This is a genomic window from Thermosynechococcus sp. M98_K2018_005 (assembly GCF_015295825.1).
Classification (GTDB): Bacteria; Cyanobacteriota; Cyanobacteriia; order Thermosynechococcales; family Thermosynechococcaceae; genus Thermosynechococcus.
Map to the genome: position 1 here is coordinate 1 of NZ_DVEH01000020.1, position 45,243 is coordinate 45,243.

Consider the following 45,243-nt stretch of genomic DNA (forward strand, 5'->3'; position numbering starts at 1 on the left):
TAGCGATTAATGTCTTTCATTCAACTCCGAGGGGGCTGCTTGCCCCTTTTTTTATGCTAGGAGCTATAGTTTAACATCAGTTAGGGATAGGATGTAGTGGAATTCTCTGCTCAAAGAAGGGTTGATTGGCTCAGTGATGGCCTAGGTATTCGCACTTAGCCATGTGATGGCTTCCCGTAGCCATGCCTCTGGATCGCTATTCTTAGCGAGGCTGCTCGTTTGGCCGACGGCAGCGAGGGCGGCTGCAATCTCGCGATCGCTATAGCCCAAGGCTAAAAGAGTCAACTCCAGTTCTTCACGAATCGCTTCCGTGGGCAGGCCAGAGGAATCTGTTGTTAACCCCGTTTCCTGTCGCCAAGCACTCAGGGCGGCTTTCAGTTCCAAGGCAATGCGCTCAGCGGTTTTATGGCCCACCCCGGGCGCACGGCTGAGACGGCGGGTATTGCCACTCACAATGGCCTGCACAAGTTCTGGCAAGGGCAGTGTATCCAGCAACGATAGCGCCATCTGTGGCCCAACCCCATTGACACGGATCAAACGCAAAAAGAGATCCCGCTCCGCTGCCGAGGCAAAGCCATAGAGGAGCATCTGATCCTCACGGACACTGAGATGGGTAAAAATCTGCACCACCTCAGCACTCGGCGGGTATTGCTGCAACAGATGGGATGTGACCAGTAAGCGATAGCCAACCCCATTCACCTCTAGGATGAGGGCAGAGCGATGGCCACCCTCCGCTTGATGGCCAACAACGATTCCTTTGAGGTAGGCAAACACAGTATGTTCCTGCTCGCAGACGGTTGCAAACGTCTTATCCAAGCCGATGATGAGATTCGAACTCACGACCGCTCGATTACGAATCGAGTGCTCTACCACTGAGCTACATCGGCATTCAAAGCATTACTTATGCTAGCACGATCGCCCCTAGGACGGGCAGGGCAATAGGAAAATTTTTGCGATCGCGCGCTTGTGTGCATTTGCCCCAAGGGTTAAAATAGACGATTGTGTGAATCAACGAGTTAAGAAAATCACTTGGCAAACGTCGTCGTTGTTGGTGCCCAGTGGGGCGATGAAGGGAAGGGTAAAATCACCGATCTCCTGAGCAAGTCTGCCGATGTGGTAGTCCGCTATCAGGGCGGTGTCAATGCAGGTCACACGATTGTCGTCAAAGACCAGACCCTGAAATTGCACCTGATCCCGTCAGGGATTCTCTACCCCGATACCCAGTGCATCATTGGGGCGGGAACGGTGGTGGATCCTAAGGTGCTCCTTGAGGAACTCGAACAACTGGAACAGTTGGGGGTGAGCACTGAGAATCTGCTGATTGCAGAAACAGCCCATGTGACGATGCCCTACCATCGCCAGTTGGATATTGCTGCTGAGGAACGGCGTGGCTCACGGCGCATTGGTACCACGGGACGTGGCATTGGCCCTACGTATGCCGATAAATCGGAGCGCACGGGGATTCGCATGCTGGATCTGCTGGATGCTGATCAGTTGGCCGCCAAGCTGGAGTGGGCGATCGCCCAAAAGAATTTGATCCTCGAAAAGCTCTACGGACTGGCTCCCCTTGAACCGCAGCCGATCATTGAAGAGTACTGTGCCTACGGTGAGCGCCTGCGATCGCACATTGTCGATGGTTCCCTCGTGCTGGATGATGCCATCCGCCGTCGGCGCAACATTCTCTTTGAAGGTGCCCAAGGTACCCTCTTAGACCTTGACCATGGCACATATCCCTACGTCACCTCCTCAAACCCTGTGGCCGGGGGTGCCTGTGTCGGGGCGGGGATTGGTCCGACGATGATTGACCGCGTTATTGGTGTTGCCAAAGCCTATACCACGCGGGTCGGCGAAGGCCCTTTTCCAACGGAACTGCTGGATGAGGTGGGAGAATTCTTGGGCGATCGCGGTGCTGAATTTGGTACCACAACTGGACGGCGCCGCCGCTGTGGCTGGTTTGATGCCGTGATTGGCCGTTATGCGGTGCGCATCAATGGTCTCGATTGCTTGGCGATTACAAAGCTCGATGTCCTCGATGAGTTGCCAGAGATCAAAGTCTGTGTCGCCTACGATATTGACGGTGAGCGCTGCGAACACTTCCCCAGCAATGCCCTCAAATTTGCCCGCTGTCGTCCCATCTATGAAACCCTGCCGGGGTGGCAGCAATCCACCAGTCATTGCCGCTCCCTTAATGATCTGCCCAAGGCGGCATTGAACTATCTCAAGTTTTTGGCTGAAATCATGTCTGTGCCCATCGCTATTGTCTCGTTGGGGGCAGAGCGCAGCCAAACCATCATTGTTGAGGATCCGATCCATGGTCCGAAACGGGCACTCCTCAAGGATGATGGCACCCAAGTCCATCCCGTTTTATCTTAATTATCTTAATTGGAGTTGCAGCAATGTCTCGTTCCTTAGCTATTGAGGGGCAACTACGCCCTGCTGATGCCAAACCCAATGCCCTGCGGCGTGAGGGTAAAACTCCTGCCGTCCTCTACGGCCCTACGATTGAGTCTTCGATTTCCCTCGTAGTGGATACCCATGCCGCCGAATTTTTGGTGCGGGATGCCCGTCCCCAGAAAACCCCGATCCAGCTTTCGATCCCCGATTTGCCGTGGCAGGGAACAGTGGTGCTCCAAGAGGTGCAAGCCCACCCCGCCAAAGATACCCTCTATCACCTCTCCTTTTTAGCTAAAGCTGAAAACTAGGCTGCGGGAGGGAATTTGCTATAGTGGGGATATGTTAAGTGATTGTTAACAATGCCAGCCACGCTACTTCGTTCTGCGGATCTTGCCCACCTTAGCTATTCCCCCGAAGGCGATCGCTTTGATGGCTCTTGGGAGTCTCCCCTTGCCACACTCCTTGGCCTTGGGCGGGCGGCTGGCGCTGATTTTGTCGAGATTTTCCTTGAGCGGAATCATTACCTGAGTACCCTTGTTGAGGACGATCGCCTGACGAGTGTCTCCCCTCGCTTGAGTTTAGGGGCGGGTATTCGCGTTTTTCGCGGTACCAGTGATTGCTACGTGAGCACCAATGACCTCAGCTTCAAGGGGTTGCGGGCGGCTCTAGAGAAGGCTCTGGGCTTAATGGGCTTGCTCTTACCCAGTCCCCAAGCCTATGTGCCTGAAATCCACCTTGAACTGTTGCGGGACTATGCCCAAGGCCGCAAGGAAGGCTGGCTGGCCACCTGTAGTTCTATTGCTGAAGTGGCCGATATTCTGCTGGCGGGGAGCGATCGCCTGCGCCAGAAAACCCAGCATCTACAATCCCGCCGCCTTAGTTATTTTCGCGATTGGCAAGAGGTAATGGTGGCCGCCAGTGATGGCACCTTTGGTCGTGATATTCGCCTCACCCAGTCGGCAGTGGCCTCTGTTCTCTGTGCCGATGGCGAGCACCGCGCCTCCATTGGTGAGCGCAATGGTGATACCAGTAATCCAGACTTTTTGCGTCAGTGGGACTACACCACCTTAGCCGACACCGTTGCCGAAGCGGCGGGCAAAATGCTCTATGCCGACTACGTGGAATCGGGCACTTACCCAGTGATCATGGCCAACCAATTTGGGGGGGTGATCTTCCATGAAGCCTGTGGTCACCTCTTGGAAACCACTCAAATTGAGCGGGGCACGACCCCCTTTGCCGATAAAAAAGGCGAAAAAATTGCCCATGAGAACTTGACCGCTTGGGATGAGGGAATTACTAGCGGTGCCTTTGGCAGTATTGATATGGACGATGAGGGGATGCCAACGCAGCGTACATTGCTGATTGAAAATGGCATCCTCAAGAATTTTCTGAGCGATCGCGCGGGTTCGATGCGCACAGGGCACCCTCGCACGGGTAGTGGCCGCCGCCAAAGTTATACCTATGCCGCCGCTTCGCGGATGCGCAATACCTACATTGCCCCCGGTGAATACAGTGTTGAGGACTTGATTGCCTCTATTGATCGCGGCATTTACTGCAAACGCATGGGGGGCGGTAGTGTCGGTGCCACGGGTCAATTTAACTTTGCCGTTGAGGAAGCCTACTGGATTGAAGATGGCCAAATCAAACAGCCCCTCAAGGGAGCCACACTGATTGGCGAAGCCAAGGAAATTATGCAGCGAATTTCAATGTCTGCCAACGATCTGGCTCTTGCCCCCGGTTTCTGTGGCTCGATTAGCGGTAGTATCTACGTCACCGTTGGTCAACCCCACATCAAAGTCGATGCCATTACCGTCGGTGGCCGCTAAACTGATTACCTGCGGTTATGGGTTTGAGCAGAAATGCCTAAAGATTTTATATGTGAATTTTTGTGACTCTCGCTACATTATCATAGAAGAAGAAGGGGAGCTAAGGTAGTGCAGCTTTTTGATTGCCCTCACCGCTTTGTGTGCGCCTTAACTTCTCTTCTGAGACAAAAACATTGGACTGAATGACCAGTGATCCGCTGGTCTTTTTTTGGCATTTTTGCGGCTTCCTGGGTTAGGCAGCGATTGGGGTTTTTACTTGGCTCAGTAGTTCGTGGAGTTCTTCGCCCTCAATCACTTCTTTTTCTAAGAGTTTTTGGGCGATCGCTTCGAGAAGGTCACGGTTCTCCTTAAGAATACTGAGCGCCTGCTGGTGTGCTGACTCGACAATTTCCTTGACTTCGCGATCAATGGCTTGAGCTGTTTCCTCACTTACTGCCCGTAGCATCATGCCATTGTTCGTCAAAAAGCTCGGCTGTTGTTGCTCAAAGGCAAGGGGGCCAAGGACTTTGCTCATGCCGTAGCTACGCACCATCCGCTCTGCCAAATCTGTTGCCCGTTGCAGATCATTAGCTGCCCCAGTAGTGATCGTGCCAAAGACAATCTCCTCTGCCGATCGCCCCCCCAGCAACGTGGCAATTTGGGCACGCAGTTCCTGCTCATCAAGCAGGAAGCGATCCTCCGTCGGCAACTGCAATGTGTAACCAAGAGCAGCCATGCCACGGGGCACAATCGAGATTTTCTCTACCCGACCACTGCTCGGCAGCGCATACCCGACAAGGGCATGACCTACTTCGTGGTAGGCGACAATCTTCTTCTCTTTGTCGCTGAGGACACGGCTTTTCTTCTCAAGGCCGGCCACGATGCGTTCAATTGCTTCGGCAAAGTCTTGCTGCGTCACCACTTCCCGCTGATTGCGGGCCGCCAGTAGGGCGGCTTCGTTGACTAGGTTGGCCAAGTCTGCGCCAGCAAACCCCGGTGTACGGGCAGCGATCGCGTGCAGATCCACTTCAGGAGCCAGTTTCACCTTTTTGGCATGAATTTTCAAAATTGCCTCCCGACCACTCAAGTCGGGGCGATCGACCAAGACTTGGCGGTCAAAGCGTCCAGGGCGCAGCAATGCCGGATCAAGGGTTTCTGGTCGGTTTGTTGCAGCAAGGACAATCACCGTTGCCCCCGTGGCATCAAAGCCATCCATTTCTGTGAGGAGTTGGTTCAAGGTTTGCTCCCGCTCATCGTTCCCGCCATAAAAACCTGCACTGGAACGGGACTTACCAATGGCATCTAACTCATCAATAAAGACAATACAGGGGGCTTGCTTTTTCGCCTGCTCAAAGAGATCCCGTACGCGGGCAGACCCGACACCCACAAATAGCTCGACAAACTCCGAACCTGAAATGGAGAAGAAGGGGACATTGGCTTCGCCAGCAACGGCTTTGGCCAGCAGGGTTTTCCCTGTTCCCGGTGGCCCCACCAGCAGCACCCCCTTGGGAATGCGGGCACCAATTTGAATATAGCGTTGGGGATTTTTCAGAAAATCAACAATCTCGACCAGTTCCGCCTTAGCTTCCTCAACCCCCGCCACATCATCAAAGCGAATGCCCGTGTTCGCACCCTCGACATACACCTTAGCGCGGCTTTTACTGATGGAGAGAACACCCTGAGGACCACCGCCCGCTTGGCGACTGGCAAAGAATTGAAAGATGAGCACAAACACAATCGGCGGAATTACCCAACCAAGGACATTCAACAGCCAACTATTACGCGGTGGGGGGGCAGCGGCAAACTCAACACCTTTTTCCTGTAGGAGTTTCGGCAGCTCTAGATCAAAGATCGGCGTTGTCGCTAGTACTTGGGGCGGTTGATCTCCCTCTGGCTTTAATTGGTAGAGAATTTCATTTTGGCTGACATAGGCACGCGCCACTTTCCCCTCTTTCACCTGATGGATAAACATACTGTAGGGAACCTGAGGTGGGCGGGGGGCAAAAAGTTGGGGGAAAAGTAGGTTCAATAGGAGAAATCCCACCCCCACGAAAAGAAGCAGATTACCAATCCAGCGATTACGGGGTACGTCGGGCGGGTTCTTGATGGCCATAGGTTAGATTCCCCAGAGTTCACTTACCGATCATAAGTGACACTTGGAAGGGGCACAGGGCAAGGTTAAGCTTCTTAACCTTCAGTCACTCAGCCCCGAAGCTAGCCTAGACATGCCGGAGGCTACAGTGAGGAAGCGAGCAACCCTTTGATAAAATATCAACAGAATTCTTCTCTTTTGCATCGTAGAATGATTGATTTAAGTACACTCAAACGCGATTTTTCTTTGTTGCGCGATCGCCTGGGTCATACCCAGGACTATCTTTGACCCGGCAGCATTAAACGCCAAGATTCACGACCTTGAGCACACCGCCGCTCAGCCCGACTTCTGGAATGATCAAGCGATCGCCCAAGTCACGCTCCAACAGTTGACCGAAGCCAAAGACGCCCTCAACCAACTTCAGCAGTGGCAAAAAACAATTGAACACGTGGAAACGGCACTGGAGCTGCTGGAGCTAGAGCCGGATGAAGGGCTGGTGACAGAAGCAACTACGCTGCTCAAGGATTTAGACGCCCAGTTGAGTCGCTGGGAACTGGAACAACTCCTCAGTGGCCCCTACGACAAAAACAATGCCATTCTCACGATCAATGCTGGTGCTGGCGGGACTGATGCTCAGGATTGGGCAGAAATGTTGCTGCGAATGTACACCCGCTGGGCGGAGCGCCACGGTTACCAAACCCACCTGGCGGAGCTATCGGAGGGAGAAGAAGCCGGGATTAAGTCAGCCACCCTAGAAATTCGGGGGCGCTATGCCTACGGCTATCTGCGCTCTGAAAAGGGCACCCATCGCCTTGTGCGCATTTCTCCCTTCAATGCCAATGGCAAACGGCAAACCAGCTTTGCCGGCGTGGATGTGATGCCCGAACTGGATCAATCCGTTACGGTTGAGATTCCGGAAAGCGATTTGGAGATTACCACTTCCCGCAGTGGTGGCAAGGGGGGACAAAACGTGAACAAGGTGGAAACCGCAGTGCGTATTGTCCATAAACCAACGGGCTTGGCCGTCCGCTGTACGCAGGAGCGATCGCAACTGCAAAACAAGGAAAAAGCCCTTGCCATTCTCAAGGCCAAGCTATTAGTGATTGCCCAAGAACAAAAGGCCAAGGAAATTGCCGATATTCGCGGTGATGCCGTTGAGGCGGCTTGGGGCAACCAAATTCGCAACTATGTCTTCCATCCCTATCAATTGGTCAAAGACCTGCGCACTGAGGTGGAAACGACAGCCATTCAAGAGGTGATGGATGGTGACCTCGATCTCTTTATCCAAGCTTACCTGCGGCAGCAAACGGAGGAAGCCAGTTAAACAAAAAACTCCCCCTAGGGGGAGCACTTGCAGTTCAGCAAATCACGGAAAGAACCTAAATCTCGACCACCCCCCCTGCGGCCTGCAAGCGAGCACGGGCACGACGAAAGGCTTGGGTGGCTTGAATTTTAGCCTGTTTCGATTCCCCCTGTTCGGCTTTAGCGAGGGCAGCCTGTGCTTCAGCAAACTCGGCCTTGGCTTTTTCGAGGTCAATTGTGTCCCCGCGCTCGGCACCATTGACAAGAATTGTCACTTCGTTGTTTTCAACTTCGGCAAAGCCCCCCATGAGGGCGATCGCCACCCACTCGCGGTCTTGGCGCACCCGCATCACGCCCGTTTCCAAGGCGGTTAAGAGGGGGGCATGATTTGAAAGAATACCCAACTGCCCCGTTGTGCTGGGCAAAATCACTTCCTCAGCGGGGGCATCCCAAACGGTTTTATCGGGTGCAATTACCCGGACGGTCATCACCATAACGCTTCCCTTGCCACTCAATGATCAAAGGGCGGGTCGCCCCACCCTGTATGGACACCTGTGAAACCTAGGCTTTGAGTTTTTCAGCCTTAGCTTTCGCTTCTTCGATATTGCCCACCATGTAGAAGGCTTGTTCTGGCAGATCATCCAGCTCACCGCTGAGGATCATCTGGAAGCCTTTGATGGTTTCTTCGAGGGTGACGTATTTGCCGGGGGCACCGGTGAACACTTCCGCCACAAAGAAGGGCTGAGACAGGAAGCGCTCAATTTTGCGTGCCCGCGCCACTGTCAGGCGGTCTTCCTCAGAGAGTTCATCAAGACCCAAAATGGCGATAATGTCCTGAAGTTCTTTGTAGCGCTGGAGGGTGGCTTGGACAGCCCGTGCCGTTTGATAGTGCTCCTGACCCACAATGTCCGGCTGCAACATATTGGAGGTGGAGCCAAGGGGATCCACAGCGGGGTAAATCCCTTTTGCAGCTAGACCACGGGAGAGCACCGTTGTCCCATCCAAGTGGGCAAAGGTTGTTGCCGGAGCAGGGTCAGTCAAGTCGTCCGCAGGAACATAGACCGCTTGAATCGAAGTAATCGAACCTTCGGTGGTCGAGGTAATCCGCTCTTGTAGGGCACCCACATCGGTACCGAGGGTGGGCTGGTATCCCACCGCAGAGGGCATCCGACCCAGTAGCGCCGACACCTCAGAACCGGCTTGCACAAAGCGAAAGATGTTATCAATAAACAGCAGCACATCCTGCTTGTTGACATCGCGGAAGTATTCGGCCATCGTCAGCCCCGACAAACCCACGCGCATCCGTGCTCCGGGGGGTTCGTTCATTTGACCGTACACAAGGGCGATTTTGGATTTGCTGGGATCGTCTTTGTCAATCACGCCCGATTCAATCATTTCGTTGTAGAGGTCATTGCCTTCGCGGGTACGTTCGCCCACACCAGCAAACACCGACACCCCACCGTGTTGGGTCGCAATGTTGTTGATCAGTTCCATCATGATCACGGTTTTGCCGACACCAGCACCGCCAAAGAGGCCAATTTTACCGCCACGGCGATAGGGGGTCAGTAGGTCAATCACCTTGATGCCCGTTTCAAACACCGAGGGCTTGGTTTCCAGTTGCGTAAAGCTGGGGGCGGGACGGTGAATGGGCAGGGTTTCAGTGGCACTGACAGCACCTTTTTCGTCCACGGGTTCACCCAGCACGTTGAAGATGCGACCAAGGGTGGCTGTCCCTACGGGCACACTGATGGGGGCGCCGGTATCTACGGCTTCCATCCCCCGCACTAAGCCATCGGTACTGCTCATGGCAACGGCACGGACGCGGTTATCGCCAAGGAGTTGTTGCACTTCACAGGTTACAGCCACGTCTAAGCCGGCCTCGTTTTTGCCTTGAATTCGCAGGGCGTTGTAAATGGAGGGCATTTTGCCGCTGGGAAATTCAATGTCAACGACAGGGCCAATGACCTGAGTAATAAAGCCTACATTGGTTCGTTCTGCTGATATGACCATGGACGTTTGCCTACTGTCTAGGTAAATTCATTTGCGTTTTTTCAGAGGGCGATCGCTCCCCAAGGGGCACAACGATCGAGACTGAAAGTGGAATGCAGCTTTTGGTGCAAGCGCACCACAATACAACGTACCACTAATACAGCCTTTTTCTATCGGATTCAGTGGATCCAAATCTGAGGTCTGATTGACCTAGCTTAGTTGCTGCGAAAAAGGCGGCAGGGCAGGAATTAGCCGACGACTTCAATTTCGTCCTCAAAAAACCAAGTGCTGGAGCGATCCTCAAAGGTGACAATGACGCCAACCCCACTGCCATCGGTCATCTTAAAACCAGTAATTTGACCCACTTGGCCGAGTTTTTGAATGATGTCTTGGGCGACGCGATCGCGAATTCGACAGACGCGCACTTTTTGCCCCACGTCCATAGCAACTCCCAAACTTTGTATAATCCTTGAAAATCGTACCAAGAAACCGTCACATTCACACGGGTTTGTCCTATGGGTCGTCTGCGGGTCGGGCTACTGTTTGGAGGTCGCTCACGGGAGCATGAAGTTTCGGTGGTCTCGGCGGCAGCGATCGCCCAAGCCTTTGCCGAGGGGGACAATCGCGATCGCTATGAAGTGATTCCCATCTACATCCAAAAAGATGGCCGCTGGCACTCCACAGACCGCGTTGGCATCCCCAATGGCGCAGCACCAGAGGACTCCCTGTGGCAGTTTCCTGCGGTTGCCGAAACCATTGATGTTTGGTTCCCAATTCTCCACGGACCCAATGGCGAAGATGGTACGATGCAAGGCCTGCTGCAATTGATGCAACGCCCCTACGTGGGTTCGGGCGTGGCCGCCTCGGCCATTGGTATGGACAAAATCCTGATGAAAACAGTTTTTGGGGCTGTGGGCTTACCCCAAGTGCGCTACGTGGCCCTTCAGCGCAGTGACCTGTGGTCGGATCCCTGTCGTTACAACCATTTGTGCGATCGCATTGAAACCGAATTAGGCTATCCCTGCTTTGTCAAACCCGCCAACCTTGGCTCCTCAGTGGGCATCTCCAAGGCCAAAAATCGCCCCCAACTCACAACTGCCCTTGAGGCCGCTGCCGAACTGGATCGTCGCATCATTGTGGAAGCGGGTGTGGTTGCCCGTGAGCTAGAGTGCGCGGTGCTCGGCAATGATAAACCCCAGGCCTCGGTGGTGGGGGAGATCACCTACAGCAGTGAGTTCTACGATTACGAAACCAAATACACTGATGGCCGCGCTCAACTCCATATTCCTGCGGAGATTCCCGCAGCAGTGAGTGAGCAGATCCGCACAATGTCCCTACAGGCCTTTCAAGCCCTTGATGCCGCTGGCCTTGCCCGCTTTGATTTTTTCTATGTACCAAGCACTGGGGAAGTGCTAATTAACGAAGTGAATACCCTACCGGGGTTTACCGGTCTGAGTATGTACCCGCAACTGTGGGCGGCGAGTGGTGTGTCCTTTCCGGAATTAGTCCATCGCTTGGTGCTACTGGCACTAGAGCGGCACGGGTAGCTATTGCCCTGAGCAACGTAAAGCGTCATGAAGGCACTGGCGCCAGATCTTGACTTTCTCAAGTATATAGCTTTATAGTCATATAAGACTACAAGACTAGGCAGGTTATGAAGCGATTGTTGAGGGGCAAGCCCAGTCAGTGGGCAATGATTTGGCTATTTTTTCTAATTGCGATCGGTGGCCTCTGGTATCCGTGGCTGGGGTACCTTATGCTGGCCATGATGCTGGGTATTCCTGCACTGGCCTATTTTCGTAGCCGCTATTGGTGTGGCAACCTCTGCCCGCGGGGCGCGTTCCTAGACATTGTGCTTTATCACTTTAGTCCCCACCGTCCCTATCCCAAACTCTTCAAAAAACAAAGTTTTCGCTGGGCTGTGTTTAGCTTCATCATGACGGTTTTTGCCATTCGCATGACGTTGGCATGGGGTAACTGGGTGGCGGTGGGTGGCCTCTTTGTCAATATGTGCGTCGTCACCTCCATTGTTGCCATTCTCTTGGGGGTGATCTTTAATCAGCGGGCGTGGTGCGCGATTTGCCCGATGGGCACACTCCAAGAATCCTTGGGCAAACTGGGGAGTGGCCAGACGAAGACCCAAAAAGCCAGGGCGAAAGCGACAAAATTGTTGCCCCCTGTGGAGGGAGCACGCGATCGCTAGAATTTGAGATATCCAGCAACAGCGGCAACCAAGGTGAATAAACTGCAAGAGTGGGGTTTCAGCAAAGACTGGTGGCGCAACCAGCGGGGAGAACTTTGGGTCATTGGCCAAACAGTACTCAGTATCGGCTTTATTCTCTTGCCGCTGGTACGAGTGGTTACCCTGCCCTCGGCGGTGCGCCTAGGATTGACCCTTGGCTTGGGGCTGATTGGCCTTGGTCTAGGCATTGCTGGCTTGTTTCACCTAGGGAACAACTTGACACCCCTACCCCATCCCAAAGAAGACAGTCAGTTAGTGACCACGGGGGTTTATGCTTGGGTGCGCCATCCCATCTACAGCAGTGTCATCTTTTTGGCCTTGGCCTATGGGGTATGGCAAATGAGTCTTTCCCATGGGCTGGGGGCGATCGCCCTCTTCATTTTCTTTGACCGCAAGGCGGCTCAAGAGGAGCAGTGGCTATCGGCCAAGTTTAAGGACTACCCCACCTATCGGCAGACGGTGAAAAAACTGATTCCTCTTCTCTACTAATTTTTGTCCTTTTGCTGGCAAACAACTTGCCGCAGACTGGATACAGGGTGGTTGAACACTATCGCCATCGCCCCCTTGCGGAAGTTCTGATGAATGTTGTCCTTTGTCATCAAATTGCTGATTTTGATACCCTTGGGGCAGCCGTTGGTCTGACCCGCCTTTATCCGGGGACGAAAATTGTCTTGACCGGAGGGACCCATCCCAAGGTGAGGGAGTTTTTGGCCTACCATCGCGATGAATACCCTCTCATTGAAGCAAGAGCCGTTGATCCTAGGCAATTACGGCAGATTTGGGTGGTGGATACGCAGTGGCGCCGCCAGTTGGGGCCAGCAGCAGGATGGCTAGATCACCCCCAAGTACAGATTGGCCTGTATGATCACCATTTGGAGATGACAGGGGATATTGTCCCGCAGCAGCAATGGTTAGAACCTGTGGGGGCAACCAGCACCATTATTTGCGAACAGTTGCAGAGCGCAGAGATTCGCCTTACACCCACAGAAGCAACGGTTCTCGCCCTGGGGATTCACGCGGATACGGGTTCCTTGACCTTTGAGCAAACTACGGTGCGGGATGTGCAGGCCTTGGTATGGCTGTTGAGCCAAGGGGCCAATCAGCGGGCGATCGCCACCTATGCCGAGGCTGGCTTGAGTGCAGACCTGCAACCCTATTTGCAGCAGGCGTGGGCAAATCTCCAGCAAGTGGTTTATCAGGGCTATCGGCTGGGCTGGGTACTGCTGCGCACAGCGGAGTATCTCCCCGGCCTCTCGCGGTTAATCACCCAATTGGCAGATCTGAGTGAATGCGATGCCATTCTCCTGGGCCACTCCTATCGCCAACATCATCTCGCCATTATTGCCCGCAGCCAAATTCCCAATGTCAATGTTGCCCATTTACTGGCTCCCCTTGGCGGGGGTGGCCATGCCCAAGCCGCCGCAGTGACGATGACCACAGACCAGCCGCAGGCGGTGCTCAAAGAGGTATTTACAGCGCTCCAAGCACAAATTCCCCATCCGCCAACGGCAGCAGAACTCATGTCCTCACCCGTGCGAACGGTACGTCCAGAAACCCCCATTGCCGATGCCCACCGCGTCTTGCTGCGCTATGGCCACTCTGGTCTGTCGGTGGTGAGTGCCGCAGGAGAACTTCAGGGGATTATTTCACGGCGGGATTTGGATGTAGCGCTGCACCACGGCTTTGCCCATGCCCCGGTCAAAGGGTATATGAAAGCACCAGTGCGCACGGTTTCCCCCACAACGCCACTGCCAGAGATCCAAGCCCTCATGGTGCAGTACGATATTGGGCGGTTACCAGTGGTGAATGAGCAAGGTGATCTGGTCGGAATTGTCACCCGTACCGATGTGCTGCGCCACCTTTATGCCCTCGGCCGCGAAACGGAAACGGTCTGCCCCTTGCCAACCCTAAATCTTTACGAGGCACTGCAACAACGGCTGCCGGAGCAACTGTGGACACTACTACAACGGGCGGCAGCGATCGCCAAGGAACGCGGCTGGCAACTGTACCTTGTTGGCGGTGCAGTGCGGGATCTGCTGCTGGCGATCGCCCAAGGGAATCACCATTTACCGACACGGGAGTTTGATTTAGTGGTGGATGGGGTACAACAGGAGGAAGCCGCCGGCGTGCATTTGGCACAAGCACTCCATGACCTCTACCCAGAAACCGATTTACAGATCTACGGTCAGTTTCAAACCGCTGCCCTCCACTGGCCGAAAGTCTCGCCCTTGGCCGGGTTTGCTGTGGATATTGCCACCGCCCGCAGTGAGTTTTATCCCTATCCAGCCGCGCATCCGGAAGTGGCCGCCAGTTCGATTCGCCAAGATCTCTACCGCCGCGACTTTACAATCAATGCCCTAGCCATGCGCCTGACACCACCGCGCCATGGGGAGGTTCTGGACTTCTTTGGCGGACGGGAGGATTTGCAGCAGCGACTGATTCGGGTGCTCCACCCCAATAGTTTTATTGAAGACCCGACGCGGATTTTTCGAGCCGTGCGTTTTGCTGTGCGCCTTGGCTTTGACCTAGAGCCGCAAACCCGCCAGTACATTGAATATGCCCTGACAAGCGGCGTCTTTGCCACCCGCGATCGCGCGCCCCGAGAGGGCGATCGCCCGCCCTCAAAACGGCCTTCCCTACAAAGTCGGCTGCGCAATGAACTGCGCCACATCCTTGAACTGCCCCTTGCGCCAACCGAACACTTTGGCGGTGAGCGTGCCTTGACATTACTAGCGGAGTTGGGTGCCCTTGAGTGTTTGGATCGCCAAGTCACCTTTGACCAGGCGGCCAAGGTGCGCTTGAAATTGGTTTGGGAGTGGTGGCCCGAGGTTCCTGAGCGGCGAGAGTGGCAAACCTTTCCCCTGTGGGAGCTAGAACTCTTGGCCTTGATTGTGACTGTCCCCACTGCTGGGGCGATCGCCCGTCAACTGCAACTGGGGGAGCACATCTGTGCGTGGCTCGACACCTTTCCTCAATGCCAACAGGAATGGCAGACATTGCGGCAGAGCCAGCAACAGCGCAGTCGCTACTATGAATTCTTAGAAAGTCAGCCCCTACCAGTGATTGTGCTTTTGGCAGCGGTACAGCAGGCCCAGGGTAGCGAAGCCGATTTAGGGGATGTCGCCCTATTGCGGGAGTATCTCTGGCATTGGCGATTGCAAAAGCCGCCCTTAAATGGCCATGATTTGCAACAATTGGGCTATCCTCGCGGGCCTCAGTTACGGCAAATTCTCCTTGCCCTGCGATCGGCAATGCTCGATGGCCTTGTCAGCGATCGCCCCAGTGCCATTGCCTATGTTGCAGCCCATTTCCCCAAACCATGAATTGGTTTCGCCCTGTCATTGGTCAGCCAACCGCTGTCCAACTTTTGACCCATGCCCTCGATCGCCAGCGACTTGCCCCCGCCTATCTCTTTGTTGGACCTGAGGGGGTAGGCCGTGCCCTCACTGCCCGCTGTTTTCTGCAAGGGATTCTCAATGAGGCCAGCGATCTCAGCAACCACCCCGATGTCCTCTGGATTGAACCCACCTACAGTGTCCAAGGGACACTCTACACTCGGCGCCAACTCCTCGCCGCTGAGAAGGAGATTCCCCGCAGTGCCCCCCAGATTCGCCTCGAGCAAATTCGCCAACTCAGCCGTCACCTCAGCCAACCGCCGATGCGTGCGTCGCGATCGCTGGTGGTCTTGGCCCAAGCGGAAACCATGAACGAAGCTGCGGCCAATGCCCTACTGAAAACCCTCGAAGCACCGGGGCGCGCCACGTTAATTCTCATTGCCCCCAGTCCGTCAGCGCTCTTGAATACGATTGTTTCCCGCTGTCAGAAAATTCCCTTCTATCCCCTCAATCGTCACGATGTCGAACAGGTATTGAAACAGGTGGCGCCCCCTGAGTTTTGGCACGAGGTTACTCCCGCCCTTTTGGAGTTGGGGGCTGGCTCTCCGGGAGCGATTCTGCAGGCGTGGCAAACATGGCAAGAAATTCCTGAGGCGTTTCGCCACCTCGGTGAACAGTTAACTGCCCCCCTACCTCTGCAAACTGCTTTGGAATTGGCACGGGACATCACTCAATCCCTCGATGTGGAACGGCAGCTTTGGCTTCTCAGTCTCATGCAGCAACAACTTTGGTATGGGGAAGAATTCCCTCGGTGTGTTGCGGTGCTTCAGCAATTGGAGCGTGCTCGCCAATATTTACAGCAGTACGTTCAGCCTCGCCTCGTCTGGGAGGTGTTACTGATGCAGTTGGGGACCGTGTGATAGGCTATCGGCAGCAGTTGGGAAGATGATTGGACAGATGATGGCGAAGCAACAATGGTTGGGGGCGATCGCGATCGCGGTACTCTTGGGGGGATGCCAGTCGGCAATGAGTCGCTTAGACTCACCGGCAGTCGCGCGTCCAGAAAGTGAAGGGGTCGCTGCCGATGTGGCTGTGGCACGCTTGGCACAATTAGACGCTGATACAACCCTCACGGGTACCACTCGCCCCTACCGTGAAGTAATGGTGCGATCGCAGGTGGAAGGCCAAGTGATTCGCCTCGGTGTGGATGTGGGCGATCGCGTGCAATCGGGGCAACTGTTGGCGGAGGTGGATCCCGTTGTCCTCAAAAACGCCGTCTTTGAAGCAGAGGCAGAATTGGCTGCCCGTCGCAACGAGGTGATCCAAGCCCAAGCCGCCGTCAATCGCGCCCGTACAGCCGTCGAAGAAGCCCGTCTTACCCTCCAACAGGCGGAAAGTGATGCCCGCCGCCTTGAAACCCTGCTGCGAGAGGGTGCCGTCTCAACGCAAGCAGCGGAACAGGCACGCACAACGGCGCAAACAGCACGGCAGGTACTGCGGTCTCGTGAAGCAGAGGTGGTGACTGCGCAACAGGGGGTGGCCGTTGCCCAAGGACGAGTACAAGCCCAAACCGCCTTTGTCCAACAGGCACGGGCACGGTTGAATCAAGCTCTCCTGCGATCGCCCCTCAATGGCGTGGTGCTAGAGCGACTAACAGAAGTGGGCAACCTACTGCAACCAGGGGGAGAAGTTCTCCGCCTTGGCGATATTCGTCAACTCAAAGTTGTTGTGGAAGTCTCGGAACGGGAATTAGCGAGATTAGCTCCCGGCCAAAGAGCAACCGTGACGTTGGATGCCGTGCCCAACCGCCCCTATGAAGGACGGATTACGCGAATTTCACCTGCCGCCGCCGATGCCCGTCTGATTCCTGTAGAAGTCGTGATTGACAATGCCGATGAACGCTTGGGCAGTGGTTTACTGGCACGGGTCGCTTTCCAAGGAGCGAATGCGCCGCGCTTGATGATTCCCCAATCCGCCCTCAGTGGTTTTGAGGAGGGGCAACTATCCTCACGGCAAGGCAGCGTTTTTGTGGTTGTTGGCGATCGCGTACAGGCGCGGCAGGTCACCCTTGGTCAACGGCGGGAGGGCAAAGTGGAAATCCTCAGTGGCCTGAATGCCGGCGATCGCTACGTCGTCCGTTCGGGTCGCCCCCTGCGGGACGGGGATAAAATTCGCCCCAGCATCCTCTCTGAAGGCTAACTAGAGGTTTATTGGCGCACAATTGTCTCGTAGGGGTGCCACGAGTGCAGTGCCCGCAGTTGCGGTGTTTTCTTTTGCTGGTGGGCTTCCATGCGGGCAAGGACATCATCGAGGATATCCACTGCCAGTCCCACATAGGGGCCTTTGTTGAGCATGACACACTCCGCTCGCTCCGCCATAGCGGCATCAGTGATTTCCGCACGGGAGGGCACGCCTTTTTTCACCAAGTTTTCAAGGACTTGGGTCGCCCAAACCACCGGCACATGGGCAGCTTCACAGAGCCAGAGGATTTCCTCCTGCATTTCCGCCAAGCGTTGGTAGCCAATTTCAACCGCGAGATCGCCCCGGGCAATCATGACGCCAAAGGGTTGCCGCCCCGCCGCTTGGATGATCATTTCTGGCAGTGCCCGAATTGCTTTCGGGGTCTCAATTTTGGCAATGATGCCCATCTGGTCAGCGCGATCGCCACAACAATGCTCCAGTTCCCGTTGTAGTAGGGCAATATCCTCGGCGGACTGGACATAGGAGTAGCCAATGATATCGGCATGGCGGCAAGCAAAGGCCAGATGCTCGCGATCGCTCTCGGTCAGCGGACACAGGCGCAAATCACTGTCGGGAAAGTTCAAGCCCTTGGCCACTTTCAGTCGCTGCCCTTCCTTGCAGTGGGTAATGGTGAGTTCTACCCCTTGGGCATCTTTGCTGACAATGCGACCGCCAATGTGGCCATCGTCAATCCAAACCCGCTGCCCCACCTCTAACTGGGGCAAAATTTCTGGCAAGGAGCAGGTGAATTGCGGTATTGCTCCGCCATCAGGGCAAATTTCCGTCGTTAGCCGCAGGCGATCGCCGCCGTGGACGCGCACCGTTTGCGGAAAAATGTCAGCAATGCGGGGTTTTGGTCCCCCCAAGTCCATCAGAATTTTGCAGGGTTGACCGGTAATGTGGCTTGCCGCTTGCAGGTGCTGAATCATCGCTTCCCAAGTGGTGGGGTCATCGTGGGCACAGTTGATGCGGGCACAGTTCATCCCCTTGCGCAGGAGCGTAATACTCCATTGCGGGTCCGTGGCCGCTTGCGTAGGGAGCGTAACCATAATGCGCACATGGCGTTTGCCACGAATCGAGCCAAAAAGTTCTGCCGTTTGGCGGCGCAGTTGGCGATCGCCCGCAAAAAAAGCCTCTAAGGGCGGGGGGGCAGTGACTCAGGGGTATGGCACAGGGCGCCGAGGGTATTGATCACCGCATCCAAATTGGGGAGCACCCGCGACTCAATCCGTCCTAAGGACGATAACCCCCAAGGCATCAAGGCCATTTGAACTGCCCGTAGGTCCCGCCAGCGCAAGGCCAAATAGTAGGCAAGATTGCGCGCACTAGGTATAAATTCGGATCGCTTAATTCTTGATTGCCACTGTTGAAAACGAGCTTCCCCCTCTTTGGTAATTTCCTGCCGCAGTTCTAACAGGCTATGGAGCAAGGCAATGGGTGAAACTGGTACCGTTGGTGCCTCCAGCAACATGACCGCCTCCTACGATAGTTTTTAAAGGATTTCATGATTGGGTTGAACTCATGACAAAGCAAGATTTCATAAGGGTTTGAGGAAATTTTAATGATTGTTGAAAACAATGAATTGATGGCTGAACAGTACCCCTCACTGCAAAACACAAATAAACACTTCTTTACATCAACGGCCTGCAACGAACGGTCGTGTAGGAACCGTCGTGCTTTCTGACACAACTCTATCTATCCTTCAGTATATCTACTAACCTTTTTCGAGAATCTTAATTTTCTCCCAAGCAAAAGGATTAAGAGTTACTACAAGCGTTCCAAACCGATTTCCCAGTTCTGTTATGTTCTCAATAGAGATGTTGATTGTCTTGCCCTTACCAGTGCCCCTATGGATCGTCATCCTTCGTTGCAGTTACTCAAATACTCCTATCAGTCCGCAGTGGCCTGGTGCCAAGAACACGGCTGGACAGATCTCTTTATTGAGCAGTACCAGTATTGGGCGTTTCCGCCGGGGGGAGTGATGCCCCTACCCTTGCCCACTGAGGGGCTGCAATTCATTGAACTGCCGCTTGCCTTCTCGCCGCAGCAACGACGCCTACAGATGTTAGCGCTGGCGATCGCCCTAGTCACCACGAGCTTGAGTGGCTGGCTTCAGTCTTTGTTGCCACTGGTCATTGGCTTTAGCTGCTGTGCCCTTTTGATTGCCGCCCAAGAACCCTAGGGGGAATTCCTGATACACTGGAAAGCTGGCCTGTATGCTAGCACTTCTCCTTGATTGGCTCATCTTCAGCAATAGAACAACCACCTGTCTTAGCGAGTGGGACTCAGTTCTACAGTCCCGGCTATTCCTTTAGCTATGAAGTGGTCGGTGCCTGTTGTCGCCTTTTTGACCGCGAGCAGTTGCCTTGGCCCTGTTGTCGCATCGCTTGGCGCAGCAAAGAACCCAGTTGGCGACGCATTGGCCGGCGGCTCGTCCTCGATAGTGCCACAAAACGACATCCCAGCTATTGGGTACGCCACATTGAAACGGGGGCAATGATGGTGATTACGCTCTATGGGGTGGACCTAACCCCTAGCGATCGCCAGTGGTGGTACGGCAAGGGCTAAACTTATTGCGAAGAAATTGCAAAAGCGCACGGGTAGTTTTAGAATACCTTTTAGCTTGAATTTAGGAGAGATTCTCAACTATGCAGAAAGTAGGTCGCCGTGTATTGCTTGGCATGGGCGCGGGAGCGACGGCTTATGTTGCCCACCACCTCTGGAATCAACGCTCTGAATCCAGCAATGCCCAACAGCGACAGGCTGGGGGTGTGATCAATGTCTATTCGGCACGGCACTACGACACTGACAAGGCCCTCTACAACGGTTTTACGCAGCAGACGGGGATTCGTGTCAACATTATTGAAGCTGAAGCCGATGCCCTGATTGAACGGATTCGCAGTGAAGGCAGTCGCACTCCCGCTGATGTACTCATTACGGTGGATGCCGGTCGCTTGTGGCGAGCACAGCAAGCCGGTATTTTGCAGCCGATTCAGTCAAGGGTACTCAATAGCGTTGTGCCAGCAAACCTACGGGAGCCTGAAGGACACTGGTTTGGTCTCTCGCGGCGGGTGCGTGTCCTGATTTACGATAGATCCAAGGTGAATCCCAACCAACTCTCCACCTACGAGGATCTGGCTAATCCCAAGTGGCGGCGGCAGATTCTTACTCGCAGTTCCAGCAATGTCTATAGTCAATCTCTGACGGGCTCATTATTGGCCATTCACGGTGCCAGGAAAACGGAAGACTGGGCACGGGGCCTGGTGCAGAACTTTGCCCGCCCGCCGGAGGGAAATGATACCGCCCAAATTCGTGCCTGCGCAGCGGGGGTTGGCAGCATTGCAATTGCAAATCACTACTATCTAGCACGGTTGATTGCCTCAGATAAAGCAGAAGATCGTGCAGTTGCTGAGAAGGTGGGTTTATTTTTCCCCAATCAGCGCGATCGCGGTGCCCACGTGAATATCTGTGGCGGCGGTGTAGTGGCGGGTGCCCCCAATCGTCAGGCGGCAATTCGCTTTTTGGAGTATCTGGTGAGTCCCAAGGCGCAGGAAATGTTTGCAATGGCCAACTTTGAATATCCAGTGCGCTCCGGAGTACCCTTGCATCCGATTGTGCAGCAGTTTGGCAAGTTCCGAGGGCAAAATGTCAATGCAGCAGTTTTTGGCCGCAACAATGCCGAGGCTCTGCAGATTATGGATCGGGCGGGGTGGCGCTAAGGTTCTAAAATGAGCGATCGCCCCCGTTGATCGTTGCCTGTGTCTTGCCCCCTCATTGCCTACACGATCCTTCTGGCTGCTGCCCTCCTTGACTTTGGTCTTGGGGATCCTTGGGGCTGGCCGCATCCCGTGCGCTGGATGGGAGCCTATATCCAATCCCTCAGCAACAGGTTCAACTATGGCCAAGGCTGGCCAGTTTGGGGACAGCGGTTGGGGGGAGCGCTGCTGACACTGAGCTTAATCCTAGGTTCTGCCCTCATCAGTTGGGGGGTAGTGGCACTGGGGATGGCGATTTCGCCCCTCCTCGGTTGGGGGATTGCAGTCGTGGGCACGGCCAGTGGCTTTGCAGGTCGTAGTCTGCGGGATGCAGCGGCAGAGGTATTGGCACCTTTGGTGGCTGGCAATCTTGAGGAAGCACGCCAGTCCTTAGCCAAGTATGTGGGTCGCGAGACTGCCCACCTAGAGTCGCCTGAGATTCTGCGGGCGGTTCTGGAAACAGTGAGTGAAAATACCACTGATGGCATGATGGCACCGCTTTTTTATGGAGCGATCGCCACCCTTATCGTTCCGCAACTGACCCCTTTGCCCCTCGTCATGGCCTACAAAGCTGCCAGCACCTTGGACTCAATGATTGGCTACCGCGAGCCACCCTACACCCACTGGGGATGGTTTGCTGCCAAAACCGATGATGTGCTCACATGGTTGCCCTGTCGGTTGCTCGTCTTTCTGGTTGCCCTCTGCTCCGGGCAGTGGCAGCGAGTGTGGCAGTGGTGTTGCCGCGATGCCCCCAAGGATCCGAGTCCCAATTCCGGTTGGAGCGAGTGTGCCTATGCCGCCACTTTCGGGGTACGACTGGGGGGTACGAATACCTATCGCGGCACGGTGAAAGTAAAACCCTTTTTAGGAGAACCGCTGCACCCCATTGACCAAAGGACGATTATTGGGGCTCTGCGGCTCAGTCGTTCTCTCTACCTGATCACCCTCACAGCCACAGGTGGCATTGTTTTATTGTGGAACAAAGTGTTTTCGATTTAGCAGTTCATCTTGGTCAGAATCGTTTAGAGTAGATGCACTAAGAAATAAAATTTAGAAACATTGGCCGTGGTTCAGCCCTCTCCTCTGCAAGACCAGACACTGGCCGCTTCCTCCCTTTCCATGGGCGATCGCCTGTTGGAGACGCTCTTTACTTATAGTGCCCAAGGGCTACTGCTGATTGGTGTTTCTGCCACCCGCCCACCTCAATATCAAGTCATTAGCGCCAACAGCATTGGCCAGCAGCTTTTGGGGAATCACTTCTCCGTGGCTTCACTGTTTTAGGATAGAGCATTACTAACATTCTTTGATCAGTGTTGGCAGCAGCAAATGCCCCTGCAAGGTTGCCATCGGGGACTCTGCTTCACCATGGTTCCCCTCAGGGAGCCAACATCAACAGCAGGGTTCATTGTTGCCTTTCTCCAGCATGAACCAAGCCATAGCCCCCTCGCTGAAAATCCGCAGCGCTTGACCCAATTAGTGGATCAACTCTTGGGGTTTATCTTTTCCTGTGAGAGTACACCACCGTGGCGGTTGACGTACCTGAGTCAGGGCTGTTATGGCGTGACGGGCTATACCCCTAGGGAATTTTATAGCCGTGGTGACCAAGGTTGGAATCAAATCACCCATCCTCAAGACTTGCCCCTTGTCAATGAGACCCTACAGCAGGCGATCGCCCATGCCAGCCCCTACGACATCGAATACCGCATTCTGCACCGCGACGGTCACCCCCGCTGGGTACGCGAACAGGGCATTCCCGTTCTGAATGTCCAAGGCCAAGTGATTGCCATTGATGGGGTGATTACCGACATTACCGCGTGGAAGGAATTGCACGATGCCCTCGATCAGCCGATAATTCACCTCAATGAAAGCTTGGGCAACGACTTTTGCCGCGGTTTAGTGCTTTATCTGAGTCAGCGATTAGGCATTGATTATGTCTTGATTGGTGAACTGACTGGCCCCCAGCAGAATTGGGTGACGACGCTTGCCCTGAGTTATCGTGGTGAACTCCAACCCCCCTTAAGTTATAACCTTGACGATACCCCCTGCGCGTCAGTTCTAACAGCCGATACCTGTTTTTACAACCACGGTGTGGCACGTCTGTTTCCCAAGGATGAAATGCTCAGAGACTTGCAGATTGAATCCTATATTGGCGTGCCCCTGCGCAATGCAAAAGGGGAAACTCTCGGCATTCTTGCCCTTATGCATCCGCAGCCCCTTGAACGGATTGCCGTCATTGAAAGTCTGCTGAAGATCTTTGCCGTGCGGGTGACTGCTGAACTAGAGCGGATCCGCGCTGAACGCGCACAACAAGAGCGTCAAGCTCAACTGGATCAGCAACTGCGCTATGAACGCCTGATTAGTACTGTCGCCAGTGAGTTTATCAATCTGCCCCTAACGCAGATTCCCCAAGCCATCCACAAGGTGCTGGGTCTCTTAGGGGAAATGACGGAGGCCGACCGCGTTTATCTCTTTCAGCCTGATGATAGCGAGGGCACCACATTTTCCAACACCTATGAATGGTGTCTACCGGGGATCGAGCCACAACAGGAAAATTTGCAGGGGGTGCCCGAAAGGGAATTTCCCCTCTTTTTCGAGGCGCTTAAAACCCAAGGCTGGGTACTATGGCCGACCATGCAAGCGTTACCGACCGATGCCCCCGATCGCCAAGGGATAGAGGCACAAAAAATTCAATCGCTATTGGCAGTTGCCCTCAAACACGGTTCACAATTGATTGGCTTTTTGGGCATTGACTTTGTGCGTCAGCCCCAACCCCACCTAGAGAACTTTCTACCCCTGCTACAGGTGATGGGGCAGGTGTTCACCAATGTGCTGGAGCGCCAAGAGAGCGAGCGATCGCTCCGCCTTGCCGAGAGCCAGTACCGCAGTATTTTTGAAAACGCCACAGAGGGCATCTTTCAATCCAGTCCCAATGGTCATTACCTCAAGATCAACCCCGCCCTTGCCCGCATCTACGGTTATGACTCCCCAGCGGAGCTACAAGCCCACATCACTGACATTGCTGGTCAGCTCTATGTCAATCCTCGTCGCCGCGAAGAGTTTATCCAAGCCGTCACCGCCACTGGTACTGTTACCGACTTTGAATCGCAGGTCTATCGCAAAGATGGCCAAATCATTTGGATTTCCGAAAATGCTCGGGCGGTCTATGACGATAAAGGGCGACTCGCCTACTTTGAAGGCACCGTTGTGGACATTACCGATCGCAAGCTCTCAGAAAGTACGATCCATTACCAAGCCTTCCATGACCTGCTCACGGGGCTGCCCAATCGTGCCCTGTTTGACGATCGCCTCCCCATGGCTCTGGCTGAAGCTCGCCGACAACAACAGCGGGTAGGCGTGATGTTTTTAGATCTCGATCGCTTCAAAATCATTAACGACACCCTTGGCCATGCCGTTGGGGATCAGCTATTGCAGCAGGTAGCAAAACGCCTCGTCCACTGTCTGCGGGAAACCGATACCGTAGCGCGTTGGGGCGGTGACGAATTCACTGTGATCTTGCCCATGGTACACCACCCCAATGATTTGGCCATTGTGGCTGAACGCATTCTCTGCGCCCTCAAGCCCGAGTTCATGCTCGATGGCCACCATCTTCACATTACGACCAGTATTGGCATTGCCGTCTATCCCGATCACGGTCAATCTGCCGATGTTTTGCTGCGCAATGCTGACATCGCCCTGTATCGCGCTAAGGAAACAGGCCGCAACACGTATCAGTTCTACACCAATTGAAGCATTACTGCGTTGGCACCATCTTGCTCTATCCCAAACACTTTATTGATATTGCTGAAGAAAATGGTCTGATCGTTGCCATTGGCCGCTGGGTTCTCCAACAGGCCTGTCGCGACTGCCATACATGGCAACAACAGGGATTAGCTGGGGTAGGAGTAGCGGTAAACCTCTGGGCACGGCAATTTTTGCACATGAATCTTGTCGAAGAACATTATCGCGGCTATCCCTCACGTCCAACGAACCCAGTTAATTCTTCTAGAGTTGCATACCCTTGGGGTGGGGATTACGCTGGATGATTTTGGCACAGGTTACGCCTCATTGAGCTATCTGAAACAATTCCCGATTACTGGGCTAAAAATTATCGCTCGTTTATCACTGACATTGCAAGCGATCGCCAAGACCAAGCGATTGTCAAAGCCATTATTGAGTTAGCCAACGGTTTAGAGATTCCCACCGTCGCCGAAGGCGTAGAAACTTGGGGGCAACTCCTCCACCACCTTGGCTGTAAGGCCATTCAAGGCTACCTGCTCACAGAGTCACTTCCCTATTCCCAAGTGATCCACTGGTCAATTCCTCAAATGTCGTTGAGATGACAACACTTTCGATAGGTGTGAGAGCAGAATCCCTTGTGTAGTTTTCCACATCAGGCTAGGATGATGAGTCGATTGGCCACTCCGCTTCCCTACATTGCCGCGCCTTAACCCCCACCTGCTATGCGAGGATTAGGGAGTGCAGGCTAAACATGTTCGATGTGTACCTATGCGGTTTTATTGGCTGAGTGCGGTAAGTCGTCTGAGTATGATGTTCTTGGCAGCGGGCTGTCAAGCGGCAACGGTGCCGTCAGCGCCAGTAGCAGTAGCTGCAACGGTTACGCCGTCCCCCGTCGCTGTATCTCCCCTGTACACTGCGCTGGATGAGTTTGGCCAGCCCCAGTTTCAAGTGGATGGGCGGAACCTGTTTCGCGATCGCCCCTTGCCCTCGCACCGCATTAGCACCGCCCCGCTGAAGCTGCTGCAAGTGTTGCGTAGCACTCGCCAGTATTTTCAAGACTTTAGTGACACAGACCCCATTACTCAGCGGGAGGGAATTCTGGCGATTCAGGGGGTGACGCTGCCCCAAGTCCTCGACACCCTAGATTTCATGATTGCGACGCTCACGGAGGATATTAGCCGCAAGCGCCCGATTCGTTTGCAAGATCCCGCATTTATTAATCAGCACTTTCGCGTCCTTCAATGGCTGCCCCACAATCCCCGCAATCCGAATCAAACTGAGGAATTGCGCCTCACCAACTACGCGGTATTTACCCATCGCGGATCACGCACCCGCACAAAGACATACAATACAGCGCTTTATGCTCTGCCGCCCCGTGTTCCCGATCAACCTGAGGACTTATTCTATAAGCAACTGACAAAGCAACAGGTACTGGAAGGGATTTTTGAACCGGGTGGCTCCCTCTATGGACGGGTGAAACCCTTGGCCTACTTGACGAGGAGAGGACTTGAGGATGCCCTGATGCAGGGGACGATTCTGGTGCAATTTACCGATGGCACTGAAGCCTTTTTCAATGTGGATCGCAATAATGATATTCCCTTCGTCAAGGGGGTTGATCCCTACGAGCAGCGACGCTACTGGTATTTTCGTCAAGTCCCTTTCCTTAAGGGCTATGGCAGCACCATCGAAAACAAAATCAATACCCAACCTGAGGTGACCTTTGCGGGGGATGTCTGGAATATCGGTCTTGGGCGAGTCATTGTGGTTGAAGATACCCAGGGCGGTCAGCCTAAACTGCGCCTCGGCGTGATTGCTGATACGGGGGGAGCCTTTATGCCCAATCTCTATCAGTTGGACTTTCTAGCGGGCATTTTTCCTGACCGTGCCAGCTATCAAGCGGCTGCCCGTCGCATACCCAATTACGTCCGTGCCTATGTCTTGATTAAGAAATAAGCCTAGCGCTGGCTGAGAAATTTATGGGTTTGGGGAATGACGCGCACATGGGTCAGCCGTGCCTTGAGTTGCCCTTGCCATGTGAGCACTTGTGCTGGGGTGGGTGGAGGGGTACAACGACCGGTACCTACGGGCGTTACAGGTTGGAGAAAGACGGGAATGTGGGGATTCACGCTGGCCACAAGGGCACTGAGACGATCAAGATCGGCAGGGTCGGTCGTTTGGGAGATAATCACTTTGCAAAAGACCTCGACAGGGGCGCGATCGCACAGGCGCAAAAAGGCTTCATGGGCTGACCAATGGCACTCACCACTGACGCTGGGAAGTTTAATGTCCATGCCGACACTATCAAGGTAGGGAAGAATTCGCGCCAGCGCTTCTGGATGATGTCCGCCAGTTTCAAGGTAGAGGGGCAGGGAGCTATGGGCCTTGAGGAGGGGCAAAAATGATGCCAGTGTTGCAGCATGGAGCAGCGGTTCGCCGCCGGTGAGGCTAATACTGTCGTGGATGGGGGGAGTATTGAGCTGCTGTACAGCTTCGAGAATATGGGCAGCAGTGACGGGATTGGGAACGGTTTGAAAGTGGCGATCGCCGGCCTGCTCTTCAATTAGGGCATGGGCGGGAACAAACCATGTGTGGGCACTGTCACAATAGGTGCAGCGGAGATCACAGCCCGCCAAACGAATAAAAATTTGCCGACACCCCACATTGGCGCCTTCCCCTTGAATCGCTGAGAACATCTCCACCAAAGGAAGCGTGATTGGCGCAAGGGAGAACTGATCGTTAGTTTGCTGCTCTTTTACAAAAATCACAGGGGATGTGCAAGCCTGATCACAATCGGGCACTCTTTCCGATAGTACCTTAAAGATAGTTAGCGTGTTCAGTAGGTAAGTGCTATGTCTGCCCACCGTTTTGGCCTTCCGTGGCTACTTGTCGGTACCTTGGCAATGGGGATGGGTGCCCTGCCAGTCATTTTGCCATCGTTACCTGCTGTTGGCCAAAATTCCCCTAGCGAAGCCAGTGAGTTCGATCGCTACATGCAGCGGGGGTATCAACTCACCGCCAAACGCGACTATCAATCCGCCTTGGTGAATTTCCGCCGTGCCCTTAGTTTGCGTCCTGGTAACCGCTATGCCCTCACGGCAATTAGTAATGTCGAGGCCTATGTTGCTCGCGATCGCTACGCTGCCCAATCGAGTAACCGTCTGACCTTTGTACCCACAAATCGCGGCATGCCAGGGCAACGGATCGCAGGCGCCACCCGCTTTGGTGAATGTACCCAAGGCTCTCTCACCAAAATTGTTGCCCTTGTTCCCGATAACAACTTGGGTATGACGGCTGCGGCCAATCCCAGTCTCTTTTTCTTTGTTCCCCAAAGCACCGCCAAATCGGCGGAACTGCTGCTGCTCTCCGAAGCTGGCGATCTGCTCCTCAGCCAACAAGTGCCCCTCAATGGTAAAGCCGGCATTTTACCTGTGACGGTGGATGCCAGTAAGGCGAAGCTACAACCGGGGCAAAAATACCAGTGGATCTTCTCCCTGACCTGTAAGCCCAATGAACCAGATGCCAATCCCTTTGTGACGGGCTGGATTGAGCGAGCTGAACTAGACAGCAACCTTGCCCAAGTGATTACCACCATGCCTCCGGCCGATCGCCTGCCCCTTTTGGTCACCAGTCAACTCTGGAACGATACCTTGGCAACCCTTGTGGAGTTGCAGCAGAGCAACCCCAATAACGCTGCAATCAAACAGCAGTGGCAGGATGTGCTCAAGAGTGCCGGCATTGATCCACAAATTGTCCATATGCCGCTGTTGCGCTAGAGGCTCCTGTGCCGATATTGAGGGCGGTTGGTTGACCCCAAACCCCCCATCAAGTTGCATTAGGATAGAAAATAGGCCGCATTCACAGGAGCGTGCGTCATGCTAAAGATAACTCGATCGCCATTCCCCCTTTGGCTAACCAGTATTGTGCTCCTTGGAGCGATCGCCCCCCTGCCTGCCTTGGCACAACGGGCGGCGGGTGACATTGTGATTATTGGCAACTCTCCCAATGACTGGGGCCGTAATCAACGCTACTGGAATCATTTGCTCAACCTTTCTGGAGCAACGGCAGCCGCTTCTACGCCGACAACGTCAGAGACGCCCCAAGAAGTCGATCCCAAAGTGCTGGAACAACAGCTCCTACGCAATATCCGCGTGGGGCAGCCGCAGCTTCAGCCTGTCCTGAAGTTACCGGGGTCTTCAGTGGTGACAGGCACCGTGACGAACAATAACCGCCAACCGGTAACCATCCAGTCCATTAACTATGAAGTTGTGGGACCTAATGGCCAAATTCTGCAAACGGGTGCGGCGACGCCAGAACCGGCAACGGTAGGTCCCGGCCAGACAGTGACCTATCAGCAAATGCTCCCTACTGTGCCAGCGGATATTGGGGCACGGGTGCGGCTGAGTCAGCCAGCGGTGCAGCTCCAAGGGGGTGTCTAGACCCCTTCGCCTCGGGATCACCGGGGGGATTGCCTGCGGTAAATCTGTGGTGGCTGCCTATTTGCAGCAGCGCTATGGTGTGCCCATTGTCGATGCCGATGTATTAGCGCGGCAGGCGGTTGCCGTCGGGACACCCATTTATCAAGCCATTGTCGATCGCTATGGGGATAAGATTCGCCGTAGTGATGGTACCCTCAATCGCCCCCGTTTAGGGGAAATTGTCTTTGCTCAGCCGCAGGAGCGCCAATGGCTAGAGGCGCAAATTCACCCTTGGGTGATTGCCGCGATGGAACGAGCGATTCGCGCCTGCGATCAGGCTCTAATGGCCTTGGTCATTCCCCTGCTGTTTGAAGCGCATCTTGAAGGCCTTGTGGATCACATTTGGGTGGTGGCCACGACACCTGAGCAACAATTAGCCCGCCTTGAGCAGCGCGATCGCCTCTCTGGACATGCAGCCGCCCAACGCCTAGCTAGTCAACTGCCCCTAGAGGAAAAAATTCGGCGGGCAGACATGGTGCTCTGGAATACTGGTTCTCTTGAGGAACTTTACCGTCAGGTGGATCAGGCCTTTTCCCTACTGGGCAGAAATGGCAAGGGAGGTTAGCCCCATTGTCACCTGTTGCAGAAAACTTTCTGGATTAATCGGCAAGGGAATGTAGCGATCGACCCGTGGGTCATTGCCCTTTGACCCCAAAATGAAAATCTTGAGTTGCTCAGGGGTGCAGCGTTGTCGCAACTGATTCACTAGCTCCTGCACATCCCCATAGCTAAAGGGTTCCGCCAAAAGAACGGCAATGGGAGTCAGTGCCAGCAACCGTTCCACTTCACCATCAACGAGCCAAATCACTTGATAGCCTGCGGTGGTCAAAATAGAACAGATCAGTGTGGCAGTGGCCTCATCCTCACTCACAAGCACAATTCGCCCCTCAGGTTCGACCAGTACATCCGTTGTTGACAGAGGCGGGACATCTAGCTTGAGTTTCGGGGGTTCTGGCAGAGGGTCTGAAGGGATTGCCGGCAGCCCCACCGTAAACGTACTGCCTTTGCCTTCGGTGGAGTCCACCTCAATCCAGCCATGGTGCAGATCCACCCACTGCTTGGTGAGGGCTAACCCCAAACCTGCCCCGGTATAGGCACGGCCAAAGGAGCTATCCAACTGCTGAAACTTTTGAAAAAGCAAGGGTTGCAGGTGCGCAGGGATACCAATGCCATTGTCCTGCACTTGGAAAATCAGTTCATCCTCTTTCCACCATGCCCGCAGAATCACTTCCCCCATGGCAGGGGTGAACTTAATGGCATTGCTGAGCAGGTTAATGAGAATTTGCTGGATGCGGCGATAGTCTCCCCAAAAGCGATCGCGACTAGGGGGAATCATCAGTTGGTGGTGCAGGTTCACTTGATGGCGATGGGCTTGGGGTTTGACGACTTCAATGCAATCCGTACACAGTTGCCGAATCGAAAAGGCGCTAGGATGCAGGTGCGATCGCCCCAATTCCGCCTGCGAAAGATCAAGAATGTTGTTGATCAACTCCAGCAGGTGGGTGCCACTCTCATGGATAATTTCCAGGTACTCCCGCTGTTTTGCCGTCAGAGGACCTAGAGGCCAGCGCAATAGGGTGGCAGAAACCCCAATCACACAAGTCAGAGGCGTGCGCAGTTCATGACTCATGGTCGCCAAAAAGTCATTTTTAATGCGGTGGGCGGCTTCCATGGCACTTAAAGCTTCCCGCAGCGCTTGGGTGCGTTCATTAACCCGCTGTTCAAGGGTGACCTTTTGCTGTTGCAGTTCGCTGTAGAGCTGCGCTTGGTAAATGGCAATGCTCAGGTGTTGACTGAGGTGGGTGAGAAACTCAATTTCTTGGGGGTGCCACTGGCGGGGGCGATCGCACTGGTGGGCAATGAGGACTCCCCAAAGTTTTTCTTGCACAAGAATGGGCACAATCAACCATGCCTTGATCTGCCAGCGGGCAGCAAAGGACTGAAGACAGGGCACCTCAGCATAGAACTGCTGTATGTCATTGACCACAATGGCCTCACCATGGCTCAGGCGCTGATAGCTACTGCTGGGTAGGGCTGACCACTGCCAACATTCATCCCATAGCCCTAGGACAGATGGAATGCCCCCATCGCGGCAGGATTCATAGGTAATTTGCCCGTGCAGTTTCCCTTGGGTCTCACCGAATTGCCCCACCAGCAACCGATCCACATCCAGAAACTCGCGAATCCGATCCACGGCTGTTTTCAAGAGTTCAGGCAGCTCAAGGCTCTGGCGAATTTGGGTTGTCACCTGATGCAGCAGCCGTTCTTGGGCTTGGCGTTCGTTGAGGGCAGCCGTCACTAGGGGTTGGCAACTTTGGCACTGGGCAGTGGTTTCTTCACTGAGAGTAGCCATGAGGGCGATCGCCAGATCAGCGGGCAACATCTGTTCCTTGGCACTTAGGGGGGTCAGTTGCTGCAAGACAGCGCGAATCAGGGGGCGGCGGCTCACAGGAACTTGGCTACGGATTTTGCGCAAGAAGCGGGCGATCGCCACAGGCTCAGTAAGAATTTCTACTCGGTAGGCACTCATCTGCGGTACAGGTTCTGCCTGCAACAGCAGTGCAAAGGTCTCTGCCACGACGACAAGAAAAGGGGCGTCGGCAGACGCGATAACATCTTCACGGGTGAGGACAGTTGCCCCACGATGACTAGCTTCTGCGAGCAGGACTGTGGCGATTCGCTCGTAGAAAAATGCTGGTAAAATTCGATCAAAGACGGGCTGGCGCATAGTTTTTTAAGTTCAATCCTTGATCGGGTCATCGCAGAACGTGGCATCGCCATGCGGATCGCGATCGCGAGAAGCTTTTCCCATTAATTTCCGTTGTAGCGGCTCAAGGGAGATAAGGGGGAAAACCCACCAGTTTCTTTAATGATTCTTGTCAAGGTATGCATCGAATTCTTACATTGAATAATTTGACTGTGGCCACCGACAACAGCGATGTTGCATTTCTACAGCAAAGCAGTGCTCCCATTGTTATATTAGCGGCAGCGGATACGGATATTGCCCTGCTGGCGCACGCCTACCGCCAACTGCCCAAGGAATTTCCCCCTTTGCGCCTCGCAAACTTACTTCATTTACAAGCAGCAGCAGCCATTGATGACTATGGCGATCGCGTCTTGGCCGAGGCCGACGTTGTCGTGATTCGCCTTTTGGGGGGACGGGGCTATTGGAGCTATGGCCTAGAGGTGGCGCAGCAAATGGTGAGCGATCGCGGTGGGCAGTTGATCTTGCTACCGGGGGATGATCGCCCCGATCTAGAACTGATGAGCCTCTCCAGTTGGCCGCTGGCACAAGTTGATCGTCTCTGGCAATACTTCCGCGAGGGAGGACAGGAAAATATTCGGCGTGCCCTAGAGTTCATTGGCCACTACGGTTGCCGTTGGGGGCAGCCCCCCCCACCCCCCCAAAGGATTCCCCGCTGGGGCACCTATCCCATTTCGGCCCAGATAGCCAGCGACTGGCCGCAGGTGGGGATTCTCTTTTACCGTGCCCATTACTTGGCGGGCAACACCGCTGTAATTGATGCCCTTGCTCAGGCCTTGATGCAGCGGCAATTGGCGCCTGTCCCCATGTTTGTCTCTTCGCTCCAAGATGCAGACATTCAACAGGAACTGCTGGCGGCATGGCAGGGCAAGGTGGAACTGATTCTCAATACAACGGGGTTTGCGGTCGCCAAGCCCAACGAGGTTCATCTTTGGCAGCGGTTGGATGTCCCAGTACTACAGGTCATTCTCAGCAGCAGCACCTACGAAACTTGGCAACACCATCCCCAAGGACTGACGCCCCGCGACCTTGCGATGCACGTGGTCTTGCCGGAGGTGGATGGCCGCATCATTAGCCGTGCTGTGTCTTTTAAGGCTGTCTCGCAAATTCAACCAGAGGTGGAGACAGCCGTGACCACCTATGCCCCGGCGGGCGATCGCCTAGACTGGGTCAGTGATCTGGCAGCCAACTGGCTGAAACTGCGCCGCAAAGCCCCTGCTGAACGCCGTATTGCCCTGATTTTGGCCAACTATCCCTGCCGTGATGGTCGCCTTGCCAATGGCGTGGGTCTCGACACCCCCAACAGTACAGTGGAACTCCTCAAGGCACTTCAGACGGCTGGCTATGATTTGGGTACTGACCCCCTACCCAAGGATGGCGATGCCCTGATCCAACACCTCAGCCGCTACCGCACCAACGACCCCGAAGGCAATCACTGGCGGCTGCCCCGCTATACCCTCTCCATTGACACCTACCAGCACTATTTTCAGAATCTGCCAAGGGCGGTACAGGCGGCCATTAACCAACGCTGGCCCTCTCCCACCGCCGATTTACCCATTGCTGGCAACTGTTGGGGCAACATCTTTGTTGGCGTTCAGCCCAGTCGGGGCTACGATCGTGACCCCAGTTTGAATTACCATGCCCCCGATTTAGAACCCACCCCAGAATATCTAGCCTTTTACTTTTGGCTGCGCTATGTGTTTGGAGCAGATGCCATTGTCCATGTCGGCAAGCACGGCAATCTGGAATGGCTCCCCGGCAAAAGCATTGCCCTCAGTGACACCTGTTTTCCCGAAGTTGCCCTCGGACCTGTTCCCCACTTTTACCCTTTTATTGTCAACGATCCCGGTGAAGGCGCCCAAGCGAAACGCCGTGCCCAAGCGGTGATTTTGGATCATCTGACCCCCCCCCTCACCCGTGCTGAGCTGTATGGTGGTCTAGAAACCCTCAGCCACTACATTGAGGAATACTACGCCGCTGAGCAGTTCGATCGCCCCCGTTTGAGGGTGCTGCAGCAGCAGATTGAAGCCCTCGTCAAGGAACTCGATCTCGACCAAGAAGTTGCCGCCCCCAATCCAGAGGAAACCTGGACCGCATGGCTAGCGCGCACCGATGGCTACCTCTGTGATCTGCGGGATGCCCAAATCCGCGATGGCCTGCATATCCTTGGCCAATGTCCGCAAGGCCAGCAGTTGCGGGATCTAATCATTGCCATTGCCCGCAGTCCCAGTACCCAGCATCGGGGTCTCACACGCGCTCTGGCGATGGATCAAGGAGTGGATTTAGACCCCCTCACGGCTGATCCAACAGCTCCCAGTCCTGTCCCCGGCTATCGCTCCGTGGGCGAGTGGCAAAATGCTTTGGAGGAAGAGGCAACAAAACAGGTGGAGAGTTTGCTGCGGGGCACCCCTGATCTCTCCTGTGGTAGGGCAACTCAGCAGGTACTAGATTGGATTCGTACGGTGCTCTACCCTGCCCTGCAACAGACCCGCCAAGAAATTGACCACTTTCTCCATGGCCTCAATGGCGGTTATGTTCCCAGTGGCCCTGCCGGTGCCCCGAGTCGGGGGCGTCCCGATGTCCTACCCACCGGACGGAATTTCTATGCGGTGGATCTGCGGGCGCTACCCACAGAGGCTGCTTGGGCGTTGGCGGAGCGATCGGCGGCGGCACTCATTGAACGCTACTGTCAAGAGCACGGAGAATTTCCGCGGACCCTTGGCCTGTCGGTATGGGGCACAGCCACAATGCGCACGGGAGGCGACGATATTGCCCAAGCCCTTGCCCTTTTGGGTGTTCGTCCTGTGTGGGAGGGCGCCTCACGACGGGTGGTGGATTTGGAGGTGATTCCCCTGTCGCTGTTGGGACGACCGCGGGTAGATGTGATGCTGCGAATTTCTGGCTTTTTCCGCGATGCCTTTCCCAATTTAATTGCTCTGTTTGATGAGGCTGTGCAGCGGGTAAGCCAGTTGGCTGAACCCCCCGATCAAAATCCCTTAGCGGCTCAAGTGGCCAAAGAAACGGCCTATTGGCAACAGCAGGGTCTTGCTCCAGAGCAAGCCCAACAACGATCGCGCTTTCGCATCTTTGGTTCCAAACCCGGTGCCTATGGGGCGGGACTCCAAGGACTGATCGAAGCCCAAAACTGGCAGGGGGATGACGATCTTGCCCGCGCCTATATTCACTGGAGTAGCTATGCCTATACGGGGGAATCCCACAGCTACAATGCAGCGGAAGCCCTAGAGCAGCGACTCAGTCAATTGCAAGTGGTGCTGCAAAACCAAGACAACCGCGAGCATGATCTGCTGGACTCCGATGATTACTACCAATTTCAGGGGGGCTTGACCGTTGCTGCGCGATCGCGATCGGGGCGGCAGCCCACGGTTTACTTTGGCGATCACTCGCGGCCAGAACAACCTAAAATTCGCACCCTCCAAGAAGAACTGTTGCGGGTCTATCGCTCCCGCGTGGTCAATCCCAAATGGCTCGCAGGCGTCAAACGTCATGGCTACAAGGGCGCTTTTGAAATGGCGGCCACGGTGGATTATCTCTTTGGCTATGCCGCTACGGCTCGCTGTGTACCCGACTATGTCTTTGCTGGTGTTGCTCAGACCTACTTACTTAATGGGGAAATGCAAGCCTTTGTGGCGCAGCACAATCCTTGGGCACTGCGGGATATGGCCGAGCGACTCTTAGAAGCAGCTCAACGTCAACTGTGGCAAGCACCTGATCCGCAGATTTTAGACTGCCTGCGAGCGATCGCCCTAGAGGCCGAAGGTTTAATTGAGGGCAAATTTGTTCCTTAGTACAGCAAAATCAAGCGCAACACCCGCGCGATCGCTGCCACCAAGCAGAGAATCACCAACTGCCCCGGCAAGGCAAAAAGCGAGTACTGCTCTAGTAGCGCCACCAAGGGTTGACTCAACTGCCCTGCAAGAGCCATACCACTGAGGTAGAGAGCACCGCAGACATGAATGAGCACCAGTCCCGCTAAGCCACTCAAGGCAAGCCATTCTAAAGTTACCCGCTTTTGGGGGCGAAAGGCGAGCCAACCACAGACCCAAGACCCCGGCACAAAACCCAAGAGGTAACCGAATGTCGGTTCACGCCAATAGTCCAGACCGCCCCCTTGGGAAAAAACCTGAAAGCCACTCAGCCCCAGAATCAAATAGGCCACCTGTGAGAGGGCTGCGGCTTGCCGTCCCCCCATACACCCGACCAAGAGAACCGCCGCTACCTGATAGGACACAGGTAACGCATACACGGGAACGGCGGCCCATGAACTGGGCAAAACGAATTGCCCTTCCTCATTGAGGAGGTTGGGGATGGCGATCGCGGCTTCCATGAACGTGCCGGCCACGGTGAGGAGGAGGCCTAAAATCGCCCACAAAAATTCATCGAGGGGTGACAAATCGTTTCTCAAGAGCGCTGCAAGACATTTAGCGTAACTGACGGCATCGGACTCGTATAGCGAAACGTGAGATCCGTATCCCCCATCATGATAATGTCCCCATGGTGTAATACCCGCTCATCCAATAGGGGGGTACCGTTAATCAATGTGCCATTGCGACTATTGTTGTCACGGATGAGGTACAGTAGCGCATTGCCGCGCGGCCGTAGTTCAATAGTTGCTTGATGTCGGGAAATGTAGGGGTCATGAATAATAATGTCACAGTCCCTGGCTCGGCCAATTTTCCAGAACGCTTTTCCTGCGAGGTGATACTTGCCAATCACCGTCCCTTGGGAGCGCACAATCAGCCATGCTTGTTTATCAACGTCTGGAAGGCGGGTCATAGGGGTCTGCCACGGATACTTTATATCATACGTATTTCATCCGTACTTTTGGGGCAGGCTGAGGGTCTGAAAACCTGTAGCAATTCGAGATTGGATGTTTTTAATTTGCAAATGTTAGCTTCAGTAGTTTTACGGATACCAAAAGGTTATTGAGTGTGTTGAGATGAAACTAGTAAAAAGATATTCAAGACTTTTTAAGGTTCCATCGTGAGGCACACATCAGGCGTCTTTAGCACAAAGCTTTCACCCGTCAATTATACAAAATAGCTGGGTGATTTTATTACTTCAATTGACTTGTTGTGAGTTTTCTATGAACAAGCCAGCTTCAGGTTCTGTGTCCAATTTCAGCGAAGTTTCCCCTTTGACGGAGATTAAAAATCAGGTTGCACCGACTCAGCAACTGAAGCTACGGCGATCGCTCCTTGCCAATTTGTTCGTGTTCGCAGCCGGGTGTGGCATTCTTGCCTTTGCAGGCTTGTTTCTCTACCGCCATTTAACAACGGTGCGCAGTCGTGATGCGGTCATTAATGGCGTGATTGTGAATGTGCGTGCTCCAGAGGAAGGAACGCTGGAGGAACTCAAAGCACGGGTCGGGGAGTTTATCGAACCCACGGATGCGCCCTTGGCCCTCATAGAAAATGACTATGTCAGTCAAGGCAACGCCCGAGAAGTTGAAAAATGGTTAGAACGGCGGCGGGGAGAATTAGAAGCTGCTCAGGCAAAGCTAGCTCAGTTGCAGGGACTCCTCGCCTCTGCCCAACGGGATCAACGCAATCAACAGGTGCTGGAAGTTGAACAAACCCAGCGCCAAGTGGCTGCTGCCCAAGCAGAACTCGCGGCGGCTCAGGCCAGTCTTGCGGATGCCAAGGCACGCTATCAACTCGCAAAAATTAACTACCAGCGCTTTAGTCAGTTGGCGCAGCAGGGAGCGGTGCCCCAAGCCCAAGCAGATGCGGCTCTAACGGAATTGCAGCAAAGCCAAGCTCAAGTGGCTGCTCGCCAACGGGAAATGGACTCTGTGGCTCGCACCGTTGAGGCGCTGAAGGCCGACGCTCGTGCTGCTGAATTGGGGCTGACACTGCGCAATACTCGCAGTAACTATGACCCCCGCCTACGGCTACAAGAGTTACAAATTCAGATTGGTGAACAGCAGGCGATCGTCAAAGGCATTCAACGGGAAATCGCTGCTCAACAACGACAAGTTGCCCAAGCCCAGCGGGAGGTGGCGCAGCGCAGGGTGGTGAAGGTGGCTGCTCCCATTGCCGGTTATGTCTGGCGGGTGGATGCGCGGCCGGGGATGTTTCTCGGTAAAGGGGATCAAATTTTACAGTTGTTGGACTGTCAGCGCCGTTGGATTGATGTTTTTGTGGATGAACAATCGCTGCGGCTGATTCATCCGGGCACTCGGGCAAAAATTGAACTCTATGGTGGCAATGGCAAGGCGCTCTGGGGCACAGTCACCAATATTCGCTCTGGTTTAGGTCGCCTCAACCCTGGCGACGATCAGGTCATTCCCATTCCCGAAAACTATCCGCGCCAAAGTCAGGTGCGTGTCGAGCTAAATTCTGAACAAGATTGGGGCGAGGGTAACTTTTGCTATGTGGGCTACACCGCACGGGTGACCTTTCAGATTAGCCCCTAAGTTTTTATACCCATCCTAAAGGATGCTCAATCCTTCATAGTTGCCTTTTATCTAGGCAATAAGGGATATTGATGCAACTTGATTCTTGACCCTGTGAAGGGCAGTACCGTTCATAGATAAGATTAAATCTAATTAGTCTTGTCCATAGGCATAAGCGGGGTTTATGTTGCGATTATTTGCGGACACAGTATGGCTCGTTCCCTTCTACTCGCTGGCGGGAATGGTGCTGTCCTTGATTTGGTCACCAGGGATTACTCGGAAAACGGGACCTCGTCCAGCGGGCTATTTGAATATCTTGCTCACGTTTTTCTCCTTTGTTCATGCACTGTTGGCCACGGTGGCGATCGCCAACCAGCCGCCCCAGTATTTGCACTGGACGTGGCTGGATGTGGCGGGTCTGCACTTTGACATTCCTGTTGAAATTTCGATTTTGACGACCACTGCCCTGATGCTGATCACAGGCTTGAACCTCATGGCTCAGGTCTTTGCGATCGGCTACATGGAGATGGATTGGGGCTGGGCACGGTTTTATGCCCTGTTGGCCCTCTTTGAAGGCGGGATGGCGGCGCTTGTGCTCCTTGACTCCCTCTTCTTCAACTACGTTGTCCTGGAAATTCTTACCCTTGCCACCTATTTGCTCATTGGTTTTTGGTTTAACCAGCCTTTAGTGGTGACCGGTGCCCGCGATGCCTTCCTCACCAAGCGGGTGGGAGACTTGGTGCTCCTGATGGGGGTGTTGGCGATTTATCCCCTCGCTGGCTCTTGGAACTACGATGATTTGGCGGCTTGGGCAGCCACAGCTCAGGTGAACCCCACGCTGATTACGCTGATTTGTCTGGCGTTGATTGCAGGACCAATGGGGAAATGTGCCCAGTTTCCGCTGCACCTGTGGTTGGATGAAGCGATGGAAGGCCCAATTCCCGCTTCGATTCTCCGAAATGCCATTGTTGTGGCTACGGGGGCATGGGTACTGGTGAAGTTAACGCCCGTCCTGAGTCTTTCGCCTGTGGCCCTGACGGCTCTGCTGGTGATTGGCAGTGTCACTGCCTTGGGGGGAACCCTGGTTGCCATTGCCCAGGTGGATATTAAGCGTGCTCTGTCCTATTTGGTCAGTGCCTATATGGGCTGGGTGTTTATTGCTGTGGGTCTCAAGGAGCCCGGCTTAGCTTTTGTCTTTATCCTCGCCTATGGGGTGGCAATGGCACTGTTGATGATGAGTATTGGGGCCATCATCTGGAATAGCATTACTCAAGATCTGCGCCTGCTGGGTGGGCTGTGGTCACGGCGCCCCATTTCTGGTATTTCGTTCTTGGTTGGTTCAGCAGGACTACTGGCACTGCCTCCCTTGGCGGGCTTTTTGCCGCAGGCGGAATTACTGGATACGGCCTTTGCCCAACTGCCTTGGGTTGGGGTTGTGCTGCTGCTGGTGAATACATTTGCTGCCTTTAGCCTAGGTCGCACGTTCTGTCTGATTTGGGGCGGTGAAGTCAAACCGATGACGGCGCGATCGCCCGAGGTCTTTTGGCCGATGATTTTGCCGATGACCGTTGATCTGGGCCTGGTGCTGCACTTACCCATTCTCATGTGGCGCTTTGATTGGGTGATTTGGACCCATCCTTCCTTGACTACCGCAGTTGCACTGACAGTTACTGCGCTTTTGGGCTGGGGCGCAGCCACATGGGTTTATCTCGGCAAAGCAATTCCCAAACCTGTGCAGTTTCCCCTACCGTCGGTACAGGATCTGCTGGCCTACGATTTCTATACGCCGAAGCTCTACAGGGCCACCGTGGTGGGAGCCGTGGATATGATTTCCCGCATTACCGCTTGGTTTGATCGCACGTTTGTGGATGGCACTGGTAATGCCTTTGGCGTGGTGACGCTCCTAGGGGGCGATCGCCTGAAGTACAGTACAACCGGTCAATCCCAAGCCTATCTCCTCACCATCTTGATGGGGGTCGCCATTCTGGTGATTGCCATTTGTTGGCCACTGCTGGCTTAGTGCTCCATTCCTTGAGGTTCTTGCCCTATGCTGACGCTGTTAATTGTTTTGCCCGTCATCGGTGCGCTGCTGATGCCGCTGCTGGCGGAGCGATTGCTCCGTTCGGTTGCTTTGGTTAGCGCCGGTGTCACCTTTGCCCTCTCCCTCGCGATGCTGATGCAGTTTGATACGCAGCAGACCGCACTGCAATTTACGGAGTTCGTGCCGTGGCTGTCGCCCTTGGGATTGAACTATTCCCTTGGCGTGGATGGGTTGTCCCTACCGCTGATCGTCTTGGGGACGTTCTTGACCCTTGTGGTCGTGTTCACGGGTGAAAAAAGTGCCCATCGCCTCTTTTATGCCCTTGTTCTCCTTGCCAATGCAGGGGTTACCGGTGCTCTGGCTGCCCAAAACCTGCTCCTGTTCGTTCTTTTCTACGAACTTGAATTGGTTCCCTTTTACCTGTTGATTTTGATCTGGGGTGGGGAACGCCGCGAACAGGCCGCCATCAAGTTCCTCATCTATACTGCAGTCTCTGGCATTCTTGTCCTCGCTGCCTTTTTAGCCATGGGTTGGCTGATCCACGCTCCTAGCTTTGACTATGCCGATATTCAAATGGCTGGCTTGGCACCCACGACCCAAGGCATTCTGCTGTTGCTGTTGATCTTGGGCTTTGGGATCAAAATGCCCTTGGTGCCCCTCCACAGTTGGTTGCCCGATGCCTATGTGGAAGCCTCAACCCCGACAGCAATTCTCCTTGGGGGGGTACTGGCGAAGCTGGGAACCTATGGCTTGGTGCGTTTTGCCCTAGGCTATTTTCCAGAAGCTTGGGGACAGTTTTCTAGTCTCTTGGCGATCGTGGCGGCGGTGGGGATTACCTATGGTGCCCTTGCAGCCATTGCCCAAAAGGATATTAAACGGATGGTGGCCTACAGTTCGATTGGCCACATGAGCTATGTCCTCCTAGCGGCGGCAGCCCATACACACCTCAGCATGGTGGGGGCGATCGCCCAAATGATCAGCCACGGCTTGATTCTGGCGCTGCTGTTCTATCTCGTGGGTGTGATTGAAACCAAAGTGGGCACCCGTGAACTGAACGTGCTCAATGGGTTGCTCAACCCCCTGCGCGGCCTACCCACGACCAGTGCCCTCTTGATCTTGGGCGGCATGGCCAGTGCTGGTATCCCTGGACTGGTGGGGTTTGTGGCTGAATTTCTCATCTTCCAAGGCAGCTACGGCACATTCCCAATTCCCACCCTGATTGCGGTCATCGGGACTGGTTTGACAGCCGTTTACTTTGTGATTTTGATTAACCGCACCTGTTTTGGTCGCCTTGACAATGCGACGGCCTACTACCCCCGGGTGGTTTGGTCAGAAAAAATGCCCGCCATTGTCCTGACCCTGTTGATCCTATTCTTGGGCGTCCAGCCGACGTGGCTTGTGCGCTGGAGTGAAACCACCAGTGCCCAGATTGTTGCGGCGGTACCGAGTGCAACCGAAATTGTGGCCAGTTTACCCCAATAGTTAGGAGAGTATCCCAATGGTTCAAGCAATCGAGCGCCCCAGTTCGGCAAAACTGCCCCCGCTGGATCACCCCTTAGCCGATATTATTTACCGCCTCGAGGCGGGGGGTGCCCTCATTCCCGACACGCCAGTGAACCTGATGAAGATCATCGGTATGTACAAGGCCTATTCAATTCCGATGGACTTTTACTGGCGGGATTTGCTCTACCTCGGTGAGCGGGTCTTTATTAATCCCTTCCCCTTTTTCAAGTATTTCCCGACTAAGGAATACTTTGATCTGCCTAACCACTACGCTGGCGATACAGCGGATCTGCGGATTTGGCGCGGCCCCGCCCATGCCCACCCTGAACTGATGGCGTTCATTGAGAAAGGGGAAACTGGGAAGATGCCTCGCCTGCTGCACCACCTTTGGCACGATCGCATCAACATGGAGTTTTCCGAAGACTTGGCGCGAGCCATGATGTGGCACCGCATGGGGGGTGAGCTAGACATTTACCTCGACTCTGAGGAGTACAAAGCCGCCGCCGATAAGGCAATTCGCGCCTACTTCAAACGCAACCCGCTGATGCTCGGGCTGTACAAGCTCTTTCCCGACCTCTTCTTGGAGCAGGCTCGCCAAGCCACGTACATGAACGTGCTGGGGCTATTTTGGGAAGTGATGGCACCCGTCTTCTTCGAGATTAGCGATCGCTATGACGAGGGCAGCATTACCAGCGTTAAGGATGCCATGAACTTCTTGGTCAATGGAATTTTTGCCGTTGCCGGTCGCCCGATTTACCACCATGTCTATATTGATGACGAGGTGCATGTCCTTGTCCCCAAGGAAAAGGGCTTTATGTGGCTTTATGAAGCGGCCTTCCCCTATGTGGAAGCGGTCTTTTACCGCACAGCCCCCTTCCGGGGAACCAAGTCCTACAATGCCCAAGCCAATCAGGTGCCCACTGATCAGGTGGACTTCCACTACGGCATTCTCTTTGCCGATAAATTCCCTGTCGGGACGGCGGGGATTCCACCCACGTTGCTCCACCAAGATATGTATCACTTCCTCCCCCAATACCTGAAGGATTACTTCCACCAGCACTGTCGCGGCGAGGATGATATTTTGGTGCAGTTGGGGATTGCCTTTCAGCACTCTATGTACACAGTGACCTCTGCCGTTTTGCAAGCAACCCGTGCCGCCTTCTACTATCCTTTGGATGACCCGAATCCTGAGCACTTAATGGCGAACCGCCGCTTCTTTGTGGCGCAGATGAATCGCTTTATTCGACCCCAGTACGGGATCGCTGAGGCCTGCAAAATCCGCAATGTCCAAGATCCCAATTACTTGTAGGGAGTCGTAGGACAGGACATCAGGGAGAGGGGGTGTGTCTCTTCTCCCTTTTTGCTAGGCTGGAATCAAAGTAAATTTTTGTGACATATTCCTCCGCCTAACGGCAAAGAATTCTTGTTCCTGATGCAGCGACATGACTTACAATTTCAGGTTTCCCCTCCGCCGCCGCGGCGACTGTCTTCCCAGTCGCTCCCTCTTTCGAGGCAGTTCCCCAATGCCCTTGGGTACTGTTTTTGACTCTGTTTGATCTTCTTTTGCCCACGCCATGAGATCGCCAGATGCCGCCCCGCACCAAGTTTTGCTCGGTCTATACGTTGGCGTTGGACTTTCAGATGCACTTAGGCTCTCTGATTAGCATGGGCTTATTTTTTATCATAGAATGGACGAAAAAGCCGCCCTATAGACCGTTAGGTCGCGCGTAGCAGGGCGGGGCTTTAGACCCAATTTTTTGGTAACGAGGTAAAGCTGTGGCCAACGTCGAAATCTATACGTGGTCTCGTTGTCCTTTTTGTATTCGGGCAAAGCAATTGCTGACGCGCAAAGGGGTGAAATTTACCGAGTACGTCATTGATGGCGATGAAGCGGCTCGTGCTGCAATGGCGCAACGTGCCCATGGCCGGCGATCGCTCCCACAAATTTTCATTAACAACGAGCACATTGGCGGCTGTGATGATCTCTATGCCCTAGAGGCGCAAGGCATCTTGGATACGCTCCTGCAAGCGGCAGCTTAGCTCAATGGCTGTGGATATCGCCTTTATCATTGACCCGATCGCTAGCCTTGACCCCGGCCACGATACCAGTGTGGCCTTGATGGAAGCAGCACAAGCAGCAGGGGCACAGGTGTGGGTAACAGAAATTTCCCAACTGCTGATCCGAGAAGGTCAGGTATGGGCGGCGGTTACCCCGATCCAGTTATCGCCTGTGCAACTAGTGGCCGGCCAGTGGCAGATTCCCCAACCTTGGTTTCAGGCGGGCGCAGTGGAATGGCGACCCCTCCATACCTTTCGAGCGGTGTGGATGCGCAAAGATCCCCCTGTGAATACCGCTTACCTCTATGCCACATACTGTCTTGATTTAATCGATCCGCAAACCACCCTTGTCCTCAACTCGCCAGCAGGGTTACGCCATGCCAATGAAAAGATGTATGCCCTGCAATTTACCCGTGTGATTCCCAAGACAATTGTGACTGGAGACAAGCAGCGCATTCGTGAATTTGTGCAGCAGCAGGGCATGGCGGTGCTCAAACCCCTAGGGGGCAAAGCGGGGGAAGGCATTCTCTTTTTACAGGCGGGCGATCGCAACCTCAATTCAATGATTGAAATCAGTACCCAACGCGGACAACTGCCCGTGATGGTGCAAGAGTATCTACCGGCGGCCAAGGAAGGCGATAAACGAATCATTCTCCTCAATGGTGAACCCATTGGTGCCGTCAACCGGATTCCCACAGGGGATGAGTTTCGGGGCAATATGGCCACGGGGGGACGGGTAGCCGCTGCCGAAATTACCGAGCGCGATCGCCAAATTTGTCAAACCTTAGCCCCTGCCCTACGGCGCGATGGTCTCTACTTTGTGGGGATTGATGTCATTGGTGGCTATTTAACAGAAGTGAATGTGACTAGCCCCACCGGTGTTCGTGAGATTGATCGCCTCAATGGTGCTCGCCTCAGTCAACAGGTGATGGCTTGGCTATTGGGCTAGTACAGTAATACTTAACTACTCAAAAGCCAGAAGTGTTGAATCCTGCAAAAACCTTAACATTCTAAGCCACACGTAGCTCTGGCTGCCAATCAAAGCTCCAGTGCACTATCGAACACCGCCGACTCATACCAATTCAAGTTGAATC

37 protein-coding genes, 1 tRNA gene and 2 pseudogenes are annotated in these 45,243 nt (G+C 54.3%); 29 read left to right on the forward strand and 11 right to left on the reverse strand.

The features are described 5' to 3' along the window. Window positions 1-141 precede the first annotated feature (141 nt). Both ruvA and IGQ15_RS02355 read right to left on the reverse strand, forming a co-directional pair. Entirely contained in the window at window positions 142-774 is a 633-nt protein-coding gene (gene ruvA, locus IGQ15_RS02350) for a Holliday junction branch migration protein RuvA (protein WP_363315763.1), read from the reverse strand. 41 nt (window positions 775-815) lie between these two features. Next, window positions 816-887: transfer RNA gene (locus IGQ15_RS02355), tRNA-Thr, on the reverse strand. Between the two features lie 142 nt (window positions 888-1,029). Between IGQ15_RS02355 and IGQ15_RS02360 the strand changes: the two genes are divergently transcribed. From IGQ15_RS02360 to IGQ15_RS02370, 3 genes are read left to right on the forward strand one after another with little or no spacing between them, the layout of a single operon-like run. Beyond that, window positions 1,030-2,373 carry an adenylosuccinate synthase gene (locus IGQ15_RS02360; protein WP_297048289.1) on the forward strand — a complete coding sequence of 448 codons (1,344 nt, stop codon included), beginning with the start codon at window positions 1,030-1,032 and terminating at the stop codon, window positions 2,371-2,373. A gap of 23 nt (window positions 2,374-2,396) precedes the next feature. Then, the gene (rplY, locus tag IGQ15_RS02365) at window positions 2,397-2,702 is read left to right on the forward strand and encodes a 50S ribosomal protein L25 (RefSeq protein WP_250681861.1); all 306 of its coding nucleotides are present in this window, start codon (window positions 2,397-2,399) and stop codon (window positions 2,700-2,702) included. Between the two features lie 51 nt (window positions 2,703-2,753). Further along, complete coding sequence (locus tag IGQ15_RS02370) at window positions 2,754-4,220, forward strand: TldD/PmbA family protein (RefSeq protein ID WP_297048293.1); 1,467 nt, start codon at window positions 2,754-2,756, stop codon at window positions 4,218-4,220. 232 nt (window positions 4,221-4,452) lie between these two features. Here the strand turns inward: IGQ15_RS02370 and ftsH4 are convergent, their stop codons facing one another. Continuing rightward, a complete protein-coding gene (gene ftsH4, locus IGQ15_RS02375) occupies window positions 4,453-6,312 on the reverse strand; it encodes an ATP-dependent zinc metalloprotease FtsH4 (protein WP_297048295.1) in 1,860 nt (619 codons plus the stop codon). Between the two features lie 192 nt (window positions 6,313-6,504). Here ftsH4 and prfB point away from each other — a divergent pair. Beyond that, a protein-coding gene (gene prfB / locus IGQ15_RS02380) for a peptide chain release factor 2 (RefSeq protein WP_363315764.1) occupies window positions 6,505-7,615 on the forward strand; the annotation gives its coding sequence in 2 pieces (ribosomal slippage) (window positions 6,505-6,576 and window positions 6,578-7,615; 1,110 coding nt in all). Window positions 7,616-7,670: 55 nt separating this feature from the next. Here the strand turns inward: prfB and atpC are convergent. The 3 genes from atpC to IGQ15_RS02395 all read right to left on the reverse strand — a co-directional run bounded on the left by atpC (window position 7,671) and on the right by IGQ15_RS02395 (window position 10,025). After that, window positions 7,671-8,087, reverse strand: a complete 417-nt coding sequence (gene atpC, locus IGQ15_RS02385) for an ATP synthase F1 subunit epsilon (protein WP_149817321.1) — start codon at window positions 8,085-8,087, stop codon at window positions 7,671-7,673. A 67-nt stretch (window positions 8,088-8,154) separates the two neighbouring features. After that, a complete protein-coding gene (atpD, locus tag IGQ15_RS02390) occupies window positions 8,155-9,603 on the reverse strand; it encodes a F0F1 ATP synthase subunit beta (protein ID WP_297048301.1) in 1,449 nt (482 codons plus the stop codon). A gap of 227 nt (window positions 9,604-9,830) precedes the next feature. Beyond that, entirely contained in the window at window positions 9,831-10,025 is a 195-nt protein-coding gene (locus IGQ15_RS02395; RefSeq protein ID WP_297048303.1) for a DUF2862 domain-containing protein, read from the reverse strand. A 72-nt stretch (window positions 10,026-10,097) separates the two neighbouring features. On the opposite strand from IGQ15_RS02395, the gene IGQ15_RS02400 reads away from it, so the two are divergent. The 6 genes from IGQ15_RS02400 to IGQ15_RS02425 all read left to right on the forward strand — a co-directional run bounded on the left by IGQ15_RS02400 (window position 10,098) and on the right by IGQ15_RS02425 (window position 17,358). Next, window positions 10,098-11,129, forward strand: a complete 1,032-nt coding sequence (locus tag IGQ15_RS02400; protein WP_297048305.1) for a D-alanine--D-alanine ligase family protein — start codon at window positions 10,098-10,100, stop codon at window positions 11,127-11,129. 146 nt (window positions 11,130-11,275) lie between these two features. After that, window positions 11,276-11,785: a 4Fe-4S binding protein gene (locus tag IGQ15_RS02405; RefSeq protein ID WP_297048307.1), complete on the forward strand. Its 510-nt coding sequence runs from the start codon at window positions 11,276-11,278 to the stop codon at window positions 11,783-11,785. Window positions 11,786-11,818: 33 nt separating this feature from the next. Next, window positions 11,819-12,313: an isoprenylcysteine carboxylmethyltransferase family protein gene (locus IGQ15_RS02410; protein ID WP_297048309.1), complete on the forward strand. Its 495-nt coding sequence runs from the start codon at window positions 11,819-11,821 to the stop codon at window positions 12,311-12,313. Between the two features lie 89 nt (window positions 12,314-12,402). Further along, entirely contained in the window at window positions 12,403-15,147 is a 2,745-nt protein-coding gene (locus tag IGQ15_RS02415; protein WP_297048359.1) for a CBS domain-containing protein, read from the forward strand. Next, entirely contained in the window at window positions 15,144-16,079 is a 936-nt protein-coding gene (locus tag IGQ15_RS02420; RefSeq protein WP_297048311.1) for a DNA polymerase III subunit delta', read from the forward strand. The genes IGQ15_RS02415 and IGQ15_RS02420 overlap by 4 nt, the downstream gene beginning before the upstream one ends. Before the next feature lie 40 nt (window positions 16,080-16,119). Beyond that, a complete protein-coding gene (locus IGQ15_RS02425; protein ID WP_297048313.1) occupies window positions 16,120-17,358 on the forward strand; it encodes an efflux RND transporter periplasmic adaptor subunit in 1,239 nt (412 codons plus the stop codon). Window positions 17,359-17,366: 8 nt separating this feature from the next. Here IGQ15_RS02425 and IGQ15_RS02430 read toward each other — a convergent pair. Then, window positions 17,367-18,871, reverse strand: a pseudogene (locus IGQ15_RS02430) (pyruvate kinase). A gap of 378 nt (window positions 18,872-19,249) precedes the next feature. On the opposite strand from IGQ15_RS02430, the gene IGQ15_RS02440 reads away from it, so the two are divergent. From IGQ15_RS02440 to IGQ15_RS02475, 9 genes and pseudogenes are all read left to right on the forward strand, one after another. Then, the gene (locus IGQ15_RS02440) at window positions 19,250-19,582 is read left to right on the forward strand and encodes a hypothetical protein (RefSeq protein WP_297048318.1); all 333 of its coding nucleotides are present in this window, start codon (window positions 19,250-19,252) and stop codon (window positions 19,580-19,582) included. A 50-nt stretch (window positions 19,583-19,632) separates the two neighbouring features. Then, entirely contained in the window at window positions 19,633-19,968 is a 336-nt protein-coding gene (locus tag IGQ15_RS02445) for a hypothetical protein (protein ID WP_297048320.1), read from the forward strand. A gap of 80 nt (window positions 19,969-20,048) precedes the next feature. Next, the gene (locus IGQ15_RS02450) at window positions 20,049-21,119 is read left to right on the forward strand and encodes a Fe(3+) ABC transporter substrate-binding protein (protein ID WP_297048322.1); all 1,071 of its coding nucleotides are present in this window, start codon (window positions 20,049-20,051) and stop codon (window positions 21,117-21,119) included. 39 nt (window positions 21,120-21,158) lie between these two features. After that, the gene (cbiB, locus tag IGQ15_RS02455; protein ID WP_297048324.1) at window positions 21,159-22,154 is read left to right on the forward strand and encodes an adenosylcobinamide-phosphate synthase CbiB; all 996 of its coding nucleotides are present in this window, start codon (window positions 21,159-21,161) and stop codon (window positions 22,152-22,154) included. Between the two features lie 66 nt (window positions 22,155-22,220). Next, complete coding sequence (locus IGQ15_RS02460) at window positions 22,221-22,436, forward strand: hypothetical protein (protein WP_297048326.1); 216 nt, start codon at window positions 22,221-22,223, stop codon at window positions 22,434-22,436. 45 nt (window positions 22,437-22,481) lie between these two features. Continuing rightward, entirely contained in the window at window positions 22,482-24,902 is a 2,421-nt protein-coding gene (locus IGQ15_RS02465; RefSeq protein ID WP_297048328.1) for a diguanylate cyclase, read from the forward strand. Continuing rightward, on the forward strand, window positions 24,899-25,198 hold the full coding sequence (locus IGQ15_RS02470; RefSeq protein WP_297048330.1) for an EAL domain-containing protein: 300 nt from the start codon (window positions 24,899-24,901) through the stop codon (window positions 25,196-25,198). The genes IGQ15_RS02465 and IGQ15_RS02470 overlap by 4 nt, the downstream gene beginning before the upstream one ends. Further along, a pseudogene (locus IGQ15_RS11980) lies at window positions 25,179-25,495 on the forward strand (EAL domain-containing protein). The gene IGQ15_RS02470 and the pseudogene IGQ15_RS11980 overlap by 20 nt, the downstream one beginning before the upstream one ends. A gap of 166 nt (window positions 25,496-25,661) precedes the next feature. Beyond that, window positions 25,662-26,846 (forward strand): hypothetical protein, encoded by a 1,185-nt coding sequence (locus tag IGQ15_RS02475; RefSeq protein WP_297048332.1) that lies wholly within the window; start codon window positions 25,662-25,664, stop codon window positions 26,844-26,846. Between the two features lie 2 nt (window positions 26,847-26,848). Here IGQ15_RS02475 and IGQ15_RS02480 read toward each other — a convergent pair whose 3' ends face one another. Then, window positions 26,849-27,586 carry a 7-carboxy-7-deazaguanine synthase QueE gene (locus tag IGQ15_RS02480; RefSeq protein WP_363315765.1) on the reverse strand — a complete coding sequence of 246 codons (738 nt, stop codon included), beginning with the start codon at window positions 27,584-27,586 and terminating at the stop codon, window positions 26,849-26,851. 156 nt (window positions 27,587-27,742) lie between these two features. Here IGQ15_RS02480 and IGQ15_RS02485 point away from each other — a divergent pair, with 156 nt between their 5' ends. The 3 genes from IGQ15_RS02485 to coaE all read left to right on the forward strand — a co-directional run bounded on the left by IGQ15_RS02485 (window position 27,743) and on the right by coaE (window position 29,933). Next, window positions 27,743-28,666, forward strand: a complete 924-nt coding sequence (locus IGQ15_RS02485) for a DUF928 domain-containing protein (RefSeq protein WP_297048335.1) — start codon at window positions 27,743-27,745, stop codon at window positions 28,664-28,666. 99 nt (window positions 28,667-28,765) lie between these two features. Then, the gene (locus IGQ15_RS02490; protein ID WP_297048337.1) at window positions 28,766-29,329 is read left to right on the forward strand and encodes an FxLYD domain-containing protein; all 564 of its coding nucleotides are present in this window, start codon (window positions 28,766-28,768) and stop codon (window positions 29,327-29,329) included. Continuing rightward, window positions 29,322-29,933: a dephospho-CoA kinase gene (coaE, locus tag IGQ15_RS02495; protein ID WP_297048339.1), complete on the forward strand. Its 612-nt coding sequence runs from the start codon at window positions 29,322-29,324 to the stop codon at window positions 29,931-29,933. The genes IGQ15_RS02490 and coaE overlap by 8 nt, the downstream gene beginning before the upstream one ends. On the opposite strand, the gene IGQ15_RS02500 is transcribed toward coaE, so the two are convergent. Further along, window positions 29,904-32,096 (reverse strand): ATP-binding protein, encoded by a 2,193-nt coding sequence (locus tag IGQ15_RS02500; protein WP_297048341.1) that lies wholly within the window; start codon window positions 32,094-32,096, stop codon window positions 29,904-29,906. The genes coaE and IGQ15_RS02500 overlap by 30 nt on opposite strands. 158 nt (window positions 32,097-32,254) lie before the next feature. On the opposite strand from IGQ15_RS02500, the gene cobN reads away from it, so the two are divergent. Then, window positions 32,255-35,938, forward strand: coding sequence for a cobaltochelatase subunit CobN (gene cobN / locus IGQ15_RS02505; RefSeq protein ID WP_297048343.1), 3,684 nt, complete (start codon window positions 32,255-32,257; stop codon window positions 35,936-35,938). Here cobN and IGQ15_RS02510 read toward each other — a convergent pair. Beyond that, complete coding sequence (locus tag IGQ15_RS02510; RefSeq protein ID WP_297048361.1) at window positions 35,935-36,477, reverse strand: biotin transporter BioY; 543 nt, start codon at window positions 36,475-36,477, stop codon at window positions 35,935-35,937. The genes cobN and IGQ15_RS02510 overlap by 4 nt on opposite strands. A gap of 74 nt (window positions 36,478-36,551) precedes the next feature. After that, window positions 36,552-36,926 carry an FHA domain-containing protein gene (locus IGQ15_RS02515; protein ID WP_297048345.1) on the reverse strand — a complete coding sequence of 125 codons (375 nt, stop codon included), beginning with the start codon at window positions 36,924-36,926 and terminating at the stop codon, window positions 36,552-36,554. A 310-nt stretch (window positions 36,927-37,236) separates the two neighbouring features. On the opposite strand from IGQ15_RS02515, the gene IGQ15_RS02520 reads away from it, so the two are divergent. The 6 genes from IGQ15_RS02520 to gshB all read left to right on the forward strand — a co-directional run bounded on the left by IGQ15_RS02520 (window position 37,237) and on the right by gshB (window position 45,098). Continuing rightward, on the forward strand, window positions 37,237-38,568 hold the full coding sequence (locus IGQ15_RS02520) for an HlyD family efflux transporter periplasmic adaptor subunit (RefSeq protein WP_297048347.1): 1,332 nt from the start codon (window positions 37,237-37,239) through the stop codon (window positions 38,566-38,568). Window positions 38,569-38,731: 163 nt separating this feature from the next. Further along, window positions 38,732-40,567, forward strand: a complete 1,836-nt coding sequence (locus tag IGQ15_RS02525; protein ID WP_297048349.1) for an NAD(P)H-quinone oxidoreductase subunit F — start codon at window positions 38,732-38,734, stop codon at window positions 40,565-40,567. A 27-nt stretch (window positions 40,568-40,594) separates the two neighbouring features. Continuing rightward, window positions 40,595-42,070, forward strand: coding sequence for an NADH-quinone oxidoreductase subunit M (locus IGQ15_RS02530; protein WP_297048351.1), 1,476 nt, complete (start codon window positions 40,595-40,597; stop codon window positions 42,068-42,070). Window positions 42,071-42,086: 16 nt separating this feature from the next. Beyond that, the gene (locus IGQ15_RS02535; RefSeq protein ID WP_297048353.1) at window positions 42,087-43,400 is read left to right on the forward strand and encodes a CO2 hydration protein; all 1,314 of its coding nucleotides are present in this window, start codon (window positions 42,087-42,089) and stop codon (window positions 43,398-43,400) included. 467 nt (window positions 43,401-43,867) lie between these two features. Continuing rightward, on the forward strand, window positions 43,868-44,131 hold the full coding sequence (gene grxC / locus IGQ15_RS02540; RefSeq protein WP_206201279.1) for a glutaredoxin 3: 264 nt from the start codon (window positions 43,868-43,870) through the stop codon (window positions 44,129-44,131). A gap of 10 nt (window positions 44,132-44,141) precedes the next feature. Beyond that, a complete protein-coding gene (gshB, locus tag IGQ15_RS02545) occupies window positions 44,142-45,098 on the forward strand; it encodes a glutathione synthase (protein WP_297048364.1) in 957 nt (318 codons plus the stop codon). Window positions 45,099-45,243 lie beyond the last annotated feature (145 nt).

Bases quoted from the DNA above. Each gene is read 5' to 3' on its own strand.
- rplY (WP_250681861.1), top strand. From the start codon at position 2,397: ATGTCTCGTTCCTTAGCTATTGAGGGGCAACTACGCCCTGCTGATGCC.
- IGQ15_RS02370 (WP_297048293.1), top strand. From the start codon at position 2,754: ATGCCAGCCACGCTACTTCGTTCTGCGGATCTTGCCCACCTTAGCTAT.
- ftsH4 (WP_297048295.1), bottom strand. From the start codon at position 6,312: ATGGCCATCAAGAACCCGCCCGACGTACCCCGTAATCGCTGGATTGGT.
- atpC (WP_149817321.1), bottom strand. From the start codon at position 8,087: ATGGTGATGACCGTCCGGGTAATTGCACCCGATAAAACCGTTTGGGAT.
- atpD (WP_297048301.1), bottom strand. From the start codon at position 9,603: ATGGTCATATCAGCAGAACGAACCAATGTAGGCTTTATTACTCAGGTC.
- IGQ15_RS02395 (WP_297048303.1), bottom strand. From the start codon at position 10,025: ATGGACGTGGGGCAAAAAGTGCGCGTCTGTCGAATTCGCGATCGCGTC.
- IGQ15_RS02400 (WP_297048305.1), top strand. From the start codon at position 10,098: ATGGGTCGTCTGCGGGTCGGGCTACTGTTTGGAGGTCGCTCACGGGAG.
- IGQ15_RS02405 (WP_297048307.1), top strand. From the start codon at position 11,276: ATGATTTGGCTATTTTTTCTAATTGCGATCGGTGGCCTCTGGTATCCG.
- IGQ15_RS02415 (WP_297048359.1), top strand. From the start codon at position 12,403: ATGAATGTTGTCCTTTGTCATCAAATTGCTGATTTTGATACCCTTGGG.
- IGQ15_RS02420 (WP_297048311.1), top strand. From the start codon at position 15,144: ATGAATTGGTTTCGCCCTGTCATTGGTCAGCCAACCGCTGTCCAACTT.
- IGQ15_RS02425 (WP_297048313.1), top strand. From the start codon at position 16,120: ATGGCGAAGCAACAATGGTTGGGGGCGATCGCGATCGCGGTACTCTTG.
- IGQ15_RS02440 (WP_297048318.1), top strand. From the start codon at position 19,250: ATGGATCGTCATCCTTCGTTGCAGTTACTCAAATACTCCTATCAGTCC.
- IGQ15_RS02450 (WP_297048322.1), top strand. From the start codon at position 20,049: ATGCAGAAAGTAGGTCGCCGTGTATTGCTTGGCATGGGCGCGGGAGCG.
- IGQ15_RS02465 (WP_297048328.1), top strand. From the start codon at position 22,482: ATGCCCCTGCAAGGTTGCCATCGGGGACTCTGCTTCACCATGGTTCCC.
- IGQ15_RS02475 (WP_297048332.1), top strand. From the start codon at position 25,662: ATGCGGTTTTATTGGCTGAGTGCGGTAAGTCGTCTGAGTATGATGTTC.
- IGQ15_RS02480 (WP_363315765.1), bottom strand. From the start codon at position 27,586: ATGTTCTCAGCGATTCAAGGGGAAGGCGCCAATGTGGGGTGTCGGCAA.
- IGQ15_RS02485 (WP_297048335.1), top strand. From the start codon at position 27,743: ATGTCTGCCCACCGTTTTGGCCTTCCGTGGCTACTTGTCGGTACCTTG.
- IGQ15_RS02490 (WP_297048337.1), top strand. From the start codon at position 28,766: ATGCTAAAGATAACTCGATCGCCATTCCCCCTTTGGCTAACCAGTATT.
- IGQ15_RS02500 (WP_297048341.1), bottom strand. From the start codon at position 32,096: ATGCGCCAGCCCGTCTTTGATCGAATTTTACCAGCATTTTTCTACGAG.
- cobN (WP_297048343.1), top strand. From the start codon at position 32,255: ATGCATCGAATTCTTACATTGAATAATTTGACTGTGGCCACCGACAAC.
- IGQ15_RS02510 (WP_297048361.1), bottom strand. From the start codon at position 36,477: ATGGAAGCCGCGATCGCCATCCCCAACCTCCTCAATGAGGAAGGGCAA.
- IGQ15_RS02515 (WP_297048345.1), bottom strand. From the start codon at position 36,926: ATGACCCGCCTTCCAGACGTTGATAAACAAGCATGGCTGATTGTGCGC.
- IGQ15_RS02520 (WP_297048347.1), top strand. From the start codon at position 37,237: ATGAACAAGCCAGCTTCAGGTTCTGTGTCCAATTTCAGCGAAGTTTCC.
- IGQ15_RS02525 (WP_297048349.1), top strand. From the start codon at position 38,732: ATGTTGCGATTATTTGCGGACACAGTATGGCTCGTTCCCTTCTACTCG.
- IGQ15_RS02530 (WP_297048351.1), top strand. From the start codon at position 40,595: ATGCTGACGCTGTTAATTGTTTTGCCCGTCATCGGTGCGCTGCTGATG.
- IGQ15_RS02535 (WP_297048353.1), top strand. From the start codon at position 42,087: ATGGTTCAAGCAATCGAGCGCCCCAGTTCGGCAAAACTGCCCCCGCTG.